The organism is Streptomyces sp. NPDC030862, from assembly GCF_055571835.1.
Map to the genome: position 1 here is coordinate 236,007 of NZ_JBVIEN010000002.1, position 55,887 is coordinate 291,893.

The 55,887-nt window shown below is 71.6% G+C and carries 54 protein-coding genes, 2 tRNA genes and 1 riboswitch (2 of these 57 running past the window's edge); of the genes, 31 read left to right on the top strand and 25 right to left on the bottom strand.

Annotated elements, in window-relative coordinates:
- Together ACZ42X_RS05330 and ACZ42X_RS05335 are read right to left on the bottom strand one after the other, a co-directional pair.
- Positions 1 to 1,018: the 5' portion of an ABC1 kinase family protein gene (locus ACZ42X_RS05330; RefSeq protein ID WP_468284525.1), read on the bottom strand. It extends 359 nt beyond the left edge of the window; the window shows 1,018 of its 1,377 coding nt (coding positions 1-1,018); it begins with the start codon at positions 1,016 to 1,018; its stop codon lies beyond the left edge, outside the window.
- 63 nt (positions 1,019 to 1,081) lie between these two features.
- Entirely contained in the window at positions 1,082 to 2,230 is a 1,149-nt protein-coding gene (locus tag ACZ42X_RS05335) for a TOMM precursor leader peptide-binding protein (protein WP_468284527.1), read from the bottom strand.
- Between the two features lie 202 nt (positions 2,231 to 2,432).
- Between ACZ42X_RS05335 and ACZ42X_RS05340 the strand changes: the two genes are divergently transcribed.
- The 4 genes from ACZ42X_RS05340 to ACZ42X_RS05355 all read left to right on the top strand — a co-directional run bounded on the left by ACZ42X_RS05340 (position 2,433) and on the right by ACZ42X_RS05355 (position 6,277).
- Positions 2,433 to 3,008 carry a M48 metallopeptidase family protein gene (locus tag ACZ42X_RS05340; RefSeq protein ID WP_468284529.1) on the top strand — a complete coding sequence of 192 codons (576 nt, stop codon included), beginning with the start codon at positions 2,433 to 2,435 and terminating at the stop codon, positions 3,006 to 3,008.
- 108 nt (positions 3,009 to 3,116) lie between these two features.
- Entirely contained in the window at positions 3,117 to 4,808 is a 1,692-nt protein-coding gene (locus tag ACZ42X_RS05345) for a TerD family protein (RefSeq protein WP_468284532.1), read from the top strand.
- Positions 4,809 to 4,821: 13 nt separating this feature from the next.
- The gene (locus tag ACZ42X_RS05350) at positions 4,822 to 5,502 is read left to right on the top strand and encodes an AIM24 family protein (protein ID WP_468284534.1); all 681 of its coding nucleotides are present in this window, start codon (positions 4,822 to 4,824) and stop codon (positions 5,500 to 5,502) included.
- A 19-nt stretch (positions 5,503 to 5,521) separates the two neighbouring features.
- Positions 5,522 to 6,277 carry an AIM24 family protein gene (locus ACZ42X_RS05355; protein WP_468284536.1) on the top strand — a complete coding sequence of 252 codons (756 nt, stop codon included), beginning with the start codon at positions 5,522 to 5,524 and terminating at the stop codon, positions 6,275 to 6,277.
- A gap of 50 nt (positions 6,278 to 6,327) precedes the next feature.
- Here the strand turns inward: ACZ42X_RS05355 and ACZ42X_RS05360 are convergent, their stop codons facing one another.
- Positions 6,328 to 6,849 (bottom strand): NUDIX hydrolase, encoded by a 522-nt coding sequence (locus tag ACZ42X_RS05360; RefSeq protein WP_361419477.1) that lies wholly within the window; start codon positions 6,847 to 6,849, stop codon positions 6,328 to 6,330.
- Positions 6,846 to 8,270, bottom strand: a complete 1,425-nt coding sequence (locus ACZ42X_RS05365; RefSeq protein ID WP_468284538.1) for a zinc-dependent metalloprotease — start codon at positions 8,268 to 8,270, stop codon at positions 6,846 to 6,848. The genes ACZ42X_RS05360 and ACZ42X_RS05365 overlap by 4 nt, the downstream gene beginning before the upstream one ends.
- Positions 8,271 to 8,459: 189 nt before the next feature.
- On the opposite strand from ACZ42X_RS05365, the gene ACZ42X_RS05370 reads away from it, so the two are divergent.
- The 4 genes from ACZ42X_RS05370 to ACZ42X_RS05385 all read left to right on the top strand — a co-directional run bounded on the left by ACZ42X_RS05370 (position 8,460) and on the right by ACZ42X_RS05385 (position 11,624).
- Entirely contained in the window at positions 8,460 to 9,572 is a 1,113-nt protein-coding gene (locus tag ACZ42X_RS05370; RefSeq protein WP_468284540.1) for an SDR family oxidoreductase, read from the top strand.
- 101 nt (positions 9,573 to 9,673) lie between these two features.
- Positions 9,674 to 10,135, top strand: a complete 462-nt coding sequence (locus ACZ42X_RS05375; RefSeq protein ID WP_361419468.1) for a molybdenum cofactor biosynthesis protein MoaE — start codon at positions 9,674 to 9,676, stop codon at positions 10,133 to 10,135.
- 158 nt (positions 10,136 to 10,293) lie between these two features.
- Positions 10,294 to 10,464 (top strand): hypothetical protein, encoded by a 171-nt coding sequence (locus ACZ42X_RS05380; protein WP_361419465.1) that lies wholly within the window; start codon positions 10,294 to 10,296, stop codon positions 10,462 to 10,464.
- A 71-nt stretch (positions 10,465 to 10,535) separates the two neighbouring features.
- Positions 10,536 to 11,624, top strand: a complete 1,089-nt coding sequence (locus ACZ42X_RS05385; RefSeq protein ID WP_468284543.1) for a YlbL family protein — start codon at positions 10,536 to 10,538, stop codon at positions 11,622 to 11,624.
- A 146-nt stretch (positions 11,625 to 11,770) separates the two neighbouring features.
- Here ACZ42X_RS05385 and ACZ42X_RS05390 read toward each other — a convergent pair whose 3' ends face one another.
- On the bottom strand, positions 11,771 to 12,328 hold the full coding sequence (locus ACZ42X_RS05390; protein WP_468284545.1) for a PPA1309 family protein: 558 nt from the start codon (positions 12,326 to 12,328) through the stop codon (positions 11,771 to 11,773).
- 137 nt (positions 12,329 to 12,465) lie between these two features.
- On the opposite strand from ACZ42X_RS05390, the gene ACZ42X_RS05395 reads away from it, so the two are divergent.
- The 4 genes from ACZ42X_RS05395 to ACZ42X_RS05410 all read left to right on the top strand — a co-directional run bounded on the left by ACZ42X_RS05395 (position 12,466) and on the right by ACZ42X_RS05410 (position 17,839).
- Positions 12,466 to 15,435, top strand: coding sequence for a UPF0182 family membrane protein (locus ACZ42X_RS05395; RefSeq protein WP_468285594.1), 2,970 nt, complete (start codon positions 12,466 to 12,468; stop codon positions 15,433 to 15,435).
- A gap of 37 nt (positions 15,436 to 15,472) precedes the next feature.
- A tRNA-Met gene (locus ACZ42X_RS05400) sits at positions 15,473 to 15,546 on the top strand.
- 212 nt (positions 15,547 to 15,758) lie between these two features.
- Positions 15,759 to 17,675, top strand: a complete 1,917-nt coding sequence (locus ACZ42X_RS05405; RefSeq protein WP_468284547.1) for a tetratricopeptide repeat protein — start codon at positions 15,759 to 15,761, stop codon at positions 17,673 to 17,675.
- Between the two features lie 90 nt (positions 17,676 to 17,765).
- Positions 17,766 to 17,839 (top strand) — tRNA-Met (locus tag ACZ42X_RS05410).
- A gap of 142 nt (positions 17,840 to 17,981) precedes the next feature.
- Here the strand turns inward: ACZ42X_RS05410 and ACZ42X_RS05415 are convergent.
- Complete coding sequence (locus ACZ42X_RS05415; RefSeq protein ID WP_468284549.1) at positions 17,982 to 18,398, bottom strand: Fur family transcriptional regulator; 417 nt, start codon at positions 18,396 to 18,398, stop codon at positions 17,982 to 17,984.
- Positions 18,399 to 18,541: 143 nt separating this feature from the next.
- Here ACZ42X_RS05415 and ACZ42X_RS05420 point away from each other — a divergent pair, with 143 nt between their 5' ends.
- Complete coding sequence (locus tag ACZ42X_RS05420) at positions 18,542 to 19,993, top strand: catalase (RefSeq protein ID WP_468284551.1); 1,452 nt, start codon at positions 18,542 to 18,544, stop codon at positions 19,991 to 19,993.
- Between the two features lie 117 nt (positions 19,994 to 20,110).
- On the opposite strand, the gene ACZ42X_RS05425 is transcribed toward ACZ42X_RS05420, so the two are convergent.
- On the bottom strand, positions 20,111 to 20,518 hold the full coding sequence (locus ACZ42X_RS05425) for a CBS domain-containing protein (RefSeq protein ID WP_361419451.1): 408 nt from the start codon (positions 20,516 to 20,518) through the stop codon (positions 20,111 to 20,113).
- A 160-nt stretch (positions 20,519 to 20,678) separates the two neighbouring features.
- A complete protein-coding gene (gene hisN, locus ACZ42X_RS05430) occupies positions 20,679 to 21,479 on the bottom strand; it encodes a histidinol-phosphatase (protein WP_468284553.1) in 801 nt (266 codons plus the stop codon).
- Positions 21,480 to 21,599: 120 nt separating this feature from the next.
- Here hisN and ACZ42X_RS05435 point away from each other — a divergent pair, with 120 nt between their 5' ends.
- On the top strand, positions 21,600 to 22,250 hold the full coding sequence (locus tag ACZ42X_RS05435) for a TetR/AcrR family transcriptional regulator (RefSeq protein WP_468284555.1): 651 nt from the start codon (positions 21,600 to 21,602) through the stop codon (positions 22,248 to 22,250).
- Here ACZ42X_RS05435 and ACZ42X_RS05440 read toward each other — a convergent pair.
- From ACZ42X_RS05440 to ACZ42X_RS05455, 4 genes are all read right to left on the bottom strand, one after another.
- On the bottom strand, positions 22,142 to 22,471 hold the full coding sequence (locus tag ACZ42X_RS05440) for a DMT family transporter (RefSeq protein ID WP_361419442.1): 330 nt from the start codon (positions 22,469 to 22,471) through the stop codon (positions 22,142 to 22,144). The genes ACZ42X_RS05435 and ACZ42X_RS05440 overlap by 109 nt on opposite strands.
- Before the next feature lie 105 nt (positions 22,472 to 22,576).
- The gene (rsgA, locus tag ACZ42X_RS05445; protein WP_468284557.1) at positions 22,577 to 23,590 is read right to left on the bottom strand and encodes a ribosome small subunit-dependent GTPase A; all 1,014 of its coding nucleotides are present in this window, start codon (positions 23,588 to 23,590) and stop codon (positions 22,577 to 22,579) included.
- A gap of 4 nt (positions 23,591 to 23,594) precedes the next feature.
- On the bottom strand, positions 23,595 to 24,914 hold the full coding sequence (aroA, locus tag ACZ42X_RS05450; RefSeq protein WP_468284559.1) for a 3-phosphoshikimate 1-carboxyvinyltransferase: 1,320 nt from the start codon (positions 24,912 to 24,914) through the stop codon (positions 23,595 to 23,597).
- A gap of 86 nt (positions 24,915 to 25,000) precedes the next feature.
- Entirely contained in the window at positions 25,001 to 25,714 is a 714-nt protein-coding gene (locus ACZ42X_RS05455; protein ID WP_468284562.1) for a M50 family metallopeptidase, read from the bottom strand.
- 130 nt (positions 25,715 to 25,844) lie between these two features.
- Between ACZ42X_RS05455 and ACZ42X_RS05460 the strand changes: the two genes are divergently transcribed.
- From ACZ42X_RS05460 to def, 8 genes are all read left to right on the top strand, one after another.
- Positions 25,845 to 26,660, top strand: coding sequence for an SOS response-associated peptidase (locus ACZ42X_RS05460; RefSeq protein ID WP_468284564.1), 816 nt, complete (start codon positions 25,845 to 25,847; stop codon positions 26,658 to 26,660).
- A 38-nt stretch (positions 26,661 to 26,698) separates the two neighbouring features.
- A complete protein-coding gene (locus ACZ42X_RS05465) occupies positions 26,699 to 27,349 on the top strand; it encodes an alpha/beta hydrolase family protein (RefSeq protein WP_468284566.1) in 651 nt (216 codons plus the stop codon).
- Positions 27,350 to 27,604: 255 nt separating this feature from the next.
- Entirely contained in the window at positions 27,605 to 28,261 is a 657-nt protein-coding gene (locus ACZ42X_RS05470) for a sigma-70 family RNA polymerase sigma factor (RefSeq protein ID WP_355362581.1), read from the top strand.
- Positions 28,258 to 28,569: a mycothiol system anti-sigma-R factor gene (gene rsrA, locus ACZ42X_RS05475; RefSeq protein ID WP_468284569.1), complete on the top strand. Its 312-nt coding sequence runs from the start codon at positions 28,258 to 28,260 to the stop codon at positions 28,567 to 28,569. The genes ACZ42X_RS05470 and rsrA overlap by 4 nt, the downstream gene beginning before the upstream one ends.
- Before the next feature lie 132 nt (positions 28,570 to 28,701).
- Positions 28,702 to 30,210, top strand: a complete 1,509-nt coding sequence (locus ACZ42X_RS05480) for an HD-GYP domain-containing protein (protein WP_468284571.1) — start codon at positions 28,702 to 28,704, stop codon at positions 30,208 to 30,210.
- Positions 30,207 to 31,475, top strand: a complete 1,269-nt coding sequence (locus ACZ42X_RS05485) for an HD-GYP domain-containing protein (protein ID WP_468284573.1) — start codon at positions 30,207 to 30,209, stop codon at positions 31,473 to 31,475. Before ACZ42X_RS05480 ends, ACZ42X_RS05485 begins: the two co-directional genes overlap by 4 nt.
- Before the next feature lie 111 nt (positions 31,476 to 31,586).
- Entirely contained in the window at positions 31,587 to 32,567 is a 981-nt protein-coding gene (locus ACZ42X_RS05490) for a tetratricopeptide repeat protein (protein WP_468284575.1), read from the top strand.
- A gap of 71 nt (positions 32,568 to 32,638) precedes the next feature.
- Complete coding sequence (gene def, locus ACZ42X_RS05495; RefSeq protein ID WP_468284577.1) at positions 32,639 to 33,271, top strand: peptide deformylase; 633 nt, start codon at positions 32,639 to 32,641, stop codon at positions 33,269 to 33,271.
- A 56-nt stretch (positions 33,272 to 33,327) separates the two neighbouring features.
- Here the strand turns inward: def and ACZ42X_RS05500 are convergent, their stop codons facing one another.
- The 6 genes from ACZ42X_RS05500 to ACZ42X_RS05525 form a co-directional block, all read right to left on the bottom strand.
- Positions 33,328 to 34,398: a ribonucleotide-diphosphate reductase subunit beta gene (locus ACZ42X_RS05500; RefSeq protein ID WP_468284579.1), complete on the bottom strand. Its 1,071-nt coding sequence runs from the start codon at positions 34,396 to 34,398 to the stop codon at positions 33,328 to 33,330.
- Positions 34,398 to 36,761, bottom strand: coding sequence for a ribonucleoside-diphosphate reductase subunit alpha (locus ACZ42X_RS05505; RefSeq protein WP_468284581.1), 2,364 nt, complete (start codon positions 36,759 to 36,761; stop codon positions 34,398 to 34,400). Before ACZ42X_RS05505 ends, ACZ42X_RS05500 begins: the two co-directional genes overlap by 1 nt.
- Positions 36,762 to 36,900: 139 nt before the next feature.
- A riboswitch (cobalamin riboswitch) is annotated at positions 36,901 to 37,023 on the bottom strand.
- 64 nt (positions 37,024 to 37,087) lie between these two features.
- On the bottom strand, positions 37,088 to 37,618 hold the full coding sequence (locus ACZ42X_RS05510; protein ID WP_468284583.1) for a GNAT family N-acetyltransferase: 531 nt from the start codon (positions 37,616 to 37,618) through the stop codon (positions 37,088 to 37,090).
- Between the two features lie 90 nt (positions 37,619 to 37,708).
- Positions 37,709 to 39,337, bottom strand: a complete 1,629-nt coding sequence (gene mctP / locus ACZ42X_RS05515; RefSeq protein ID WP_468284585.1) for a monocarboxylate uptake permease MctP — start codon at positions 39,335 to 39,337, stop codon at positions 37,709 to 37,711.
- Complete coding sequence (locus ACZ42X_RS05520) at positions 39,334 to 39,579, bottom strand: DUF3311 domain-containing protein (protein ID WP_361419403.1); 246 nt, start codon at positions 39,577 to 39,579, stop codon at positions 39,334 to 39,336. Before ACZ42X_RS05520 ends, mctP begins: the two co-directional genes overlap by 4 nt.
- Before the next feature lie 268 nt (positions 39,580 to 39,847).
- The gene (locus ACZ42X_RS05525) at positions 39,848 to 40,615 is read right to left on the bottom strand and encodes a GntR family transcriptional regulator (protein ID WP_468285597.1); all 768 of its coding nucleotides are present in this window, start codon (positions 40,613 to 40,615) and stop codon (positions 39,848 to 39,850) included.
- Between the two features lie 322 nt (positions 40,616 to 40,937).
- On the opposite strand from ACZ42X_RS05525, the gene ACZ42X_RS05530 reads away from it, so the two are divergent.
- The 4 genes from ACZ42X_RS05530 (at position 40,938) to ACZ42X_RS05545 (ending at position 45,737) form a co-directional block, all read left to right on the top strand.
- The gene (locus ACZ42X_RS05530; protein WP_468284587.1) at positions 40,938 to 42,215 is read left to right on the top strand and encodes an extracellular solute-binding protein; all 1,278 of its coding nucleotides are present in this window, start codon (positions 40,938 to 40,940) and stop codon (positions 42,213 to 42,215) included.
- 71 nt (positions 42,216 to 42,286) lie between these two features.
- Positions 42,287 to 43,294: a carbohydrate ABC transporter permease gene (locus ACZ42X_RS05535; protein WP_361419397.1), complete on the top strand. Its 1,008-nt coding sequence runs from the start codon at positions 42,287 to 42,289 to the stop codon at positions 43,292 to 43,294.
- A gap of 125 nt (positions 43,295 to 43,419) precedes the next feature.
- Positions 43,420 to 44,211 carry a carbohydrate ABC transporter permease gene (locus ACZ42X_RS05540; RefSeq protein ID WP_468285600.1) on the top strand — a complete coding sequence of 264 codons (792 nt, stop codon included), beginning with the start codon at positions 43,420 to 43,422 and terminating at the stop codon, positions 44,209 to 44,211.
- A gap of 8 nt (positions 44,212 to 44,219) precedes the next feature.
- On the top strand, positions 44,220 to 45,737 hold the full coding sequence (locus tag ACZ42X_RS05545) for a glycoside hydrolase family 3 protein (RefSeq protein ID WP_468284590.1): 1,518 nt from the start codon (positions 44,220 to 44,222) through the stop codon (positions 45,735 to 45,737).
- A 72-nt stretch (positions 45,738 to 45,809) separates the two neighbouring features.
- Here ACZ42X_RS05545 and nagB read toward each other — a convergent pair whose 3' ends face one another.
- Positions 45,810 to 46,595 (bottom strand): glucosamine-6-phosphate deaminase, encoded by a 786-nt coding sequence (gene nagB, locus ACZ42X_RS05550; protein ID WP_361419391.1) that lies wholly within the window; start codon positions 46,593 to 46,595, stop codon positions 45,810 to 45,812.
- 111 nt (positions 46,596 to 46,706) lie between these two features.
- Between nagB and ACZ42X_RS05555 the strand changes: the two genes are divergently transcribed.
- Entirely contained in the window at positions 46,707 to 47,756 is a 1,050-nt protein-coding gene (locus tag ACZ42X_RS05555; RefSeq protein WP_468284592.1) for an SIS domain-containing protein, read from the top strand.
- Between the two features lie 18 nt (positions 47,757 to 47,774).
- Here ACZ42X_RS05555 and ACZ42X_RS05560 read toward each other — a convergent pair whose 3' ends face one another.
- On the bottom strand, positions 47,775 to 48,527 hold the full coding sequence (locus tag ACZ42X_RS05560) for an SDR family oxidoreductase (protein WP_468284594.1): 753 nt from the start codon (positions 48,525 to 48,527) through the stop codon (positions 47,775 to 47,777).
- A gap of 82 nt (positions 48,528 to 48,609) precedes the next feature.
- Here ACZ42X_RS05560 and ACZ42X_RS05565 point away from each other — a divergent pair, with 82 nt between their 5' ends.
- Together ACZ42X_RS05565 and ACZ42X_RS05570 are read left to right on the top strand one after the other, a co-directional pair.
- Positions 48,610 to 49,203: a TetR/AcrR family transcriptional regulator gene (locus tag ACZ42X_RS05565; RefSeq protein WP_468284596.1), complete on the top strand. Its 594-nt coding sequence runs from the start codon at positions 48,610 to 48,612 to the stop codon at positions 49,201 to 49,203.
- 441 nt (positions 49,204 to 49,644) lie between these two features.
- Positions 49,645 to 51,114: a sensor histidine kinase gene (locus ACZ42X_RS05570; RefSeq protein ID WP_468285603.1), complete on the top strand. Its 1,470-nt coding sequence runs from the start codon at positions 49,645 to 49,647 to the stop codon at positions 51,112 to 51,114.
- A gap of 197 nt (positions 51,115 to 51,311) precedes the next feature.
- Here ACZ42X_RS05570 and ACZ42X_RS05575 read toward each other — a convergent pair whose 3' ends face one another.
- Together ACZ42X_RS05575 and ACZ42X_RS05580 are read right to left on the bottom strand one after the other, a co-directional pair.
- A complete protein-coding gene (locus ACZ42X_RS05575; protein ID WP_003953983.1) occupies positions 51,312 to 51,569 on the bottom strand; it encodes a WhiB family transcriptional regulator in 258 nt (85 codons plus the stop codon).
- Positions 51,570 to 51,886: 317 nt separating this feature from the next.
- Entirely contained in the window at positions 51,887 to 52,855 is a 969-nt protein-coding gene (locus tag ACZ42X_RS05580; protein WP_468284598.1) for a diacylglycerol/lipid kinase family protein, read from the bottom strand.
- Between the two features lie 91 nt (positions 52,856 to 52,946).
- Between ACZ42X_RS05580 and ACZ42X_RS05585 the strand changes: the two genes are divergently transcribed.
- Positions 52,947 to 53,378, top strand: coding sequence for a hypothetical protein (locus tag ACZ42X_RS05585; RefSeq protein WP_468284600.1), 432 nt, complete (start codon positions 52,947 to 52,949; stop codon positions 53,376 to 53,378).
- Between the two features lie 17 nt (positions 53,379 to 53,395).
- Here ACZ42X_RS05585 and ACZ42X_RS05590 read toward each other — a convergent pair whose 3' ends face one another.
- The 3 genes from ACZ42X_RS05590 to ACZ42X_RS05600 all read right to left on the bottom strand — a co-directional run bounded on the left by ACZ42X_RS05590 (position 53,396) and on the right by ACZ42X_RS05600 (position 55,357).
- Entirely contained in the window at positions 53,396 to 54,433 is a 1,038-nt protein-coding gene (locus ACZ42X_RS05590) for an RNA polymerase sigma factor SigF (RefSeq protein WP_468284602.1), read from the bottom strand.
- On the bottom strand, positions 54,430 to 54,843 hold the full coding sequence (locus tag ACZ42X_RS05595) for an ATP-binding protein (protein WP_031076871.1): 414 nt from the start codon (positions 54,841 to 54,843) through the stop codon (positions 54,430 to 54,432). Before ACZ42X_RS05595 ends, ACZ42X_RS05590 begins: the two co-directional genes overlap by 4 nt.
- A 253-nt stretch (positions 54,844 to 55,096) precedes the next feature.
- On the bottom strand, positions 55,097 to 55,357 hold the full coding sequence (locus ACZ42X_RS05600) for a UBP-type zinc finger domain-containing protein (RefSeq protein WP_468284605.1): 261 nt from the start codon (positions 55,355 to 55,357) through the stop codon (positions 55,097 to 55,099).
- A 108-nt stretch (positions 55,358 to 55,465) separates the two neighbouring features.
- Here ACZ42X_RS05600 and ACZ42X_RS05605 point away from each other — a divergent pair, with 108 nt between their 5' ends.
- Positions 55,466 to 55,887: the start of a Na+/H+ antiporter gene (locus ACZ42X_RS05605; protein WP_468285605.1), read on the top strand. Its footprint extends 1,171 nt past the window's final position; only the first 422 of its 1,593 coding nucleotides appear in the window; it begins with the start codon at positions 55,466 to 55,468; the stop codon falls past the right edge of the window.

Genomic DNA, 55,887 nt, shown 5'->3' on the forward strand with positions numbered 1-55,887 from the left:
GGAGTTCGTAGACCGTCTCCGCCTCTCCCTCCAGGGTCATCCGCAGGCAGGTTCCGATGGTGTCCGGCAGACCGCCCGGCAGCCGGTCCACCGTTCCGAAGTCCAGTACCCCCAGCCGCCACTCGCCCTCGCCACCGTCCGCCGCGGGCAGCAGCCGGAAGTTTCCCGGGTGCGGATCGGCGTGCAGCAGACCCGTGCGGGCGGGCCCCGAGAACAGGAACCGCGCCAGCAACTGCCCTGCCCGGTCCCGCTGCTCCGGCGTACCGTCCGCGATGATCTCCGCCAGCGGTATGCCCTCGATCCACTCGGTCACCAGCACCTGCTCGCACTGGTGCACCACATCCGGCACCACCACATCGGGATCGTCGGCGAACTCCGCCGCGTGTTGCCGCTGTGCCTCCGCCTCCAGGCGGTAGTCCAGCTCCTCCGCGACCCGGTCGCGCAACTCGGTGATCAGCGGCTTGATGTCCATGCCCGGAACCAGCGGCCCCAGCAGCCGGGCGAAGCGGCTCAGCTGCGCCAGGTCGGACAGCAGAGCGTCGCCCGCCCCCGGGTACTGCACCTTCACCGCCACCTGACGGCCGTCGTGCCACACGGCCCGGTGCACCTGGCCGATCGACGCGGCCGCCGACGGCTTGTCCTCGAACTCCAGGAACAGCTCGCGCCATTCCGCGCCCAGCCGCTCCTCCAGCACCGAGTGGACCGTACGGCTCGGCATCGGCGGAGCCGCCTCCTGGAGCTTGGTGAGCGCCGCACGGTAGGGCCCGGCGACCTCCTCGGGAAGCGCGGACTCGAAGACGGACAGCGCCTGCCCGAGCTTCATCGCGCCGCCCTTCAGCTCGCCCAGCACGCGGAACAGCTGGTCCGCCGTCCGCTGCTGCAGCTCCCGGGTCACTATCTCCGCCGACTTGCCGCCGATCCGCTTGCCCAGCCCCCATGTGGCCCGACCGGCGAAGCTCAGCGGCAACGCGGCCAACTTGGCGGTACGGGTGACCGCCTTCCGGGGAAGATCAGACATATTGCCCCTCCAAATCCCAGACTGCCGTGCCGCGTTGCCTCCGGCATGACTGCGTTGACGCCGTTACCCCGCCATTGTGTCCTGCTCGGCCCCGGCCTCCGAGGTGCGCTCCCCCTCGCCGCGGCCCGCCGCACCACAGGCGCAGTCGGGGTGCGGGGCGATCCGCTGCGCCCGCCAGTCCAGCAGCGGCAGCGACGTCTCCCAGCGGGTCCCCGTGCTCGCCGGCAACTCCCCGTCCAGGAACGCCAGCGCGTGCGCCGCCGCCAGCCCCGCGGCCGCCGTCGCCAGGCCCAGGTCGCAGGCCGGCACCCGGCTCCGCCGGCCCGATCGCCACTGCGCCAGCATCCGCGGCCACGCCGGGTCGCGGTCCACCCGCCCCAGATCCAGGCACCGTACGCATGCCGTGCCACCGGGGAGCACCAGCGGCCCCACCACACCCGTGGCCTCGATGACCCCCGCGTACAGATGGGGCGTGCCCGTGGCCACCCAGTCGTCCGCCGTCAGCGGGTCCGGGGCGTACGCCGACAGCCCGTCCCGCGGAGCCACCACGACCAGCGACAGACCCGGCTCCGAGCCCGCCGGCCGCCCCGCCCGCGGTACGGTCCGCGGCGCGCGGCCGGCCGGTGCCACCCGGCTCACCAGCCGCCGGGCCGCCGCGTCCCGCCGCTCGCCCACCGCCTGGGCCGGTAGCCCGCCGGGTGCGACGTCCCACGGCTCCACGCGATCGCCGTCCAGCACCTCCACCCGGCCGACCCCGGACGCCGACAGCAGCGCCGCGATGCTCGCCCCCACCCGCCCCGCGCCCCGCACCTGCACCCGCATCGAGCGCCGGGCCGCCAACCGCCGTATCGCGCCGCCCGGCTCGCGGTGGACGACGGAGAGCGACGCGAGATCGGCGCGCAGCCGGTCGAGCGCTCCGTCCTCCTTGCGCAGCGCGTCCGCCGCCGGATCGCCCGCCGCCGCGTCGTCCAGCAGCCCCGCCTCCGCCAGCCGGGCCACCAGCGCCTCCATCCGGCCCTCCGGCAGCCCCAGCGCCCGGGCCTCCTCACGCAGGAGCCCCAGCCCCCGCGTCCCGTCGAACAGGCCGAGCAGACTGCCCGTCGTCGTATCCACCGGACCCAGCACCACCGCGTGTGCCGGTGTCGTCCCGAACTGCACGTACTGCAGATTCCGCCATGCCCGCCGCAGTGCGGGCTTCACCATCGGATGCATATCCGCCCCCGTGATCCCTGCCCGAATCCCCGTTGATCCGTTGCGGCCAGAATGCCCGTCGCGGCCGATACCGGTGGAAAGTTGTCCACAGGGCCGAGGTATTAGTCGTTTAGTCGTTCAAATGGTGCGGGCTATGGATGGATCATGCGGGAACCCGGCCGGAGGGAGGACTTCCCCCGTTGACAGCGGGTAACGTCGGGGCGTGCCCGCCGACCCGCAGCCCAGCCTGACCAGCGACCCGTCACGCCCCCCGGGGGCCGGCACGGTCGAGGTCCGAAGGAGCTCCCGGCGCCGCCGGACGGTATCCGCCTACCGCGAGGGCGACCGGACGATCGTGCTCATCCCCGCCCGCATGTCGGAGGCGGAGGAGCGCCGCTGGGTGACCGTGATGCTCGACAAACTCGCGGCCCAGGAGAGCAAGCGCACCCCGGGCGACGGCGAACTGGCCGAGCGCGCCGCGCGCTTGTCCGACCAGTACTTCGAGGGCCGGGCCAGGCCGACGTCCGTGCGATGGGTCACCAATCAGAACACCCGCTGGGGCTCCTGCACGCCGGGGGAGGGCAGCATCCGCCTCTCGCACCGGTTGCAGGGCATGCCGGAGTACGTCATCGACTACGTACTCGTCCACGAACTGGCCCACCTGCTGGTGCCGGGCCACGGGCCGCGGTTCTGGCGGCTGCTGGAGGCGTACCCTCGCACCGAGCGGGCCCGCGGCTACCTCGAAGGCGTCGTCGCGGCGGCCCGCCTGCCGCATCCACCGCCCGGTCGCGGAGAGTGATATTCACCGATCCTGTACCGAACGTGTACCGGCTTGGCTCGATGTCGTAGGGAGCCGTTAGCCTGGCGCGACGGATTCACGTTTCGGGATGGGGGACGGTCGTTACGCATGGCCAGGGAATTCCAACGCGGCCACAAGGCCAAGATCAGTGATCTGACGCCCGGGACCGATCTGTACGTGGGTGTGCAGATCGCGGCGCCCGGTCTGACCTTCGACATCAGCTGTTTCGGCCTCGACGCCGACGAACGGCTGTCTGACGACCGGTATTTCATCTTCTTCAACCAACCGAAGTCGCCCGAGGAGTCCATCCAGCTGCTGGGCCCGCAGGCCGGTGACACCGAGTCCTTCCGTGTCACGCTCGACCGCGTCCCGGCGCACATCCACAAGCTGTCCTTCACCGCGACGATCGACGGCGCCGGACAGATGTCGCAGGTCGGGCCCGGATACATCCGCATCGTCGCGGGCGGCGAGGAAGTGGCCCGGTACGCCTTCACGGGCGCCGAGTTCAGCACCGAGCGCGCGGTCATGCTGGGCGACTTCTACCTCAAGGACGTCTGGCGGTTCGCCGCCGTCGGCCAGGGGTTCGACGGTGGCCTGGAGGCGCTGCTCAAGAACTTCGGCGGCGAGGTCGCCGAGGAGGAGCCCGCCGCCCCGCAGGCCGCGCAGACCGCGGCGCCGGGCTTCGCCCCGCCCGCGTTCGCCCCACCTGCCGCTCCCGCACCCTCCGCACCACCTGCCCATCCGCAGGCTCAGCCGCCGCAGCCGGCACCGTCGTTCGGAGCCCCGGTGCCCGCGCCCGCCCCGGCCCCGGTGCCCGCGCCCGCCCCGGAGCCCCCGGCGCCCGCGCCGCAGCCCATGCACGCCGCCCCGACCATGGCCGCACCGATGGCCCCGTCGGCCACGCCGACGCCGCCGCCCGGCCAGTCCCCGTACGGACAGCCGCCGCAACAGGCGCACTTCGGCCCGGGCCAGGGCCAGGTCCCCGGCCAGACCCCGCCGTACGGCCAGCCGGCCCCGTCCCCCGCCCCGTACGGTCAGCCGGCCCCGGCCCCGTACGGCCAGCAGCAGTACGGACAGCCCGCCTACGGTCAGCCGCAGTACGGCCACCAGCCGCCCGCCGGCATGGCGCCGAGCGGCGGCGCCGGGCTGGAGGCGGCGCTCCAGAAGTACCGCGAAACCGCCACCGGCCAGCGGTGGACCCCGCAGAACCAGCAGCTCATGCGGGTCGACCTCGCCATGGGCGGCACGCCCGTCCTCGCCCGCCAGGGCAGCATGGTCATGTACCAGGGCAAGGTCGAATTCGGCTACAAGGGCGCCGGCTTCTCCGGCCGCATCGTCGGCAACGCCACCGGCCAGGAGATGCAGCTGATGCGCTGCACCGGCCGCGGCCAGGTCTTCCTCGCCGAGAACGGCGCCCACCTGCACCCCATCGAGCTCCAGGGCGACGGCATCTGCGTCTCCGCCGAGAACGTCCTCGCGTTCGACGAGTCGCTGCAGTACGAGGTGCGCCGCATCGAGGGCCACGGCATTCCGGGCGGCGCGCTGTTCACCATGCAGTTCACCGGCACGGGCACGGTCGTCGTCAAGACGCACGGCGTCCCCGTCGTCCTCCCCGTCACACCGACCACCTTCGCCGACTGCAACGCCGTCGTCGCCTGGTCGTCCGCGTCCCAGGTGATCCTCTCCAGCCAGGTCCGGCTGCGCCGCAACGCCTACCCCGGCCACAGCGGGGAGACCGTCAACCTGCAGTTCCGGGGCGCCCCCGGAAACTTCATCATCGTCCAGCCGTACGAGGTCTGAGGGAGCCCGAAGAATGAACCAGCAACTCGCGGGCTACGCCCCCACCCCCGTCGCGGCCCGGATGGAGAACCACGGCCGCCACATGCTCAAGGTCGCCATGGCCTCCGGCCAGGACCTGTACGCGCGCACCGGCTCGATGGTGTCCTACGAGGGCTTCGTCCAGTACGAGCCGAACCCGCCCGCCGTCCGCCAGATCGCCTCCCAGTGGATCACCGGCGAAGGCGCACCGATCATGAAGTGCTCCGGCGACGGCCTGCTGTACCTCGCCGACTACGGCGCCGACGTCGTCGTCATCAACCTCGACAACGACGCGATCTCCGTCAACGGCACCAACGTGCTGGCCTTCGACGCGCACCTCCAGTGGGGCGCCGAGAGGGTCAAGGGCCTGGCCAAGTTCGCCGGACAGGGCCTGTGGAACGTACAGATCGCCGGTACGGGCTGGGTCGCCCTCACCTCGCGCGGCACCCCGATCGTGGTCGACTGCGGCCGGGGCGAGGACGAGACGTACGTCGACCCCGACGCGCTCGTCGCCTGGTCGCCGACGCTCAAGGTGAAGGGCAAGCGCAGCTTCAAGGCCTCCTCCCTGATCGGGCGGGGCAGCGGGGAGGCGTACCAGATGGCCTTCTCCGGCCAGGGCATCGTCGTCGTACAGCCGAGCGAGGACAGCACCGACCGCCTGCGGATCCGGGGCTGAGGGGGAGCGAGAACACACCATGCAGAGCCCGCTTTTCAGCTACACGGAACAGCAGACCCAGGACCGGTACGCCGTCCAGAACCCGCAGCTCCTGCGGGTGGCGCTCACCGGCCACGACGACGTCCTCGCCCGCAAGGGGGCCATGGTCGCCTACCAGGGGCTGATCGACTTCGACGGCGAGTACCAGAACCAGACGCAGCGCCGCGCCCGCGCCAACACCGGTGAGGGCCTGGACCTGATGCGCTGCTCCGGCCAGGGCACCGTCTACTTCGCCAACCTCGCGCAGTACATCCACGTCGTGGAGGTCGACCAGGAGGGCATGACCGTGGACAGCGCCTATGTGCTGGCGCTCGACTCCACCCTGCACACCGAGGTCATCGCCGTGGACAGCCAGTACGGCATCTCCGGCTCCGGCAAGTACCAGCTGAACATCTCCGGCCGCGGCCAGGTCGCCCTGATGACCTCCGGACAGCCGCTGATGATGCACGTGACGCCGGAGAAGTACGTCAGCGTCGACTCCGACGCGATCGTCGCCTGGTCGTCGTCGCTGCGCGTCCAGATGCAGGCCCAGACCCACTCCTCCAGCGTGCGCCGCCGCCGCGGCTCCACGGGGGAGGGCTGGGAGCTGAGCTTCCTGGGGCAGGGTTTCGTGCTCGTCCAGCCCAGCGAGGTCATGCCGCCGCAGGCGGCCCAGATCGGGCAGGGCGTCGGCGCGCAGTTCGGCGTGGGCCAGCACGGCGCGCACGCCCAGAACCAGAACAACGCCTGGAACTGAGCGCCGCGGGCGGGTGAGGGGCGGCCGCCGGTGCCGGCCGCCCCTCACCGCTACGGAACCGCCCGGGCCGCCTCCACCAGCCGTACGACCGAGTCGTCGGCCACCGCCGCCACCTCGTCGTACGCGAACCAGCGCAGGTCCAGCGACTCCTCGCTGATCGCCTCCACCGCGTCCGGCGGCGCGACCGCCACGTACTGCAGGTCCAGGTGCCAGTGGCAGGGCGCCGGGATCGGGTGCCGGTCCAGCCGCACCGGCCCGCCCGGACGCAGAGCGAGCCCCGGGATCCCCGACTCCTCCGTCGCCTCCCGGAGCGCCGCCGCGGCCACGGTCTCGTCGCCGGGCTCGCAGTGCCCGCCCATCTGCAGCCACATGCCGAGCTTCTTGTGCAGGGTCAGCAGCACCCGGCCGCGCGCCGGATCGACCACCAGCGCGCTCGCCGTCAGGTGCCCGGCCTCGCACGCCTTCCACATGCCGTCCGGGTGCGCCGCCAGGTGATCGAGATAGAGCTGCCGCAGCTCGGGCTGGTCCTCGTACGCCTTCAGTACGAGGACGGCGTCGTCGTGCAGGCTCACTTGTCGGTGTCGTCCTCGTCGTCGCCCTGGGGCCCCTTGGGCCGGTCCTGGTTGCCCGCGGCCTCGCCGAGCATCTTGTCGAGCTCCGAGAAGTCCAGGTGCTCGCGGTGGACGAAGCCGTCCGGGTCGTCCAGGTCGGACGCCGTCGGCAGCATGTCCGGGTGCTGCCACAGGTCGTCGCGGCCGTCCACACCGCGCGCGTCCGTCAGCGACGCCCACAGCCGGGAGGCGTCCCGCAGGCGGCGCGGACGCAGCTCCAGGCCGATCAGGGTGGCGAAGGTCTGCTCGGCCGGGCCGCCCGAGGCCCGGCGCCGGCGCAGTGTCTCGCGCAGCGCGGCCGCCGACGTCAGCCGGGACTTCGCGGCCTCGTGCACCACGGCGTCCACCCAGCCCTCGACGAGCGCCAGCGCCGTCTCCAGGCGGGCCAGGGCGGCCTTCTGCTCGGCCGTGTCCTCCGGCTGGAACATGCCCTGCTGGAGCGCCTCCTGGAGCTGCTCCGGGTTGGACGGGTCCAGACCGCTGACCGCGTCCTCCAGCTTGGTCGTGTCGACCTTGATCCCGCGTGCGTACCCCTCGACCGCGCCGAACAGGTGCGAGCGCAGCCACGGCACGTGGGCGAAGAGCCGCTGGTGGGCGGCCTCCCGCAGCGCCAGGTAGAGCCGCACCTCGTCCTTCGGGACGCCGAGGTCCTTGCCGAAGGCCTCCATGTTCAGCGGGAGCAGCGCGGCCTTGCCGGCCGGGCCCAGGGGGAGGCCGATGTCCGTCGAGCCGACCACCTCGCCCGCCAGCACGCCCACGGCCTGACCGATCTGCTGACCGAACATGGCGCCGCCCATGGAGCGCATCATGCCGAGCAGCGGCCCGGCCATGGCCTGCATCTCCTCGGGGAGGACGTCGCCCATGGCGGCACCCACGCGCTCGGCGACCGGGTCCACCAGCTGCTGCCAGGCGGGGAGCGTCGCCTCGACCCACTCCGCGCGGCTCCACGCCACGGCCGAGTGGGCACCGGACGGCAGGGACGTCACACCGTCCAGCCAGAGGTCCGCCAGACGCACGGCCTCCTCGACCGCGGAGCGCTCGGCCGGACCCACGCTGGAGTCCTTGGTGCCGTCCGAGGTGCCCTGGGCGACCGTCTGGCGCGCGATCTGCTTGGCCATGTCCCAGTTGACGGGACCGCCCTCGTAGCTCAGCATCTGGCCGAGCTGCTGGAAGGCCGCCCCCAGATCGTTGGGGTTCAGCGAGCCGAACATCGCGGCGAACGGGTTGTCCGCGCCGCCCATGCCACCTGGCAGACCGCCGAACCCGAAGGGGTTGCCGGGGGCACCGGCACCCTTGTCACCTTCGGAGGGCTTCTTCTTGCCCTCGTCGCCGTCCTCCGGCTCCTCCGGCGGAAGGCCGAATCCGAATGGGGTGTCACTCACGGGTTTCCTCGGCTCGTAGGGCCGCCGGCTCCTGCCGGCGGCGGCTGCCCGACAACACCACCAGCGTAGACATCCGAGCCGGACATGGGCTCGGTGCTTCACTGAGTCCTGGCCTGCGGCAGGATGGACGCCACCTGGTACGTACGCGTCATTCACGTACGTACTGAAGACAACCGCTGGAGACGCCCGGTGAGTTCCCCAGATCCGCAGGTTCGCGCAGCGCGAAACCTCTCAACCCAGTCCGCCGCCCGCCGGCCCGTCGTCGCGGTCACCGGTGCCGCCTCCGGCGTCGGTGACCTGCTGACCCGGCGCCTGGCCGAGTCCGAGCAGATCAAGCAGGTCATCGCCATCGACGAGCGCAGAGGCGAGGTCTCCGAAGCGCACTGGCACATCCTGGACGTCCGGGACCCGGCCATCGCCGAGAAGCTGCGCGGCGCGGACGTGGTGGTGCACCTCGCCCTCGACCTCGACCTGGAGACCGACGCGGCCGCCCGCACGGCGTACAACGTCCGCGGCACCCAGACCGTGCTGACCGCCGCCGCGGCGGCGGGCGTCCACCGGGTGGTGCTGTGCACGTCGGCCATGGTCTACGGGGCCCTGCCCGACAACGACGTCCCGCTCTCCGAGGACGCCGAGCTGCGGGCCACCGCCGAGGCCACCGGGGTGGGAGACCTCCTGGAGATCGAGCGCCTCGCACGCCGGGCGCCCCGCGCGCACCCCGGCCTGAACGTCACGGTCGTGCGCCCCACGGTCCTGGTCGGCGGCGGTACGGACACGGCGCTGACCCGCTACTTCGAGTCGCCGCGCCTGCTCGTGGTGGCCGGATCCCATCCGACCTGGCAGTTCTGCCACGTGGAGGACCTGGTCAGCGCGCTGGAGTACGCGGCGCTGGAGAAGGTCGAGGGGGAGTTCGCCGTCGGCTGCGACGGCTGGCTGGAGCAGGAGGAGGTCGAGGAGCTCAGCGGCATCCGCCGCATGGAGCTGCCGTCCGCGGTGGCCCTGGGCGCGGCGGCCCGCCTGCACCGGATCGGCCTCACGCCGTCGCCCGCCGGTGACCTGGCGTACACGATGCACCCCTGGGTGGTGAGCGTCGGACGGCTGCACGACGCCGGCTGGCGGCCGCGGTGGACCAACGAGGAGGTCCTCGCCGCGCTCCTGGAGGAGGTCCAGGGCCGCCACACGGTCGCCGGCCGCCGCCTCGGCCGCAAGGACGCGACCGCGGCGGGCGCGGCGGGCGCGACGGTGGCCCTGCTCGGCACGGCGGCACTGGTACGGCGGGCCCGCAGGCGCCGCGGCCTGTAGCGCCGACCGGCCGGAGCTGTAGAAGGCTCCAACGCGCGCGTGGACGGGCCGGGCGAAAACGCTATTCCGCGATGTCAGTGCCGTGCGGCACGATGGGCGGTATGGCACCCACGTACGACCACCCCGGCGAGCACGCGGCGGCGGACCCGATCCGGCTGCTGGAGATCCGCGACACCCCGCTGTCCCTGGACGAGGTCTTCCAGGCCGTCGGCGACGACGCGGCCGGCGGCACCGCGCTCTTCGTGGGCACCGTGCGCAACCACGACGGCGGCGCCGACGTCGACGCCCTCGGGTACTCCAGCCACCCGAGCGCCGAGGCCGAGCTGCGCCGGGTCGCCGAGAAGGTCGTCGCGGAGTTCCCGGTCCGTGCTCTGGCCGCCGTGCACCGGGTGGGCGATCTGGCCGTCGGGGATCTGGCGGTGGTGGTGGGCGTGTCGTGCCCGCACCGCGCGGAGGCCTTCGCGGCCTGCCGCAAGCTGATCGACGACCTCAAGCACGAGGTGCCGATCTGGAAGCACCAGCGCTTCTCGGACGGCACCGAGGAGTGGGTGGGGGCCTGCTGAGCCTCGTAGGCCGACCGGAGCTCCGGTCGGCTGGGACGATCGTCCGATTTGCGTAACCGCACCCCGGGCACGAGCGTTGAAACGGCGGATGGTTAATCTGCTGATCAGCCAGTGGCGAGTGAGCCGGTGGCGTTCGCTCATGGGGACGGGAGGTCGCGATGGCGGTTCTGGCGTGGTTGCTGATTCCGCTGTTCGCCGCCATCGGTGCCGCGATATGGGGGAGCTGGGCCTCGCGCACCCGTACCACGGAGGACGTGGCCGAGCTCGCGGGGTACGCCCGCTTCCGTGACGCGATGGAGAAGTCCCACTCCCGCGGCGGCCCCGTCTGAGGGCCCGGGAGTCACCCCGTACGGACCGGCCCCAGGGGTGCACTGACAGACGCGTCCCGTACTGTCGTTCCATGCCACGCCGCACTGCGACGATGCTCGCTTCAACCCTCATCCTCATCGCGCTGCTCTGCGCGGGCGTGTTCATCAAGGTGCCGTACTCCGAGATGAGCCCGGGACCGACGGTCAACACGCTCGGTGAGTCCGGCGGCGAGCCGGTGCTGCAGATCTCCGGCCACAAGACGTACCCGGCGTCCGGGCACCTCAATATGACGACGGTCAGGGTCACCGGTGCGGACTACAGGATGAACCTGGTCGAGGCCGTGTACGGATGGCTCGCCCACGACAGTGTCGTGGTGCCGCACGAGACCCTCTACCCGAACGGCAAGACCGAGGAGCAGTCCTCCCAGGAGAACGCCGAGGAGTTCAGCCAGTCCCAGGAGAGCGCCAAGGTGGCCGCGCTCGGGCAGCTGGGCATCCCGGTGGCGTCGCGGGTCGTGGTCTCCTCCGTCCAGAAGGACAGCCCCGCCGAGAGCACGCTCCACGCCGGCGACGTGATCAAGGCGGTGGACGGCACGGCCGTCAAGCAGCCGCAGGACGTCGCGAAGCTGGTCACCAAGCACCAGCCCGGCGAGAAGGTCGTCTTCACCATCGTCCCGGCGAAGGCGGCGGCCGCGGCGGAGAAGGCGGGCCAGGAGCCCACCACCACCGAGCAGCTCACGATCACCACGAAGAAGTCACCCGAGGGCGACCGGGCAATCGTCGGCATCCAGGCCGGTGTCGATCACGCGTTCCCGTTCCCCATCGACATCTCGCTCGCCGACGTGGGCGGCCCCAGCGCGGGCCTGATGTTCTCGCTGGGCATCTACGACAAGCTGACGCCCGGCGACCTGACGGGCGGCAGGTTCGTCGCCGGTACGGGCACCATCGACGAGAAGGGCAAGGTCGGCCCGATCGGCGGCATCGACATGAAGCTGGTCGGCGCGCGGAACGCGGGCGCCCGCTACTTCCTGACGCCCGCCGACAACTGCGCCGCGGCGGCCTCGGACACGCCCGACGGCCTCACCCTGATCAAGGTGGAGACGATCGACGGCGCGGTGAAGGCCCTGGAAAAGGTCCGCAAGGGCGACACCGCGGGCCTCCCGAGCTGCTCGGCGTCGTAAGCGCCGTACGCGTCATAAGCGCCGTAAGGAACGCCGTAACGCCGTAAGGCCTTAGAGAGGTCGCTTGCGCCGTGAACGGCGCACAAAGGAGAGGGCGCGGCATCCGCCGCGCCCCTCCGTACCCGCGCCGCCACAGCGCAGCCGCCTCAGCCCTCGAACGTCGCCGCCAGGGCCTCCGCCAAGCCGGGGACCAGGTCGGCGCCCGTGAGGACCTCCGTCGGGGAGTCCTTCTCGCGCAGCCGCAGCGCCGACTCCCGGGCCCCGTTGCGCAGCACCGCCACGGTCATCCGGACCTCCTGGCGGTCCGGGTGGCCGGCGACCCACTTCGCCAGCGCCGCCTCGTCGAGCCCCTCCGGCACGGACGCCTCGGCGGACGGCGGCAGCATCAGCCGCTCCACCGTCATCGCGCACCCGGCGACCGCATCCGGCCACGCGATCGTGGCGAGGAACTCGTCGAGGGGCCGGTCGGCGGGGATCTCGTCCTGCTCGATCGGGGTGAGCGGCGCGGCGGCCTCGCCCGCGTCGAGACCGAGCTGGGACGCGAGCCCCGGCTCCTGGGAGCGCAACCGCGCGGTGTCGACGAGGGCGAAGAGCCGGGCCGGCTGGTCCCAGCCGAGGCCGGACGCGTACTCGTCGATTTCGAGCACCGCGCGGGTGAGCGGACTGGCGGCCATCGGGGGGCCGGAGGGAGAAACGTTGGACATGGGCAATATCCTGCCTCCTTTCCACCCGGATACGGGAACTAGGTAAAGCCTGAGTAAGTTGCATCAGTGGGCCCTACGCTCGCTGGGCCCGCTCAGACACGACCGCGAACTTCGAGGGGCGCACGTTGGCTTTCCAGATGCCGGACCGCGGCGGAGGCCCGACCGGGCCACGGATCAGAGTCGGCCGGCCGTCCCGGCGGGCCCGCACCCTGCTCATGACGCTGGGGGTGCTGGCCGTGCTGGCCATGCTCTTCGTCATGTTCGCCGGGTTCTGGACGGACTGGCTCTGGTACCGGTCGGTCCACTATTCCTCCGTCTTCACCACCACCCTGTGGACCAAGATCGGCCTGTTCGCCGTCTTCGGCCTGCTCATGGCGACCGCCGTCGGGCTGAACATCTGGCTCGCCCACCGGCTGCGCCCGCCGCTCAGCGCCATGTCGCTGGAGCAGCAGAGCCTGGACCGCTACCGGATGGGCGTGGCGCCCTACAAGAAGTGGGTGTTCCTGGCGATCACCGCTCTGGTCGGGCTGATCGCCGGCGCCTCCGCCTCCGGCCAGTGGCGCACCTGGCTGATGTGGGTGAACGGCGTGTCGTTCGGCCAGAAGGACCCGCAGTTCGGGCTGGACGTCTCCTTCTTCACCTTCGACCTGCCCTGGTACCGGTTCCTGCTCGGCTTCGGCTTCGCCGCGACCGTGCTGTCGCTGATCGCCGCCGCCCTGACGCACTACCTGTACGGCGGGCTGCGCATCACCAGCCCCGGCGCGCGTGCCACCGCAGCCGCCACCGGACACCTCTCCGTCCTCCTCGGCGTCTTCGTCTCGCTCAAGGCCGTGGCGTACTGGCTCGACCGGTACGGCCTCGCCGTGAAGTCCAGTGACTTCAAGGCGACCGGCAACTGGACGGGTCTGCGGTACGTGGACGCCAACGCCTACCTGCCGGCCAAGACGATCCTCTTCTGCATCGCCGCCATCTGCGCCGTGCTGTTCTTCGCGACGCTCTGGCGCCGCACCTGGCAGCTGCCGGTCATCGGCTTCGGCCTGATGGTGCTGTCGGCGATCCTCATCGGCGGGCTGTACCCGGCGATCGTGCAGAAGTTCCAGGTCCAGCCGAACGAGCAGGCCAAGGAAGCCCCGTACATCGCCAAGAACATCGAGGCGACGCGCAAGGCGTACGACATCGACGAGGCGGAGCCGGAGAACTACTCCGGCAAGTCGACCGTCAAGGCCAAGGACAAGCTGCGCAGCGACGCCGACTCGGCCGCCAGCTACCGCGTGGTGGACCCGAACATCGTCTCGCCCACCTTCCAGCAGCTCGAACAGCGCCGGAAGTACTACCAGTTCCCGACCACCCTGGACGTCGACCGGTACCAGGGCAAGGACACGGTCGTCGGTCTGCGCGAGCTCAACATCCGCGGCATCCCGAAGCGGAACTGGATCAACGACCACTTCACCTACACCCACGGCTATGGCGCGATCATGGCCACGGGCACGGGGACGGACGCCAACGGCTCGCCCATCTTCACCGAGTCCGGTCTGCCCACCTCCGGCCAGCTCAAGACGTACGAGCAGCGGATCTACTACGGCGAGAAGACCGAGCAGTACTCGATCGTCGGCGGCCCGCAGAAGGAGCTCGACTACGAGCAGAACGGCGAGAAGACCACCAGCTACAAGGGCAAGAGCGGGGTCAGCCTCGAGAACACCTTCAACCGCGCGGCGTACGCGGTGGCCTTCAGCGAGCCGCAGATCCTCTACTCCGGAGCCATCGGCGACGGTTCGCGGATCCTGTACAACCGCACGCCCAAGCAGCGCGTCGAGGCGGTCGCCCCGTGGCTGACCATCGACGGCGACGCCTACCCGGCGGTCGTCGGCGGCCGTATCCAGTGGATCGTCGACGCCTACACGACGACGAACGGCTACCCGTACGCGTCCCGTACGACGCTGGGCACGACGACCACGGACTCGCTGACCGCCGGCAACGAGACCCGCGCGGTGGTCGCCCAGCAGAACCAGGTCAACTACATCCGCAACTCGGTGAAGGCCACCGTCGACGCCTACGACGGCACGGTGAAGCTGTACCAGTGGGACACCGAGGACCCGGTCCTGAAGACCTGGATGAAGGCGTTCCCCGGGACCGTCCAGCCGAAGGACGCCATCAAGGCGGACCTCAAGGAGCACCTGCGCTACCCGCAGGACATGTTCAAGGTGCAGCGCGAGCTGCTCACCCGCTACCACGTCAAGGACGCGGCGCAGTTCTACAGCGGCAGTGACGCCTGGCAGGTGCCGGACGACCCGACCAACAAGAACGGCCAAGCCGTTCCGCCGTACTACCTGAGCATGAAGATGCCGGGTGACACGGCGCAGCGCTTCTCGCTGACGACGACGTTCACTCCCAACGGGCGGCCCAACCTGGGCGGCTTCATGGCGGTCGACGCCGACGCCAACAGCAAGGAGTACGGCCGGATAAGGCTGCTGCGGGTGACGCAGGACGTGCCCGGCCCGGCGCAGGTCCAGAGCAAGCTCAACGGTCTGCCGTCCGTCGCCCAGTTCGTCCGCGACATGAAGGGCGCCGACTCCGACATCCAGTACGGCAACCTGCTGACGGTGCCGCTCGACGGCGGGTTCCTGTACGTCGAGCCGGTGTACGCGCAGGGCCGCAACGCCCTCTATCCGCTGCTGAAGAAGGTGGCCGTGTCGTACGTCGACGCGGACCAGCCGGAAGGCGACACCACCAAGGACACCACGGTGTTCGAGGACAACCTCGCCAAGGCGCTGAACGCGGTCTTCGGCGTGGAGGGCAGCACGCCCACCACGCCGCCCCCGCCGGGTGACACCACCAAGCCGCCGGCCACCGGCGACGCGGCGCTGAAGCAGGCCATCGCGGACGCGCAGAAGGCGTTCACTGACGGTGAGGCGGCGCTGAAGAAGGGCGACTGGGCGGCGTACGGCAAGGCCCAGGAGGCACTCGCGGACGCCCTGCGGCGCGCCGCGGCGGCGGACGCGGCGGCCAAGGCCGACCAGAAGCCGGCGGACGGAAAGCCCGCCGACCCGAAGCCGGCCGACGGCAAGCCGGCGGACCAGAAGCCCGCCGACCAGAAACCCGCAGGTTAAAGGCCCACCCCGCGTCGTGATACTGTGGTTTCACCGACGCGGGGTGGAGCAGCTCGGTAGCTCGCTGGGCTCATAACCCAGAGGTCGCAGGTTCAAATCCTGTCCCCGCTACTGAAGTCAAGGGCCCGGATCTTTCGAGATCCGGGCCCTTGGTGTGTGCCGGGGGAATACGCGACGGTACGACGCGCCAAGCGGCGGCCAGGTGGGGGCAGTTGGAGTGACTCGTGTTTGACTTGTCTCCCTGTGGGCATGTCGACAAAACGCTGAAGTGACCTCACTGGCTGCGGTATACCAGGTGTACGCGGTTTGCGGGTGGTGCGACGATGGAATTCATGGGGGACAGGGCAACGCTTTTGGAAACAGGGCGGTTTGTGGACGGTGCGGAGACCGGCGACGCCGTCGAGACCGAGGCACGGCACCGCCGCGCCGCCGACGACGGCGACACCGCGTCGATGAGCATCCTCGGAGCCATGCTGCTGCGCCGCGGCGACCTCGACGGCGCCGAGCCGTACCTGCGCGCGGCCACCGCCGACGGCGACCGTGCCGCCGCCAACAACCTGGGTGTCCTGCTGCACCAGCGCGGATACGCGGAGGAGGCCGCCGGCTGGTGGCGCATCGCCGCCGTGGCCGGCTCCGCCGCCGCCGCACACGCGCTGGGCCGTTACCACCGCGAGCGCGGCGACGAACCCGCCGCCGAGTACTGGCTGCGCCAGTCCGCCGAGCAGGGCCACGCCCTCGGCGCGTACGCCCTCGCCGACCTGCTGGAGCACCGCAGCGACGTCGGCGCCGAGCGCTGGCTGCGTGCCGCCGCCGAACAGGGCCACCGCGAGGCCGCCTACCGCCTCGCCCGCGCCCTGGAGCGCAAGGCGGAGGAGCAGGGCGACGGCGCCACCGCGACCGGCACGGGCCCCAGCACCGGCACCCGCCTCGGTACCGGCACGGGCACGGGCACCGGCACCGGCACCCGCCTCAATGCCGGCACCGGCACCCGTTTCAGTGCCGGAACCGGCACCCGCTTCAGCGCCGGAGCCGCGACCGAGACCGCCGAGCAGTGGTACCGGCAGGCCGCCGCACGCGGGCACCGCCGTGCCGCGCTCCACCTCGGCGCCATCCTCGAAAAGCGCGGCGAGCTCAAGGAGGCCGGCCGCTGGTACCTCACCTCCGCCAAGGACGGTGAGCCCCGCGCCGCCTGCGCGCTGGGCTTCCTGCTGCGCGATGCCGGCGACGAGGACAGCGCCGCCGTGTGGTGGCTGCGCGCCGCCCAGGACGGCGACGGTAACGCCGCCAACGCGCTGGGCGCCCTGCACGCCGCCCGCGGCGAGCACCAGACCGCTGAGCGCTGGTACCGCGCGGCCACCGACGCGGGCGACGTCAACGGCGCGTACAACCTCGGGCTGCTGTACGCCGCGCAGAACCGCGTCGCCCAAGCCGAGCAGTGGTACCGCCGCGCCGCCTACGCCGGCCACCGCGAGGCCGCCAACGCCCTCGCCATCCTGCTCCTCCAGAGCGGCGACCCGAACGGCGCCGAGCCCTGGTTCTCCAAGGCGGCGGAGGCGGGCAGCGTCGACGCCGCCTTCAACCTCGGCATCCTCTACGCGGGCCGCGACGACGACCGTACGGCGCTGACCTGGTACGAGCGCGCCGCCGCGGCCGGCCACACCGAGGCCGCGCTCCAGGTCGGCATCGCCAAGCTCCGGGACGGCGACGAGCAGGAGGCCGAGCGCCACCTGCGGATCGCCGCGGGCGGCGGCAGCGCCGAGGCGGCGTTCCGCCTGGCCAGCGTCCTCGACGCGCGCCAGCCGCCGCCGGGCGCGCCCGCGCTGGGCGAGCCGCAGGCGGCCAAGAGCGAGTGCGAGGAATGGTACGAGCGGGCGGCCGAGCAGGGCCATCGCCGCGCCCAGGTGCGGATCGGCATGCTCGCCGCCGCGCGCGGCGACACCACCGAGGCGGCCCGGTGGTACCGGGTGGCCGCCGAGGCGGGCAGCCGGAACGGTGCCTTCAACCTCGGCCTGCTCCTCGCCCGCGACGGGAACGAGCGCGAGGCGGCCCTGTGGTGGACCCGCGCCGCCCGCGCCGGGCACGGCCGGGCGGCCCTGCGCCTGGCGCTGCTCGCCGCCCGCCGGGGCGAGCTGGCCGAGGGGCGCCGCTGGTGCACGCGCGCGGTGGAGCTGGGCCCGGCGGAGGTGGCCGAGCGGGCGGCGCGGCTCAGCGAGGCGCTGCACCAGGAGCTCACGGCGTAGCGCGACCGGTCGCGTAACGCGGGTCACTCCCCAAGGCCCGCTTATGGATTTGCACTGGTCCACGCCGTCCCGTAAGGTTGAGTTCAACGACGCGGGGTGGAGCAGCTCGGTAGCTCGCTGGGCTCATAACCCAGAGGTCGCAGGTTCAAATCCTGTCCCCGCTACTGAAACCGAAGGCCCGGATCCTGATGGATCCGGGCCTTCGGCATGTGCGCGCGTCACGCCCGTCGCCCGCCATGCGAAAAGGCCCCCCGGTTCTCCGGGGGGCCTTTTCAGCAAGACGAGTCAAAGACCAGTCAGGACGGGTCAGGCGGTCGCGCAGCTGGGGCACACGCCGCGGTACGTGACCTCCACGTCCGAGATCGTGAAGCCGAAGCGCTCCGTGTCCGGCAGGTCGGACAGCGGGTCACCGGACGGGTGCACGTCGCGGATCGCGCCACACTGCGCGCAGACCAGGTGGTGGTGCGGGCGGTGGGCGTTCGGGTCGTACCGCTTGGCGCGGCGGTCCGTGGAGACCTCCAGGACCTCACCCAGTGACACCAGCTCACCCAGCGTGTTGTACACGGTCGCTCGGGAGATCTCCGGGAGTCGCTCCACCGCGCGCGCGTGGACCTCGTCAGCCGTCAGATGGACGTGTTCGCCATCGAGGACCTCGGCCACGACACGGCGCTGCGCGGTCATACGCCAGCCGCGTCCGCGCAGTCGTTCCAACAGGTCGCTCATGCAGACCAGCCTAACAGGGAGGGGACTCAGTCCCGAACGGGTGTGGCTTTGGATAGACACTTGACTTAGACAATGTCCATTGTAGGATCGGGAACGGCATTAGCCAAGGGACAGGACTTGCAGGAATGACGCAGGAGGCGCACGTGACGCAGGGACCGCTTACCACGGAGGCCGGCGCGCCGGTCGCCGACAACCAGAACAGCGAGACCGCGGGCGTCGGTGGTCCGGTTCTGGTCCAGGACCAGCTGCTGCTGGAGAAGCTCGCGCACTTCAACCGCGAGCGCATCCCGGAGCGCGTGGTCCACGCGCGCGGCGCCGGTGCGTACGGCACCTTCAAGGTGACGGCGGACGTCACCCCGTACACCCGCGCGAAGTTCCTCTCGGAGATCGGCAAGGAGACCGAGGTCTTCCTCCGCTTCTCCACCGTCGCGGGCAACCTCGGCGCGGCCGACGCCGTGCGCGACCCGCGCGGCTTCGCGCTGAAGTTCTACACCGAAGAGGGCAACTACGACCTCGTCGGCAACAACACCCCGGTGTTCTTCATCAAGGACGCCATCAAGTTCCCCGACTTCATCCACACCCAGAAGCGCGACCCGTACACCGGCTCGCAGGAGGCGGACAACGTCTGGGACTTCTGGAGCCTGTCGCCCGAGTCGACGCACCAGGTGACCTGGCTCTTCGGTGACCGCGGCATCCCCGCCTCGTACCGCCACATGGACGGCTTCGGCTCGCACACCTTCCAGTGGAACAACGAGGCCGGCGAGGCCTTCTGGGTCAAGTACCACTTCAAGACCGACCAGGGGATCAAGTGCCTCACCCAGGCCGAGGCCAACAAGCTCGCCGGTGAGGACCCGGACTCGCACCAGCGTGACCTGCGCGAGGCGATCGAGCGCGGCGAGTACCCGTCCTGGACCGTCGGCGTACAGATCATGCCCGCCGCCGACGCCGCGACGTACCGCTTCAACCCGTTCGACCTGACCAAGGTGTGGCCGCACGGGGACTACCCGGTCATCGAGATCGGCAAGCTGGAGCTCAACCGCAACCCGGAGAACATCTTCGCCGAGGTCGAGCAGTCGATCTTCAGCCCCGCCCACTTCGTGCCGGGCATCGGCCCGTCGCCGGACAAGATGCTCCAGGGCCGCCTCTTCGCGTACGGCGACGCCCACCGCTACCGCGTCGGCATCAACGCCGACCACCTGCCGGTGAACCGCCCGCACGCCACCGAGGCGCGGACGAACAGCCGTGACGGCTTCCTGTACGACGGCCGCCACAAGGGCGCGAAGAACTACGAGCCGAACAGCTTCGGCGGCCCGCACCAGATCGACCGCCCGCTGTGGGCGCCGATCCAGGTGACCGGCGCGACCGGCGAGCAGCCGGCGCCCGTCCACGCCGAGGACAACGACTTCGTCCAGGCGGGCAACCTCTACCGGCTGATGTCGGAGGACGAGAAGAACCGCCTGATCGAGAACCTCTCCGGCTTCATCGCCAAGGTCTCGCGCGACGACATCGTCGAGCGCGCGATCAACAACTTCCGTCAGGCCGACGGAGACTTCGGCAAGCGGCTGGAGGCCGCGGTCCAGGCCCTGCGCGGCTGAACAGCACTGGATCGCTTGTCGTAGGAAGAGGGCCGGCTCCCGCAGGGGGCCGGCCCTCCGGCCTGTCGGTGCCTTCGGCCGCCTGTCAGTGCCCGTCGGCCGCCTGCCGGCAGGGGCCTACGCCAGGACGGCCGCCGCCTCGCGCCGCCGTACGGGCGACGCCCAGCAGCGGATGATGTCGCGTACGGAGACGATGCCGACCGGGCCGGTGCCGTCCAGCACGATCAGATGCCGGAAACCGCCGTGCGCCATGGCGGTGGCGGCCTCGTCCAGGGTCCACTCCGGTGCGGCGAAGACCACGTCGGTCGTCGTGTGGGCGCCGGCGGTCTCCAGGTCCGGGTTCTGGCCGGCGCCGACGGATACGAGGATGTCGCGTTCGGTGAGGATGCCGAGGCCGCTGGTGTCGTGGTCCAGGACGACGGCCGCGCCGACGCGGCGCGCCGCCATCAGGGCGGCCGCCTGGCGGAGTGTGTGCGCGGGTCCGATGGTGAGGACCACCGTGCTCATGGCGTCACGGACGAGCATGGATGGAGCCACCTCCTTGGGGTGAACCGTCTCTTCGAGAACGGATTCACAAGTTCACAAGTGGGGGGACTCTCAGAGTGGCAGCCGAACAGTGCCGCAACAAGGGGTCTGCATCACCTGGCGCACATACGCCACGACGCTCCGTGCGCGTCGGCGGTCGTCAGGAACGCTGGTTCAGGTACCCCAGCAGCTCTTCGTGCAGCAGGCCGTTCGACGCCGCCGCGTTCCCGCTGTGCGGGCCGTGCTTCCCGTCCAGGCCGGTGAAGACACCGCCGGCCTCCTGCACCACGATGGCGGTCGCCGCCATGTCCCACAGCGACAGCTCCGGCTCCGCGCACATGTCCACCGAACCCTCGGCGACCATCATGTACGGCCAGAAGTCGCCGTAGCCGCGCGTACGCCAGCACGCACGCGTGAGGTCCAGGAAGCCGTCGAGACGGCCCTGCTCCTCCCAGCCGCTGAGCGAGGAGTACGCGAACGACGCGTCGGACACGTCCGCCACCTTCGACACGTGGAGGCGCGTGGCCGACGACAGGCTCCGCCCGGTGTACGCGCCCAGCCCCTTCGCCGCCCACCAGCGGCGCCCGAGCGCGGGGGCCGACACCACGCCCACCACCGGCTGGAAGCCGCCCTCGCCCGCCTCCATGAGGGAGATCAGCGTCGCCCACACGGGTACGCCGCGGACGTAGTTCTTGGTGCCGTCGATCGGGTCGATCACCCAGCGGCGCGGGCCCGTGCCCTCGACGCCGTACTCCTCGCCGAGGATCGCGTCGCGCGGCCTCGCCCGCTGCAGCTGGCCCCGGATCAGCTCCTCGGCGGCCCGGTCGGCCTCGCTCACCGGCGTCATGTCCGGTTTGGTCTCGACCTTGAGGTCGAGCGCCTTGAACCGGTCCATGGTGGCGGCGTCGGCGGCATCCGCGAGGGCGTGGGCAAGACGCAGATCATCGTGGTAATCGGCCATGGCCCGCACTCTATCCCGGCGGACCGGCGCCTTCCGCAGGGAGTCTTGACAGTGCGTGGCCACCCGTCAACTCTGAGCGCAGAGCCGCCTGGTGCTGAGCCGCTGGTCTGGGAGGCGACGATGCCCACTGCCCGAGACGCCCTGCTCGACGCCGCCCTTGCGGCGCTCGCCGACCTGCCCTGGCCGGCGGTCCGGATGGTCGAGGTCGCGGCGGCCGCCGGGGTGTCCAGGCAGACCCTCTACAACGAGTTCGGCAGCAAGGAGGGATTGGCCCGTGCCCTGGTGCGGCACGAGGCCGACGCGTATCTGTGCGGCATCGAACGGATCCTCGCCGAACGGACCGACCCCACAGAACGGACCGACCCCGTCGACCGGTTCCTCTCGCTCACCGAATGGACCGTCCGCGAGGCCCGGGCGAGACCCCTCCTGCGCGCCCTGCTCACCGGCTGCTGGAGCGAACGGCTTCCCGTGCCGGGCTCCGCTCGCCGCCGTACGCGCGTACCGGGTCCCCCGGCGCAGCGCCGCGCCGACGCGGGGGCCCCGGCGCCCGGACAGCTGGTGGCGGCGGTGCGGGACCGGTTGGGCGAGGCGGCGGGCCCGGGCGTGGACCGGGACGCCTGCGAGCTGCTCGTACGCCTCGCGCTGTCGTACGTCGTCGCACCTCAGTGGGAGGAGCCGGACAGCTGGAGGCCGATGACCCCGACGATCACCAGCGTGATCGAGATGATCTTCAGCACCGATACCAGGTCACCGAGGAAGATCATGCCGTAGATGGCGGTCCCCGCCGCTCCGATGCCGGTCCACACGGCGTAGGCCGGGCCGACGTCCAGCTTCCGCAGCGAGAGGGTCAGCAGGCCGAAGCTGCCGAGCGCGAAACAGGCGAAGGCGACCGTCGGCCACAGCCGGGTGAACCCGTGCGAGAGCTTGAGGCAGACCGCGAAACCCGTCTCGAGTAAACCGGCGACGATCACCAGCAGCCACGCCGTCCTCACAGTGCCTCCCGCGTCCGTGGTGATCCGTGACTGCTTCGTCGGACTTGGTCCGACTTGGTGCGATTATGCACTCGCCGGGCGGCGGGAAACGCAAACGTGCGCGACTCAGTCGCCTTCGCGTCGCTCACGCGTGGCGAGAAGTCGCCGCAGCGAGTACAGCCGCGCCGGATCCGCGTGGCCCTCGGCCACCCACTCGTCCAGTGCGCAGTCCGGCTCGTCGTGGCTGCACGCGCGCGGGCAGCCCTCGGTGCCCGGCACCAGCTCGGGGAAGGCGTTGATCACCCGGGACGGATCGACGTGGTTCAGCCCGAAGGACCGCACGCCCGGGGTGTCGATCACCCATCCGTCCGCGCGGTCGAGGGGCAGGGCCAGCGCCGAGGTGGTGGTGTGCCGGCCCCGTCCCGTCACGGCGTTGACGTCACCGGTGAGCCTGCGCCGCTCCTCCGGCACCAGCGCGTTGACGAGGGTCGTCTTGCCGACGCCCGAGTGGCCGACGAACGCGGTGGTGCGGCCGGCGAGGTACTCGCGCACCCGGTCGGCGGCGGTGTGCCCGTCGTACAGCTCCTCGCGGCTGGTGACGACGTACGGGATGTCGAGCGCGCCGTACAGCTCCAGCAGCTTCTCGGGCGGGGCGAGGTCCGACTTGGTCAGCACCAGCAGCGGCTCCAGGCCGCCGTCGAACGCCGCGACCAGGCAGCGGTCCACCAGCCGGGGCCGCGGCTCGGGGTCGGCGAGGGCGGTGACGATGGCCAGCTGGTCGGCGTTGGCGACCACGACCCGCTCGAACGGATCGTCGTCGTCGGCCGTACGGCGCAGGACGGACGAGCGCGGTTCGATCCGTACGATCCGGGCCAGCGTGTCCTTCGTGCCGGACAGGTCACCGACGAGCGACACCCGGTCGCCCACCACGGCGGCCTTGCGGCCCAGCTCCCGGGCCTTCATCGCCATGACCGTACGGCCGTCGACCAGGCACGTCAGCCGGCCCCGGTCCACGGTCAGGACCATCCCCTCCGCCGCGTCCTCGTGCTTGGGGCGGATGGTGGTGCGGGGACGGTTGCCCTTGCGGTTGGGCCGCGAACGGATGTCGTCCTCGTCCGTGTGCTTGCCGTAGCGGCGCATGTCGTCAGGCCTCGAGCATTCCGGTCCACATCTGCGGGAAGTCCGGCAGGGTCTTGGCGGTCGTCGCCACGTTCTCGATCAGTACGCCGTCGACGGCGAGGCCGATGATCGAACCGGCCGTCGCCATGCGGTGGTCGTCGTACGTGTGGAAGACGCCGCCGTGCAGCGGGCGGGGACGGATGTGCAGGCCGTCCGCCGTCTCGGTGACATCGCCGCCCAGCTCGTTGATCTCCTTGGTGAGCGCGGCCAGGCGGTCCGTCTCGTGCAGGCGCAGATGGGCCACGCCGCGCAGGGTCGACGGCGAGTCGGCGAGCGCGGCGACCGCGGCGATGCCGGGCGTGAGCTCGCCGACCTCGCTCAGGTCCACGTCGATGCCGTGGATCGCGCCCGTACCGGTGAAGGTCAGGCCCTGCTCGGTGAGCTCGCAGGAACCGCCCATCTCGGTGAAGATCCGGCGCAGCGCGTCACCGGGCTGGGTGGTGCTGGACGGCCAGTCGGGGATGGTGACCCGCCCGCCGGTGACCAGGGCGGCGGCCAGGAACGGCTGCGCGTTGGACAGGTCCGGCTCGACGGTCAGGTCGCGGCCGAGCAGCGCGGAGGGGGAGACCCGCCACACGTTCGGCTCGCCGCCCGTCTCCGGCTCGTCGACCTGGGCGCCGACCGCGCGCAGCATGTCGACGGTCATCCGGATGTGCGGCATGGACGGCAGCTTGGCGCCGGTGTGCCGGACCTCGACGCCCTGGTTGAAGCGCGGCGCGGACAGCAGCAGGGCGCTGACGAACTGCGAGGACGAGGAGGCGTCGATCTCCACCGGGCCGCCGTCCAGGGCCCCGCTGCCGTGCACGGTCAGCGGCAGGCAGCCGCGCCCGTCGTCGTCGATGCGGGCGCCCAGGGCGCGCAGGGCGTCGATCACGCCGTGCAGCGGCCGCTCGTGGGAGCGCGGGTCGCCGTCGAAGTGGACCGGGCCGTCCACGAGCGCGGCGACGGGAGGCAGGAAGCGCATCACCGTGCCGGCGTTGCCGACGTCGACGGTGGCCGGGCCGTGCAGGCCCGCCGGGATGATCCGCCACCGCTCGCCGGTGCCGTCGGGGCCCACGCCCTCCTCGATGCCGACGCCCAGGGTGCGCAGGGCCTCGGCCATCAGCAGGGTGTCGCGCGAGCGCAGCGGGCGGCGCAGCCAGCCGGGCTCGGAGGCGAGGGCGGCGAGGACCAGGCCGCGGTTGGTGACCGACTTGGACCCGGGCACGGTGACGGTCGCGTCGACGGCTCCGCGCGCGTGGGGAGCGGGCCAGAGATCGGAGGGCACGGGGCTGCTATCGGTCATGCCCTTCACTTTAGACGGGCCCTATGGCCAGAGGTCACCTGCGCCGGATTCTCATGATCAGCTGACCGGCGGGCCGAACGCGGTGCTCACAGCCCCAGCATCCAGCGCCCCCCGCCGATCAGCGAGCACACCGACACCGTGTGGAAGAAGAACAGCCACAGAGCGGGCGGTACGTGGGTGAGCCGCGAGAGCTGGTCGGCGTCCGAGTCCGGCGCCCCGCCGTGCCGCCGCTTCGCCTGGAGCTCGAAGGCGGGGCGTACACCGCCCATAAGGAGGAACCACACCGCGCCGTACGCGAACGCCGCCTGGACGTCCGGTCCCGTCAGCCACGACACCAGCAGGAAGGCCGCGCCGGTGACGATCACGGTGAGCGCCCCGTACGCGTTGCGGATCATCACGAGCATCGCCGCGAGGAGCGCCGTCGCCACCCACAGCAGCAGCGTGACGCGGTGCGCCGCCAGCAGCCAGGCGCCGCCGAGGCCGAGGAGGGGCGGCGCGGTGTAGCCGGCGGCCGCCGTGAGGATCATGCCCAGCCCGGTCGGCCTGCCGCGGCTGACGGTCAGGCCGCTGGTGTCCGAGTGCAGCCGGATGCCCTGCAGGCGGCGGCCGCTGACCAGGGCGACCAGGCCGTGGCCGCCCTCGTGGGCGATGGTGATGGCGTTGCGGGCGAAGCGCCATATCCCGGGCGGCGCGGTGACGGCGAGGGCGGCGACGGCCGTGGCGATCACGAGCCACCTGTCGGGGGCCGGCTGGGTACCGATCAGGCGGTCCCAGAGGGCGGCGAGGCTCGTGCTGTCCATGGTGGGGCGGCTCCCTGGAGTCGTGGGCGTACGGAGCATCCTCCGCGTCCGGCGGGCGCGGACTCAAGCCCCGCCCGTAACGCACGCCCCCTAGGCTCGTATCCGCACACACAGGAGGGGTGGTCACACGATGTGCGGACGGTACGCGGCGAGCCGGAGGCCCGAGGACCTGACGGGTCTCTTCGGCGTCGAGAAGTGGGATCCCAAGGAGACCCTGGACGCCGACTGGAACGTGGCTCCCACCAAGGACGTCTATGCGGTCCTCGAACGCCCCCTCAAGGGGGCGGACTCCCGGCGCCCGGTCCGGCAGCTGAGGGCCCTGAAGTGGGGGCTCGTCCCGTCCTGGGCGAAGAACCCGGAGGGTGCCGCCCGGATGATCAACGCGCGGGCGGAGACCGTCCATGAGAAGCCCTCCTTCCGGCAGGCCTTCACCACGCGCCGGTGCATCCTGCCCGCCGACGGTTATTACGAGTGGGTGACCGGCGCCGACGAGCGGCAGCTGGAGGAGCAGGGCAAGCGCAAGCGCACGCGCAAGCAGCCGTACTTCGTCACGCCCGCCGACGGCTCGGTCTTCGCGATGGCGGGACTGTACGAGTTCTGGCGCGACCCCACCCTTCCGCCCGACCACCCGCAGGCGTGGTGGGCCACCTGCTCGGTGATCACCACGGAGGCGGACACCGACCCCTTGGGCGTGGCCCCCGCAGAGGGCCCGCGCTCGCTGGCGGACATCCACCCGCGCATGCCCCTGATGCTGACGCCCGACCGCTGGGACGCCTGGCTGGACCCGGCCCGCACGGAGGCGGAGGACCTGCGCTCGCTGCTCACGCCGCCGCCCGCCGGCCTGATGCGGGCCTATCCGGTGACGCCCGCCGTCAGCAACGTCCGCAACAACGGCCCCGAGCTGATCGAGGAGCTGCCCGGCCCGGTGGAGGAAACCCTCTTCTGAGGACCGGGTTGCAGACCCCGGCTTGGCACCATGGCACCGTGACCAACAGTGAGATCGTGCCGACCGGCGTCGGCGACGCCCGTATCACCTGGTACGCCGCCGAGGGCGACGCCCGCCTCGTCGTGGCCCTCGGCCACGGCGCAGGGGGCGGTGTCGAGGCGCGGGACCTGCGGGCGCTCGCCGCGAGCCTGCCGGCCGCCGGGGCGACCGTCGCCCTCGTCGAACAGCCGTGGCGCGTCGCCGGGAAGAAGCTCGCCCCCGCGCCCAAGACCCTGGACGCCGCCTGGCGGGACCTCTGGCCCGCCCTGCGCGTGCCCGGCCTGCCGATCGTGGCCGGCGGGCGCAGCGCCGGGGCCCGCGTCGCCTGCCGCACCGCCGGTGAGCTGGGCGCCCGCGCCGTCCTCGCGCTGAGCTTCCCGCTCCACCCGCCGGGCAGGCCGGAGAGCTCCCGCGCACAGGAGCTCCTCGGCGCGGGCGTGCCGACCCTCGTCGTCCAAGGCGGCAACGACCCCTTCGGCAGGCCGGCGGAGTTCCCGGAGGCAGGGCCCGAAGAGCGGTACGAGCTCGTGGAGGTCCCCTACGGGGACCACGGGTTCGCCGTGCCGAAGCGGGCGGCGGTGACCCAGGAGGAGGCGCTCGCGGTCATCACCGGGGCGGTCGGGACGTGGGTGAGTGGCCTGCGGGAATGAGAAGCGGCCGGGGCGTTGTTGTGACGGGCGTCGGTGTAGAGAGCAGAGCCAGGAGAGGGAGTCCGTCGCATGGGTTCGATCAGCTGCCCGAGCCGCTCCGAGGCCACTGAGCTGGACTGGACCGTGCTTCCCGCGGCCAGGACCGTCCCTGTCCGGGCATCGGGCGGACCGAATCTGAAGGGACTGGCGCCGGAAGGTCGACTATTCTCCGATTCGAGCGGGTCCGCACTCGGTCTCGCCACAGCGCTGGAGGAGGTGGGTCCGGTCACTGGGACCGACACAGGGACCAACGAAGGCCCCGAGGAGACGGAGTCCGAGCGCAACGCGCGCTTCGAGCGGGACGCCCTCGGCTACCTCGACCAGATGTACTCGGCGGCCCTGCGCATGACGCGCAACCCGGCCGACGCCGAGGACCTGGTCCAGGAGACGTATGCCAAGGCGTACGGGTCCTTCCACCAGTTCCGGGAGGGGACGAACCTCAAGGCCTGGCTGTACCGGATCCTCACCAACACCTTCATCAACTCGTACCGCAAGAAGCAGCGCGAGCCCCAGCGCAGTGCCGCGGAGGAGATCGAGGACTGGCAGCTCGCCCGCGCCGAGTCGCACATGTCCACCGGTCTGCGGTCCGCCGAGTCGCAGGCGCTGGACCACCTGCCCGACTCCGATGTGAAGGAAGCCCTCCAGGCCATCCCGGAGGAGTTCCGCATCGCCGTGTATCTGGCCGACGTAGAGGGCTTTGCGTACAAGGAGATCGCGGACATCATGGGGACACCCATCGGTACGGTGATGTCCCGACTGCACCGTGGCCGCCGCCAGCTGCGCGGCATGCTCGAGGACTACGCCCGCGAACGCGGCCTGGTCCCCGCGGGCGCCGGAGAGTCGTCGAACAACGGGAAAGGCTCGGGCTCATGAGCTGCGGAGAGCCGCACGAGACGGAATGCGCAGAGGTCCTGGACCATCTCTACGAGTTCCTCGACCGTGAGATGCCCGACAGCGACTGCACCAAGTTCGAGGTGCACTTCGAGGAGTGCTCCCCGTGCCTCGAGAAGTACGGGCTCGAACAGGCCGTGAAGAAGCTGGTCAAGCGGTGCTGCGGGCATGACGACGTACCGAGCGACCTGCGGGCCAAGGTCATGGGGCGCATCGAACTGATCCGCGCGGGCGAGGCCGTGCCCGACCACGACGTGTCCGCCGGGCCCGCCCCCGCCACCCAGGAGTAGGCCCGGGTCGACCGCGCGCGACCGCGCGGCTTGGTCACCCGAAGGGGCTAATCGATTCCGTCCGCCGCCACCGGGAGGGCACCGGCTCGTAGCCTGGCGCTCGATTCGGAGGGCCGGCGGGAGGCGGAAACGGTGGCGGGCATTCCGGTGGGGGCGTGGGCATACATCGCGGGTGCCGTGCTGTGCGCCTCCGCGTGCGTGCTGCCCGCGCTCGACCCGGCCGCCGACACCCCCTGGGGCGCGGTCGTGCTCCTCGCCGCGCTCTACGCCTTCTGCGAGTGGCCCGCCCGGTGGTCGGTCACCGGGCGCGCGACCGGGCACGTCCCGGGAGGCTCCGCCGTACCGGTGAGCGCCGGGTCGTTCTTCCCCGTCCTGCTCGCCGCCGCGCTGCTGCTGCCACCCGCCGCGGCCGCCCTCGTGGCCGTGCCCGGGGCGCTGGCCGCCCCCGTCGAGCACCGGCCCGCCACCCCTCGCCGGATCTGGCGCGCCGCACGGCTGGCCATCGCCGCCTGGGCGGCCGCGTGGGCCGCCGCGCAGACGGCGGTCGCCGTCGGCGGCGGCCCCGACGCCCTGTCGGCCGCGCCCGGCTTCCCGTGCGTCCTGCTTCCCGCCGGCCTCTCGGCGCTCGCCTTCTGCCTCGTCCTCACCGCCCTCGACGGCGGCATCCTCGCCACCGCCGAACGCCTGCCGGTGCGCAGCGCCTGGCGCGGGCTGCTGCCGCGTTCGCTGGCGCCGCACGCCGTGCACGGGCTGGCCGGGCTGATGATGGCCGTGCTGTGGCGCAGCCCGTACGGCTGGCCCGCCGCGCTCTTCGTGCTGCTGCCGATGTACGTCTCCTGCTGGATGTTCGCGCAAGTCCACCGCGAGCGCGCCGCCCACCAGGCGACGATCCGGGCGCTGGTCCAGGCCGTCGACATCAAGGACACCTACACCCGCGGCCACAGCGAGCGCGTCGGTCACGCGTCGGTGCTGATCGCCCGCGAACTGGGCATGGACGAGGCGCGCCTGGAGGTGATCCGCTTCGCCGGGATCCTGCACGACGTCGGAAAGCTCGGCGTGCCGACCCGGGTGCTGCGCAAGGACGGACCGCTGACCCCGGAGGAGCGGCGGGTGATCGAGCTGCACCCGGAGTACGGGCACGAGATGGTGCGCGGCATCGGGTTCCTGGGCGAGGCGCGGGCGGCGATCCTCCACCACCACGAACGGATGGACGGCAGCGGCTACCCGTACGGGCTGCGCGGCCGCCAGATCCCCGAGTTCGCGCGCGTGGTGGCCGTCGCGGACGCCTTCGACGCGATGACGTCGACCCGCTCCTACCGGTGCGCGCGGCCGGTCGCCACGGCGCTGGCGGAGCTGGAGCGCTGCGCGGGCACGCAGTTCGACCCCCGGATGGTACGGGCCCTGGTGCGGGCGCTGGAGCGGCACGGCTGGGAGCCGGCGGTCACCGCCGACGACTCCCGCGACCCGGCGCGCCGAAACGTCCCTCCACCACGCGACCGGCCGCGCCCCCCGGAACCGGCGCCCGAGGACGTGCCCGACGCCGCTGCACGGGACGGCGACGCACGGGACGGCGACGCACGGGACGGCGACGCGCGGGACGGCGACGCGCGGGGCCGCGACGCGCGGGGCCGGGCCCGGTGAGGGCGCTCGGGGCCGCCCACGCGGCCGCCGCCGCGCTCACCGCCGCCGGACTCGCCTGGACGCTGTGGCACGGCGTCGCCGAGCCCGGCACCGCACTCGCCTTCGGCCTGCTCATCGCCGTCGGGGAGCTCGCCCGCTGGACCGCCCGGCCCGGCGTGGCGGCCGGGCCCGTGCTCGCGGAGCCCTGGGGCCGGGAAGCCGCGCCCCTCGGCGCCGCCGGAGCCCTCGCGTACGCCCTGCTCGGCGAGTCCGCCGGGCGGCCCTCCACCCACGGGGTCCTCCAGACGATCGCCGTCGTCTTCGCCGGGGCGCTCGTCGGAGCCGTACCGCACGTGGCCCGGGGCTGCGGGCCGGCGCTGGACCACCTGGCCCGGCGGGTGCTGACCACGGCGTTCGCCGCCGTCTGCTTCCAGCCCCTCTACAACTCCGGACGACTGGACGAGACCGTCGGACAGGGCCCCTTCTACGCCCTGTTCCTGGTGCTCCTGCTGGTCCTGACCGCCCTGTGCGACGCCGTCCTCGCCGCCCTCATGCTGCGCGCCCGCACGGGCTACCGGTACGGGCCCCTCCTCCGCGACGAACTGCGCGCCCTGCTCGGCGTCGGCTCCGCGGTGTGCGCCACCGGCGCCGTCATCGCCCTCGCCGTCGCGGCCGCCGGACTGTGGGCGCTTCCCCTCTTCTGCGTACCCCTGCTCCTCACCCAGCTGTCCTTCCGCCGGTACGCCGCCGTCCGCGCGACGTACCGCCAGACCATCGCCTCCCTCGCGCGTGCCACCGAGATCGCCGGGTACACGACCCCGGGACATGCCCACCGGGTGGCGGCGCTCAGCCTCGCCGTAGGGCGGGAGCTGGGCCTGTCTGAGCCCGACCTGACCGTGCTGGAGTACGCCGCGCTGATGCACGACATCGGACAGCTGTCCCTCGTAGACCCCGTACCGGAGGGGGCCACCGCCCTCCTCCCGGCCGCCGAGCAGCGGCGCATCGCCCTCCTCGGCGGGGCCGTGGTGCGCCAGACCGGCGTCCCGGCGGCCGTCGCGGTCGTCGTGGAGCGGCAGGCCGACCCCTACCGGGAGCAGCCGCCGCCCGCGCGGATCGTCCGCGCCGTCAACGCGTACGACGATCTGGCCGGGGAAACCGCCCAGGGATCCCTCACCGCCCTGGAACAGCTCCGGCTGGGCACCGCGCGCGACTACCACCCCGCGGTGGTGGAAGCCCTGGCCAGAGTGGTGGCCCGGGGCTGCGTCACCGGTCGCGCAGCTGGGTAACCCATGGGTAATGAGCGGGCGCCCGACCGGGCATGGTTGGATGCGAACAAGAGGGTGTCCGGGGGCAGAGACCTTCAGCGAAAGCGACCGGCAGACCGGCAGGCGGGAATCGTGAGGATCTTCGGGAAGGTACGGCATCGGCCCTCCGCCTCGTGGCGGCAGGCCACCGACCGCGCGTTCACGCTGATCGGGGACGGGCGGTACGAGGACGCGGGCGCGCTGCTGACGCGGGCGGCGGACCTGGAGCCCTGGCTCTCGGAGTCCTGGTTCAACCTGGCGCTGCTGCACAAGTTCCGGCACGACTGGGAGCAGGCGCGCACGGCGGGCCTGCGCGCGGTCGCGCTCCTCGACAAGGACGCCGGCGCCCCGGACTGGTGGAACGTCGGCATCGCCGCCACCGCGCTCCAGGACTGGCCGCTGGCGCGCCGCGCCTGGCAGGCGTACGGCCTGAAGGTGCCGGGGGCCGCCGCGGCGAGCGGTGAGCCGACCGGGATGGAGCTGGGCAGCGCCGCCGTACGGCTGTCGCCGGAGGGCGAGGCCGAGGTGGTGTGGGGCCGTCGGCTCGACCCGGCCCGGATAGAGGTGCTCTCCATTCCGCTGCCGTCCTCCGGCCGGCGCTGGGGCGAGGTCGTGCTGCACGACGGGGTCCCCCATGGAGAGCGCACCACGTCCGCCGGGCACAGCTTCCCGGTGTTCGACGAGATCGAGCTGTGGGCACCGTCCCCCGTACCGACCTGGGTGGTGCTCCTGGAGGCGGCGACCGAGGCCGACCGGGACGCCCTGGAGCGGCTCGCGGCCGACGCCGGGTTCGCCGCCGAGGACTGGTCCTCGTCCGTACGGCTGCTGTGCCGGCCCTGCTCGGAGTCGCGGATGCCGAGCGCCGAGGGCGAGGGCGAGCACCTGGACCCGCACGACCACAGCGAGCCCGGGCACCCGGGCCCGCTCGGGCACCGCTCGCCGGGCGAGCTGTGGGTGCCGGAGCGCGAGTGCGGCATCGCGGCGCCCGCCGGACTGGTCCGCGGGCTGCTGGACGGCTGGGTGGCGGACAGCCCGGACAGCCGCGAGTGGCGGGATCTCGAAGAAGTCTGCTGAGCCGGGTCGTAGGCTGTACCAGCACATCAGGCATGCATGCATCGGGTACTGAGAAAGGCGCAGAGGCGGACATGGCGCAGCAGGAGACGGATCCGTACGTCGACGACGAGGGTTTCATCATCGACACGGAGGACTGCGAGGAGCGCGAGCGCGCCCACCGGGAGCGCGGCACGTCCCGCCCGATCACCGTCGTTGGGAACCCGGTGCTCCACAAGGAGTGCAAGGACGTCACCGAGTTCGACGACTCGCTGGCCCGGCTGATCGACGACATGTTCGCCAGCCAGCGGACCGCCGAGGGCGTCGGTCTGGCGGCCAATCAGATCGGTGTGGACCTGAAGGTCTTCGTCTACGACTGCCCGGACGACGAGGGTGTCCGGCACGTGGGCGTCGTCTGCAACCCCGTTCTGGAGGAGCTGCCGCCGGAGCTGCGCGTCCTCGACGACTCCAACGAGGGCTGCCTGTCCATCCCGACGGCGTACGCCTCGCTGGCCCGGCCCGACTACGCCGTGGTGCGTGGCCAGGACGCCAAGGGCAACCCCATCAAGGTGCGCGGCACCGGGTACTTCGCCCGCTGCCTCCAGCACGAGACGGACCACCTGTACGGGTACCTGTACATCGACCGCCTGTCGAAGCGCGACCGCAAGGACGCGCTGAAGCAGATGGAGGCGGGTACGCCGCGCTACCCGGTCGTCGCCAACGACTGAGCCGTACGACGGCGGGGCCCCGTTCCGGTACGTCCGGACGGGGCCCCGCCGTCATCTCAGAAGTCCTCGTCGAGGTCGACCGAACCCTCCACCGCCACCTGGTAGGCGGAGGGGCGGCGCTCGAAGAAGTTCGTGAGCTCCTGGACGCCCTGCAGCTCCATGAACGAGAACGGGTTCTCCGAGCCGTACACCGGCGCGAAGCCGAGGCGCATCAGGCGCTGGTCGGCGACACACTCCAGGTACTGGCGCATCGACTCGGTGTTCATGCCGGGCAGGCCGTCGCCGCACAGGTCGCGACCGAACTGGAGCTCCGCCTCCACCGCTTCCCTCAGCATGTCGGTGACCTGCTGCTGGAGCTCGTCGTCGAAGAGGTCCGGCTCCTCCTTGCGGACGGTGTCGACGACCTCGAACGCGAAGTTCATGTGCATCGTCTCGTCGCGGAACACCCAGTTGGTGCCGGTCGCCAGGCCGTGCAGCAGGCCGCGCGACCGGAACCAGTACACGTAGGCGAAGGCCCCGTAGAAGAACAGGCCCTCGATGCACGCGGCGAAGCAGATGAGGTTCAGCAGGAAGCGGCGGCGGTCGGCCTTCGACTCCAGCCGCTCGATCTTCTCGACCGAGTCCATCCACCGGAAGCAGAACTGCGCCTTCTCGCGGATGGAGGGAATGTTCTCCACGGCGGCGAAGGCGGCCGTGCGGTCCTCCGGGTCGGGCAGGTAGGTGTCGAGCAGCGTCAGGTAGAACTGGACGTGCACGGCCTCCTCGAACAGCTGCCGCGACAGGTACAGTCGCGCCTCGGGCGAGTTGATGTGCTTGTAGAGCGTCAGCACCAGGTTGTTCGCGACGATCGAGTCACCGGTCGCGAAGAACGCGACCAGCCGGCCGATCAGGTGCTGCTCACCGGGCGTCAGCTTGGCGAGGTCGGCGACGTCGGAGTGGAGGTCGACCTCCTCCACGGTCCAGGTGTTCTTGATGGCGTCCCGGTAGCGCTCGTAGAAGTCCGGGTAGCGCATGGGGCGGAGAGTCAGCTCGAAGCCCGGGTCGAGCAGGTTCTTGAAAACAGGGGTGTCGGCACGCAGTGCCGTCGTTGAGGGGCGGTGGTCGGGCGACGGGTGGGCGGAGCTCATTACTGGCAGGCCTCGCAGGACTCGGGGTTCTCAAGGGAGCAGGCGACGGCCTCGGGGTCGGCGGCCTGCTGAACGGGAATGGACGCCTGGGCGGCGCGGGCGATCCGGGTCGCCGGGCGCGAGCGCAGGTAGTACGTCGTCTTCAGGCCCTGCTTCCAGGCGTACGCGTACATCGACGACAGCTTGCCGATGGTGGGCGTCTCCATGAACAGGTTCAGCGACTGCGACTGGTCCAGGAACGGCGTACGGGCCGCCGCCATGTCGATCAGGCCGCGCTGCGGGATCTCCCACGCCGTGCGGTACAGCGTGCGGATCTCCTCCGGCACCCACGAGAAGCCCTGCACCGAGCCGCTCGACTCGCGCAGCGCCTCACGGGTCTGCGCGTCCCAGACGCCCAGCCGCTTCAGGTCCTCCACCAGGTACGAGTTGACCTGGAGGAACTCGCCGGACAGCGTCTCGCGCTTGAAGAGGTTGGAGACCTGCGGCTCGATGCACTCGTACACACCGGCGATCGAGGCGATGGTCGCGGTCGGCGCGATGGCCAGCAGCAGCGAGTTGCGCATGCCGACGGCGGCGACGCGCTCGCGCAGGGCCGCCCACCGCTCCGGCCAGGTGAGCTCGGTGTCGTAGTGGTCGGGGTGCAGCACACCGCGCGCGGTGCGGGTCTGCTCCCAGGCGGGCAGCGGGCCGTTGCGCTCGGCCAGGTCGGCGGAGGCCTCGTACGCCGCCAGCATGATCCGCTCGGCGATACGCGTCGACAGGGCCCGCGCCTCGGGGGAGTCGAACGGCAGGCGCAGCTTGAAGAAGACGTCCTGGAGGCCCATCGCGCCCAGGCCGACCGGCCGCCACTTGGCGTTGGAGCGCCCGGCCTGCTCGGTCGGGTAGAAGTTGATGTCCACGACCCGGTCCAGGAAGGTCACGGCGGTGCGGACGGTCGGGTCGAGCCGCTCCCAGTCGATGTCCCCGCCGCTGACGAAGGCGCCCAGGTTGACCGAGCCGAGGTTGCAGACGGCCGTCTCGCCGTCGTTCGTCACCTCGATGATCTCGGTGCAGAGGTTCGAGGAGTGGACGACCGTGCCGGGCTCGGCGGTCTGGTTGGCCGTACGGTTCGAGGCGTCCTTGAACGTCATCCAGCCGTTGCCGGTCTGCGCGAGGGTCCGCATCATCCGCCCGTACAGGTCACGGGCCGGCATGGTCTTGCGGGCCAGCCCCTTGGCCTCGGCGGCGCGGTAGGCGGCGTCGAACTCCTCGCCCCACAGGTCGACCAGCTCGGGCACGTCCGCCGGCGAGAACAGCGACCATTCGGCGTCGGCGTTGACCCGGCGCATGAACTCGTCCGGGATCCAGTGCGCGAGGTTGAGGTTGTGGGTGCGCCGGGCGTCCTCGCCGGTGTTGTCGCGCAGCTCCAGGAACTCCTCGATGTCCGCGTGCCAGGTCTCCAGGTACACGGCGGCCGCGCCCTTGCGCCGCCCGCCCTGGTTCACGGCCGCGACCGAGGCGTCGAGGGTCTTCAGGAACGGCACGATGCCGTTGGAGTGCCCGTTCGTGCCCCGGATCAGCGAGCCGCGGGCGCGGATGCGCGAGTACGACAGGCCGATGCCGCCCGCGTGCTTCGAGAGCCGCGCCACCTGGTGGTAGCGGTCGTAGATGGAGTCCAGCTCGTCCAGCGGCGAGTCCAGCAGGTAGCACGACGACATCTGCGGGTGGCGCGTACCGGAGTTGAACAGCGTGGGGGAGGAGGGCAGGTAGTCGAGGCGGCTCATCAGGCCGTACAGCGCCGCGACCTCGTCCAGCGCGCGGACGCTGTCGTCCTCGGCCAGCCCGGCCGCCACCCGGAGCAGGAAGTGCTGCGGCGTCTCGATGACCTTGCGCGTGATCGGGTGGCGCAGCAGGTAGCGGGAGTAGAGCGTCCGCAGCCCGAAGTAGCCGAACCGGTCGTCGGCCGCCGGGTCGACCAGCCCGTCGAGCCGCTCGCGGTGGACGCGGACGAAGTCGGCGGTGCGGTCGGCGATCAGCCCCTCGCGGTGCCCCACGGCGACGGAGCCGGAGAACGACGTAACCCCCTGCGAGGCCGCCTCCGCCGCAATGCCGATGGTCAGCAACCGGGCCGCGAGCCGCGAGTACGCCGGGTCCTCGGCGATCAGCCCGGCGGCCGCCTCGGTGGCGAGCTCCCGCAGCTCCGCCTCGTCCGACCCGGCGTGCCGGCCGCGCAGCGCGGCGGCGGCGACCCGGCCGGGGTCGGTGTCGGGCAGGTCGGCGGTCAGGTCGGTCAGGGTGCGCAGCAGGACGGTCCCGGGACCGTCGCCGGCGTCGTTCCCGTCGCTCTGGCTCGCTGACACCGGATCGGCTGGCGCGATGGTCACGTGGGGCTCTCCCTCGCTCGGCTCGGGGCCACCGGCGGCGGGGCACGGCAGAGCGGGGCGCCTCCGGCACAGGGGCGCACGTATCCGCGTCCACCGGCCCATTCCGCGAGGCCCGGACGTCTGGGCACCCGGGCCGGACGGTCCGGGCGCGCTGCCGGCAGGTGCTCGGACTCGTGGGTGCCCAAAGGCACACCAACACACCGTTGCGGGACAGTTCCGGATTCGCACCGGATTCCCCTGCGACGACAGCGAGATGAGCATACATGTGGGGGGCGTCCGCTGAGCCACCCCCCACATCTTGTGTCGGCCACCACAAGACGCGCCGCTCAGAGGTCGAGCGCGTATGTACGCAGCGTCACCCCCGGGACCGGCGTCCAGTCGCGCTCCGGAGTGCGGACGAACCCCAGCCGCTCGTACACGCGGTGCGCGGTCCGCATCGCCTGCTGCGAGGAGAGCACCACCCGGCGGCAGCCGTCCGCCGCCCTCGCCCGCTCCACGCACGCCCGGACGAGCGCCTCCCCGGCGCCGCGCCGCCGGTCCTCGCGCGCGACGGCGAGCATCCGGATCTCGGCCTCGCCGTGCCCCGCCAGCTCGGCCAGGGGCCCGCCGCCCGGGGCGAACGTCACGCCGCCCAGCAGCCGCTCGCCCCGGCCGGGCGCGCCCGGCTCCCCGGCGCCCCGCTCCACGGCCACGAGGACCTCGGCGTCGGCGGCCCGCCCGGCCACGTCCCGCAGTTCGATCAGATACTCGTCGCTGTCGGCGAAGGCCAGCAGCCCGTCTGCGAGGTACGCCTGCGCCGTGAGCTCGCCCAGCGCCGCGTGCTCCTCCGGCCGTACCGCCCTGATGGTGATGTCCATGGGGCCAGAGTGCACAACGAAGCGGGCCGTCGCGCCTCCGTGAGGGAGGCGCGACGGCCCGTCGTACGCGGATGGGTCAGTGGTGCGGCCTCAGTGCCCCGAGCCCGCCGTGGCCTTGGGCAGCTCCACCTGGACGCCCGGGTCGCCCGCGTCCGCCGTGTAGTCCTCCGGCGAGGTCTCGTCGATGCCCTCGGGCGCCTTGACGGCCTTGAGGACGAAGGTGAGGACGACGACGACCAGGACGTTGAGGACGAAGGCCGTCAGGCCGATGTAGCCGATCTCGCCGATGCCGGGGATCTCGGCGGACGAGCCGCCGAAGTGCTTCTGCGTCGGGCTGGCGACGCCGTACGCCGCCGCCGTGCCGTAGACCATGCCGACCGCCCAGCCGGCGAGCAGCGCCCAGCGGTGGAACCAGCGGGTGAACAGGCCGCCCACCAGCGCCGGCAGGGTCTGGAGGATCCAGATGCCGCCCAGCAGCTGGAAGTTGATGGCGACGGTCTTGTCCATGGTGAGGACGAAGGCCAGCGCGCCCACCTTCACCAGCAGCGACACCAGCTTGGACACCTTGGTCTCCTGCTCCGGCGTGGCGTCCGGCTTCAGGAAGTCCTTGTAGATGTTGCGGGTGAAGAGGTTGGCGGCGGCGATGGACATGATGGCCGCCGGGACCAGCGCGCCGATGCCGATGGCCGCGAAGGCGACGCCCGCGAACCAGTCCGGGAACATGTTCTCGAACAGCTGCGGGATGGCCAGCTGGCCGTTCTGCACCTTCACGCCCGCCGCGATGGCCATGAAGCCGAGCAGCGCCAGCAGACCCAGCATCAGCGAGTACAGCGGCAGGATCGTGGTGTTGCGGCGGATCACGTCACGGCTGCGCGAGGAGAGCGTCGCCGTGATGGAGTGCGGGTACATGAAGAGCGCCAGCGCCGAGCCGAGCGCGAGGGTCGCGTAACCCCACTGGCCCATCTCGCCCGGTACCAGGGCGCCGCGCGGCTTGTCGGTCGCCGGGTTGATCTGCGCGTACGCCTCGCCGGCCTTGCTGAAGATCTCGTCGAAGCCGCCCAGCTTGATGGGGATGTAGATGATCGCCACCGCGATGACGATGTAGATCAGCGTGTCCTTGACGAAGGCGATCATCGCGGGCGCCCGCAGCCCGGAGGAGTACGTGTACGCCGCGAGGACGCCGAACGCGATCAGCAGCGGCAGGTCCTTGATGAACCAGTGCGTGGTCTCGCCGCCGCCCACACCCATCACGTCCAGCACCGCCTGGATGCCGACGAGCTGCAGCGCGATGTACGGCATCGTGGCGAGGATGCCGGTCAGGGCCACCGCCAGCGACAGGCTCTTCGAGCCGAACCGCCCGCGCACGAAGTCGGAGGTGGTGACGTAGCCGTGTTTGTGCGACACCGACCACAGGCGCGGCAGGAAGGTGAAGATCAGCGGGTAGACGAGGATCGTGTACGGGACGGCGAAGAAGCCCGCGGCGCCCGCCGCGTAGATCGCCGCCGGGACGGCGACGAAGGTGTACGCCGTGTAGAGGTCGCCGCCCAGCAGGAACCAGGTGATCCAGGTGCCGAACGACCGGCCGCCCAGGCCCCATTCGTCCAGGCTGTGCTCGTTCTCGGCCTTGCGCCAGCGGGAGGCCATGAAGCCCATCACCGTGACGGCCAGGAAGAAGAAGATGAAGACGGCGAGTGCGACGCCGTTCACGCCGTCCTTCACTGCGACGCACCCCCCTTGCGGGACCGCTGGTCACGGTGCCACAGCTTGTACGCCACCATCGTCAGCACGGTCGATATGACGACCCAGGCCATCTGGTACCAGTAGAAGAACGGGATCCCTGCGAGCTTCGGCTCGACCTTCGCGTACGAGCTGACCCAGAGCATCGCGACGAAGGGCGCGAACAGGCAGAGCGCCACCACCACCCGCACGGGGGTGACCACTGGTTGTTTCTCCTGTGTCATACGGCGTTCCGTCCCCTCACTGATCACCTGGCGTCATGCGCACGCAATCTAAGGGACCGTCCCGCTCCATGGAACCCCCGTCCGCATAACGGACGTGTCTCGGGCGGGCGTTGCGGGCGTTGCGGGCGTTGCGGGCGTTGCGGGCGCCGCGGGGTGTTGCAGGGCGTCGTGGAGCGGGCGGGAAGACGACGGGAGGGGCCGGCGCGCACGGCGCCGGCCCCTCCCTCGTACCTCGTCCACGTCTTCGCCGCGGCGGGCGTCCGCTTCGTCAGTCGTTCGGGCGCTTCAGCCGCGCCACGAACTTGTACCGGTCGCCCCGGTACACCGAGCGCACCCACTCCACCGGCTTGCCGTCCTCGTCCAGCGAGTGGCGCGACAGCATCAGCATCGGCAGGCCCACGTCCGTACCGAGCAGCCCCGCCTCGCGCGGCGTGGCCAGCGAGGTCTCGATGGTCTCCTCGGCCTCCGCGAGCCGGACGTTGTAGACCTCCGCCAGTGCCGTGTACAGCGAGGTGTACTTGACCAGCGACCGCCGCAGCGCGGGGAAGCGCTTCGCGCTCAGGTGCGTCGTCTCGATGGCCATCGGCTCGCCGCTCGCCAGCCGCAGCCGCTCGATGCGCAGCACGCGGCCGCCGGCCGAGATGTCGAGCAGCCCGGCGAGGGTGTCGTCGGCCGTGACGTACCCGATGTCCAGGAGCTGCGAGGTGGGTTCGAGGCCCTGGGCGCGCATGTCCTCGGTGTACGAGGTGAGCTGGAGCGCCTGCGAGACCTTCGGCTTCGCGACGAACGTGCCCTTGCCCTGGATGCGTTCCAGCCGGCCCTCGACGACCAGTTCCTGGAGCGCCTGGCGCACGGTGGTGCGAGAGGTGTCGAACTCGGCGGCGAGCGTGCGCTCCGGGGGCACCGGGGTGCCCGGGGGCATGGTCTGCGTCATGTCGAGCAGATGCCGCTTGAGCCGGTAGTACTTGGGCACGCGTGCGGTGCGAGTGGCCGTCCCGCTCTCGCTCTCGGTGCTGCCGCCCCCGTCCGTGGCCATGGCCGCCCGCCTTCCCGACTCCTGTGCTGCTGCCGTCACCGGCTCCTCCGTCCCTTGCGGCTCACATGGTGGCACGGACCGGTCACGGGTCGTCGCCCCTCCTCAGGTGTCGGTCTCGTAACGGAGCCGACTGCCCTTCTTATACACCCTTGACACCCCTAAAGGTCTAGGCCAAGCTCCCGGTTACTGGTCTAAACCATTAAAGGCCGGTCCCAGTCCCACGGGCAGCACAGGCAGGACACGTACACCAGTACACGTCGTATGGCCGTCGTATGGCTTCGCGGTGGGGGCAAGGGTTGCAGGCATCCCTGAGGAGGGTGGCGTGAAGCGCAAGCTCATCGCGGCGATCGGCGTCGCGGGCATGGTGGTCGGCGTGGCGGCGTGTGGTTCCGACAAGGGTGGGGACGCCGCGGGGGGCGGCGCCAAGGAGCTCACCGTCTGGCTGACGGTCGACGCCCAGAACAACTGGCCGGACCTCGTGAAGGCGGCCGACGACGCGATAGCGCAGAAGTACCCGGGCATCAAGATCAAGCACGAGTACTACGGCTGGCCGGACAAGAACGCCAAGCTCGACGCCGTACTCGCCACGGACAAGGCGCCGGACGTGGTCGAGATGGGCAACACCGAGATGCTCGGCTACATGGTCAAGGGCGCCTTCGCCGAGGTCGACCCGAAGAAGTTCGAGCAGTCGGACCAGTGGCTGGACGGACTCAAGGAGTCCGTCACCTACGAGGGCAAGACCTACGGCGTCCCCTACTACGCCGGCGGCCGCGTGGCCACCTGGCGCAAGGACCTGGCCGCCGAGATCGGTGTGAAGACCCCGCCGAAGACGTACGCCGAGCTCACCGCCGCCCTGGACAAGATCCAGGCGAAGAAGGGCGACAAGTTCAGCGGCTGGTACCAGCCTTCGCCGGACTGGTACGCCGCGATGTCCTTCGTGTACGACGCGGGCGGCTCCATCGCCAAGAAGGACGGCGACACCTGGAAGGCCAACCTGTCCTCGCCCGAGTCCCTCAAGGGACTCAACGAGTACAAGAAGGTCCTCGACACCTACATGAAGGCCGACAAGACCAAGGACGAGTCGGACCGTCCCATCGTCTTCGGCCAGGGCAACGCCGCCATGATCTTCGCGGCTGCCTGGGAGGGCGGCACCGCCGCCGACCCGAAGAACGACAAGACGGGCAAGCTCAAGGACAACCTCGAGAACTTCGTGATGCCCGGCCCGTCCGGCAAGAACATCCCCGTCTTCCTCGGCGGTTCCGACCTCGCCATCCCGGTCAAGTCCAAGGCGCAGGACGTCGCGGCCGAGTGGATCGACGCCTACACGGGCGCCAAGGGCCAGAAGGGCCTGCTCGCCAAGGGCAACCTGCCCAACAACAAGACGGACCTCGCGACCCTGAAGGCCGACCCGAAGACGATGGTCGCCGCCACCGCGGCCGAGTCCAACTGGTTCGTCCCCATGGCGCCCGGCTGGGGACAGGTCGAGAAGGCGCAGACCCTCAAGACCCTGCTCCAGGAGATCGGTACCGGCAAGAAGTCGGTCGAGGCCGCCGCGAAGGACGCGGACGCCGCGATCGACAAGGTCATCAACACCAAGTGACCTGACGCCGGGGCCCCGCCACCGCCGGGCGGGGCCCCGGCGCCCGTACGAGAAGAGGGACCGCTGTCGCGATGAGTGCCGCCGACACAACCACTGCCAAGGTGCCGCCCACGCGGCCATCGCGGGTACGGAAGTCCGCCCCGCCCGGTGGCCCCGCGAAGCGGGCCGCACAGCCCGGGAAGCCCGGGACCGGGGGAGCCGCGGTGCCGTGGGCGCTGCTCGCGCCCTGCCTGCTCGTCCTCCTGCTGGTCCTCGGCTATCCGCTGGTGCGGCTGGTCACCCTCGCCTTCCAGAAGTTCGAGCAGCCCCAGCTCTGGGGCTTCAAGGAGCCCGAGTCCGTCGGCTTCGGGAACTTCGCCAAGATCCTCGGGGACGGCGAGTTCTGGACCGTCGTGCTGCGGACCGTGCTCTTCGCCGCCGGCGCGGTGATCTTCACCATGGTCATCGGCATGCTGATCGCCCTGCTGCTGCAGCGCGTCTCCGGCTGGGTCAAGACCCTGATCAACATCGCGCTGGTCGCGAGCTGGGGCATGCCCATCATCGTCGCCACCGCCATCTTCAAGTGGCTCTTCGACGCCGACTACGGCGTGCTGAACTGGCTGCTCAGCCAGGTGCCGGGCGTCGACATGATCGGGCACAACTGGTTCGCCAGCGGCCCCCAGGGCCTCGCCGTGATCATGCTGCTGGTCGTCTGGGGCGCGGTGCCCTTCGTCGTCATCACGCTCAGCGCCGGCCTCACCCAGGTGCCCAAGGAGCTGGAGGAGGCCGCCCGCCTCGACGGCGCCGGCGCCTGGGGCGTCTTCCGGTACGTCACCCTGCCGATCCTCAAGCCGATCATCGTGATGCTCACGACGCTGTCGGTGATCTGGGACATGGGCGTCTTCCCGCAGGTCTTCGTGATGCGCAACGGCCACCCGGAGGCCGAGTTCCAGCTCCTGACGACGTACTCGTACGACAAGGCCTTCGTGGTCAACGACTACGGCGGCGGCTCGGCGATCGCGGTCGTCACCGTGGTCCTGCTGCTCGGTGTCGTCGCCGTGTACATGCGTCAGATGCTCAAGATCGGAGAAGTCGAGTGAGCGCCACGACCACCGCGCCGCGCGCCACGTCCGGGGCCACGTCCGGCGCCACGCCGGGGGCCGGCTCCGCGGGCAGGCCCGGGCGTACGCCGGAGGGCAGGCCCGGCCGCAAGCTCGGCTGGAACCTGATCGGCCTGCTCGTCTTCGTCTCCATCGGCTTCCCGGTCTACTGGATGCTGAACACGGCGTTCAAGCCGGCCAAGGACGCCATTGACCCCGATCCGCACTTCTTCCCCCGCACGTTCACCCTGGAGAACTTCGAGCGGGCCTTCCAGATCGCGGACTTCTGGGGCCCGGTCGGCCGCTCGCTGATCGTCTCGTTCGTCGTCGTCCTCATCGGCATCGTCGTCGGCATGCTGGCCGCGCTCGCCATCTCGCGCTTCGCCTTCCGCGGCCGCAAGATCGTCATCGTCGGCATCCTCGCGGTCCAGATGGTCCCGCTCGTCGCGATGATCATCCCGGTCTTCCTGCTGCTCAACGACCTGGGTCAGTACGACAAGCTCACCGGCCTGATCATCACGTACCTCACCTTCATCCTCCCCTTCACGGTGTGGACGCTGCGCGGCTTCATCGTCAACATCCCCAAGGAGCTGGAGGAGGCGGCGATGGTCGACGGCTGCACCCGCACCGGCGCCTTCGTCCGGGTGGTGTTCCCGCTGCTCGCCCCCGGCATGGTCGCGACCTCCGTGTACGGCTTCATCCAGGCCTGGAACGAGTACCTGTACGCCCTGATGCTGATGAGCCAGCAGAACCAGACGGCCACCGTCTGGCTGGGCAACTTCACCACCAAGAACGGGACCGAGTACGCCCCGATGATGGCCGGCGCCACGATGATGGCCGTCCCCGTCGTCATCCTCTTCCTCCTCGTCCAGCGCAAGATGGCCGCGGGTCTGACCGCCGGCGCAGTGAAGGGATAACGGCCCCCATGACGACTCTCGTACGCGGCGCCTCCCCGACCCTCGTCCGGGACGCGCTCGCCGTCCTGCAACCGGGCTTCACCGGCACCACGCCGCCCGACTGGCTGCTGCGCCGCATCGGCGAAGGGCTCTCCTCGGTCGGCCTGTTCGGGCGCAACGTCACCGGGCCCGAGCAGCTGGCCGCGCTGACCGCCCGGCTGCGGGCCGAGCGGGACGACCTGCTCGTCGCGATCGACGAGGAGAGCGGCGACGTCACGCGCCTGGAGGTGCGGACCGGCTCGTCCTTCCCCGGCAACTACGCGCTCGGCACGGTCGACGACACCGGCCTGACCCGGGCCGTGGCGGCGGAGCTCGGCCGCCGGCTCGCCGCCTGCGGCGTCGACTTCAACTGGGCGCCCTCCGCGGACGTCAACTCCGACCCGGACAACCCGGTCATCGGCGTCCGCTCCTTCGGCGCCGACCCGCGACTGGCCGCCCGCCACACCGTGGCCTACATCGAGGGCCTGCAGTCCGCCGGCGTCGTCGCGTGCACCAAGCACTTCCCCGGGCACGGCGACACCAATGTCGACTCGCACCACGCGATTCCCCGCATCGATGTGGACCTCGCCACACTGCACGCCCGTGAGCTGGTACCTTTCCGCGCCGCCATCGCGGCGGGTTCCAAATCGGTGATGAGCGCGCATATCCTGCTTCCCGCGCTCGACCCCGACCGCCCGGCCACCCTGAGCCCGCAGATCCTCACCGGTCTGCTGCGCCAGGAGCTGGGCTACGACGGCCTGATCGTCACCGACGGCATGGAGATGCAGGCCATCGCCGCGACGTACGGGATCGAGCGCGGCTCCGTCCTCGCGATCGCGGCGGGCGCCGACGCGATCTGCGTCGGCGGCGGCCTGGCGGACGAGGGGACCGTACTGCGGCTGCGCGACGCGCTGGTGGCGGCGGTACGGACCGGCGAACTGCCCGAGGAGCGCTTGGCCGACGCGGCCGCGCGGGTGCGCGCGCTGGCGTCGTGGACCCGGGCGCACCGGGCCAGGGGGGCTCAGACGGGGCCGGGCGCGGCTTCAGAGGAGGGGACCGCGCCCGGCGCCGACATCGGTCTCGTGGCGGCCCGGCGGGCGCTGACCGTCACGGGCACGCGGGAGCCGCTCACCGGCCCGGCGTACGTCGCCGCCTTCACCCCCGGCACCAACATCGCGGTCGGCGACGAGACCCCGTGGGGCGTCGGCCCGGAGCTGGCGCGGCTGCTGCCGTCCACGACGACCGGGACGTACGCCTCCGACGCGGCCGTGGACCGGGTGCTGCGGGACGCGGGGGAGCGGCCGATCGTCGCGGTGGTGCGGGACACCCACCGCCACCCGTGGATGGGGCGGACGCTGGACGCCCTGCTGGTGGCCCGGCCCGACACGATCGTCGTGGAGATGGGCCTGAACCAGGCGCCGGCGCGCGGGGCGCTGCACATCGCCACGTACGGCGCGGCGCGGGTCTGCGGCACCGCGGCGGCGGAGGTCATCGCGGGCGCCGCCTGAGCGTCGCGCGTACGTCGAGGGCCCGGTTCCGGGGGGAAACCGGGCCCTTCGTGCTGTGTGCGTGTGTGCCTGTCAGATGCCCTGCCACGCGGGCTTGTTGGCGTAGGTGTGCCGGAAGTAGTCGGCGAGCTTCAGCTTGGACGCGGCGGCCTCGTCGACGACGACCGTGGCGTGCGGGTGCAGCTGCAGCGCGGAGGCGGGTACGAGTGCGGCGACCGGCCCCTCGACGGTCTGCGCGACCGCCTCCGCCTTGCCCTCGCCGGTGGCGAGGAGCACCAGGTGGCGGGCCTCCAGGATGGTGCCGATGCCCTGCGTGATGACGTGGTGCGGCACCTGGTCGATGTCACCGTCGAAGAAGCGCGCGTTGTCCACGCGGGTCTGCTCGGTGAGCGTCTTGATCCGGGTGCGGGACGCGAGCGAGGAGCACGGCTCGTTGAAGCCGATGTGCCCGTCGGTGCCGATGCCGAGGATCTGCAGGTCCACGCCGCCCGCCTCGGCGAGCGCCCTGTCGTACGCCTCGCAGGCGGCCTGGACGTCCTCGGCGGAGCCGTCGGGGCCCATGAAGGCGTCGGGGCTCAGCCCGAGCGGCTCGACGACCTGGCGCAGCACGGTCGAGCGGTACGACTCGGGGTGGCCCGCGGGCAGCCCCACGTACTCGTCCAGCTGGGCTATGCGGGCGCGCGAGGCGTCCACGGCCCCGGAGCGGACCTTGGCGATCAGCGCGTCGTAGATGGGCAGCGGGGTCGAGCCGGTGGCCACGCCGAGCAGAGCGTCGGGCTTGCGGCGCAGGAGGGCGGCGATGCCCTCGGCGATCAGCTCGCCGCCTGCCTTGGCGTCCTGGACGATGACAACTTCCACGCTGGGCCTGCCGATCTGATGGGTGACGGATGACAAGGTGGTATAGACCAATCTAGCAGAATGGCCCTCTCCGCTGGCGGCTTCTCACGGGCCCGTGTTCGACTGGTGCGCATGAGCGAGCAGCCGGGCCGGATCATGGCGGGGGAGATGGCGGAGCAGCCCGCGGTGCTGCGACGGATCCTCGACCAGGGCGCGCCGCGGATCCGCGCCGTGGCCCAGGCGATCCGGGAGCGCCGTCCGCGCTTCGTCCTGCTGACGGCGCGCGGCACATCGGACAACGCGGCGCTGTACGCCAAGTACCTGCTGGAGATCCGGCTGGGCATGCCCTGCGGCCTGACGTCCATGTCCACGACCACGGCGTACGGCGCCAAGCCCGACTACACCGACGTCCTGGTCGTCACCGTCAGCCAGTCCGGCGGCTCCCCGGACCTCGTCGCCTCCACGCGCGCGGCCCGGGAGGCGGGTGCGATCACCCTGGCGGTCACCAACAACCCGGACTCGTCGCTCGCGGCGGTCTCCGAGCACCACATCGACATCCTGGCGGGTCCGGAGAAGGCGCTGCCCGCCACCAAGACCTACACCGCCTCGCTCCTCTCGCTCTACCTCCTGATCGAGGGCCTGGCCGGCGACGGCGGCCCCACCGCCGCCGCGCCCCTGCCGGACCGGGCGGCGTCCGTCCTGGACCGGCGCGACGAGGTCCGCGCCCTCGCGGCCCGCTACCGCTTCGCCGAGCGGATGGTCATCACCTCACGCGGCTACGGCTATCCCACCGCGAAGGAAGCGGCCCTGAAACTGATGGAGACCAGCTACATCCCGGCTCTCTCCTACTCCGGCGCCGATCTGCTGCACGGCCCGCTCGCCATGGTCGACAACATCTCGCCCGTCATCGCGGTCGTCCCGGACGGCAAGGGCGGCGAGGCCCTCCAGCCGGTCCTCGACCGCCTCCGCGGCCGCGGCGCGGACCTGGTGGTCGTCGGCCCCCGCCCCCAGGTCGCGGCGGCCTCCGCGGGCTTCGTCCTCCCGACGGAGGGCATCCCCGAGGAGCTCCAGCCGATCCTGGAGATCCTCCCGCTCCAGCTCCTCGCCTACGAGGTCACCATCGCCCGCGGCCAGGACCCGGACGCCCCCCGCGCGCTGGCGAAGGTCACCGAGACCCGCTGACCGGCCCGGCGAGCGGCCCTACGGCAGCGAGCCGTTCGTCGCGTCCAGCCAGTGCCCCGTTATCGCGCGGGCGCCGTCCGACGCCAGGAACGCCACCACGTCCGCGACGTCGGCGGGGACGCCGACGCGCCCCAGCGCCGAGAAGGCCTCCGCGCCCGCCCACGCCGCCTCGTCGGCGCGCAGCCACGCCGCGTTGACGTCCGTGTCGACGATGCCGGGCGCCACCGTGTTGACGGTGATACCCCGCGCGCCCACCACCTTCGCCAGGTACCGCGTGAAGGTGTCCAGCGCGCTCTTGCTCATCGCGTACGCCATCGCGTCCGGCATCATCGCCGCCCGCGCCAGACCCGTCGACACGTTGACGACCCGGCCACCGTCCCGCATCCGCTCCAGGCCCAGCCGCGTCACGAAGAACGGCGCCTTCGTGTTGACCGCGAACACCCGGTCGTACTCGGCCTCACCGATCGTGCCGAACGGCTCGGACGCGCCGATGCCCGCGTTGTTCACCAGGATGTCCAGGCCCTCGGCGTGCCGGTCGAACGCCGCCCACAGCGCCTCGGCGTCCCCCGGTGTGCCGAGCTCCTGACCGATCGCGAAGGCGGAGCCGCCGGCCGCCTCGATCGCGGCGACCGTCTCCTTCGCGGCCGTCTCGTTCGTGCCGTAGTGCACCGCGACCCGAGCCCCGTCGCGGCCGAGCCGCTCCGCGATGCCCCGCCCGATGCCCCGGCTCCCGCCCGTGACCAGCGCCGTCCTGCCCGTGAGTGCGCCCATGACGCCACCCCCCGATTTCTCTAACGATTGGTATAGAAAGACGGTAGCAGACTTTCTTTAGTGCGCGCTATAGAATGGAGCCATGGCGACAAAACAGCGCGGCAGGCCCCGCTCCTTCGACCGTGCCACCGCTCTGGAGAAGGCGGTGATGGCCTTCTGGGAGCACGGGTACGAGACGACGTCCGTGGCCGACCTCACCCACGCGATGGGCATCGGCGCTCCGAGCCTGTACGCCGCCTTCGGCGACAAGAAGACGCTGTTCGAGGAGGCCCTCGGCGTGTACGTGGAGAGGTACGGCTCCTTCGGGAGCCGCGCCCTGGACGCCGAGCCCACCGCCCGCGCCGGCATCGCGCGGATGCTGCGGGACGCGGCGAGCGAGTACACCGACCCGGCGCACCCGCGCGGCTGCCTGGTGATCTCGGCCGCGATCAACTGCTCGACGCCCGAGGTGGAGCAGGGCCTCCGTGAGCGCCGCAACGCCAACCTGGCCGGCCTGGAGTCCCGCATACGCGCCGACATTGCGGCGGGCCGCCTCCCGGCCGACACGGACGCCGCCGCGCTGGCCCGCCTCAGCGGAGCCGTACTGCAGGGCATGTCGCAGCAGGCGCGCGACGGCGCGACGAAGGAGGAGCTGGAGGCGGTGGCCGAAGCCGCGATGCGCGCCTGGCCGGCGTAGCCCCCGCGAACGCGGGCGTCGAACGCGGCCGCGACTCCCGAAAGCACCCGCGGGCCGCACGAGCGCCCGCGACCCTCGGAAGTGTCATGGGCCTCGGAAGTGTCACGGGTCCCGGAAGCGTCACGGGCCCCGAAAGCACCCGCGGGCCGCGGCGCCCGACGGGACCCTCAACCCGTCCGGCACCGCAGCCCGGAGTTGCCCGGCCGTCGGGTGTGCGGTCCCGCGGCCGTGTGGGAGGTCCCGGGCGCAGTCAGGGCAGAGAGCGCCGGGTCCTCGATCCACCCTCCTGTGCGGGGAGGGCGGAGGTCGTTGTCGCATTGTGGACTAGACCAATCGGGTCTGTCCATCGGTAAGCAGATGGTAATCCCGCGCCCATCCTCCCTCACCGGCCGACAGAACACCAGGCGCGGCCGCACGGGTACGCTCGCACACGTGCCCTCCATGAACGACCTCGTACGCCAGCACACCGCCCTGAGCGACTCCGACCTCGAGTGGCTCCATCTGCTGGTGTCGGAGTGGCAGCTGCTCTCCGACCTCTCCTTCGCCGACCTCGTCCTCTGGGTCCCCACCCTCGACGGCACCCGCTACGTCTCCGTCGCCCAGATGCGGCCCAACACCGGCCCCACCTCCTACCAGGACGACATGGTCGGCCACCTGGTCCCGCGCGGCCGCCGCCCCCTGCTCGACGCCGCCCTCGACGAGGGCCGCATCGTCCGCGAGGGCGACCCCGAATGGCGCGAGGAGGTCCCGGTCCGGGTCGAGTCCATCCCCGTACGCAGGGAGGGCCGCGTCCTCGGCGTCATCGCGCGCAACACCAACCTGCTCACCGTCCGCACGCCCAGCCGGCTGGAGCTCACCTACCTCCAGTCCGCGTCCGACCTCGCCCAGATGATCGCGAACGGCACCTTCCCCTTCCCGGGGCAGCAGGTCGACATGGACGCCTCGCCCCGCGCCGGCGACGGGCTGATCAGACTCGACGCGGACGGCGTCGTCCAGTACGCGTCACCCAACGCCCTCTCCGCGTACCACCGCCTCGGCCTCGCCGCCGACCTCGTCGGCCAGCACCTCGGCCAGATCACCGCCGAACTCGCCCCCTCCCGCGGCCCCGTCGACGAAGCGCTGGTCAAACTGGCCAGCGGCTACGCCCCGCGGGAGACGGAGGTCGAGGGCAGCGGCGGCGTCATCCAGTTGCGCGCCATCCCGCTCAAGCCCAAGGGAACCCGCATCGGTTCGCTCGTGCTGCTCCGGGACGTGACCGAACTGCGCCGCCGCGAGCGCGAGTTGATCACCAAGGACGCCACCATCCGGGAGATCCACCACCGGGTGAAGAACAACCTCCAGACGGTCGCCGCGCTCCTGCGCCTCCAGGCCCGCCGCATGGACTCCGACCGGGGCCGCGAGGCGCTCAACGAGGCGGTGCGGCGCGTCGGTTCGATCGCGATCGTGCACGAGACGCTCTCGCAGAACCTCGACGAGCGCGTCGAGTTCGACGACATCGCCGACCGGGTCATCTCGATGGTCGCGGAGATCTCACCCGGCAAGGTGACCTGCCGCCGCAACGGCCGCTTCGGCATCCTCGACGCCGAGGTCGCGACCCCGCTGTCGATGGTCCTCACCGAGGTCCTCCAGAACGCCCTCGAACACGCCTTCGCCCCCGGCGAGCTCGGCACCGTCGAAGTCTCCGCCGTACGCGGCGACTCGCGCGCCGCCGACGCCCGCCTGCTGATCACCGTCCAGGACGACGGGCGCGGCCTGCCCGAGGACTTCGATCCGCAGCGCGCCGGCAACCTCGGTCTGCAGATCGTACGGACGCTGGTGGAGGGGGAGTTGGGCGGCACGTTCGACATGCAGCCCGCCCCCGGTCGCGGCACGCGCGTGGTGCTCGACGTCCCGGTGCGGGCCCAGAAGTAGCGAGGCCCCGGGCCCCGACGTAGCGGGGCGCCGGACGCAGCAGCGAGCCCCGGGCGCAGCAGCGAGCCCCGGACCGTGGGAACGGTCCGGGGCTCGAACGCTTTGGGGTTACTGCTGCGCGCTGCGGCTCGGGAGGCGGGTGGGTGCGTACTCGCTGTACGCGCCGCCGGGCCTCAGGCTCGTCGCGGTGGCGTCGCTCAGGCGCTGGCGTTGCGCGCCCGGTTGCGGGCGGCGCGGCGCTTCATCGCGCGGCGCTCGTCCTCGCTGAGGCCACCCCAGACGCCGGAGTCCTGGCCGGACTCGAGCGCCCACTGCAGGCACTGCTCCATGACGGGGCAGCGACGGCAGACAGCCTTGGCTTCCTCGATCTGCAGCAGCGCAGGACCGGTGTTGCCGATGGGGAAGAACAGCTCGGGGTCTTCCTCACGACAAACGGCGTTGTGACGCCAGTCCATGGCTGCTACCTCTCCTTGGTGTTGCATTCAGGTTGCTTGTGAATGTGAACGCTTTCACGAATCCCTCAACAAGTGAAGGGCCTACCGCCGGGTGGGCGTGTGGTCCTGTGATTTGAGGAGGGGTTCTGGCTTTCCCTGGAGGCCGGTTCTGCGGGCCGTCCCGATCGCCATGTAGAGATTCGCAAACCTCGGCTGCGGATACAACCCCTTCCGGGAAGTTTTTTTTGATTCCTCGGTGTCGGCTAGGTCACAGCCGTACTTCTATGGGGTGGATCCTGGCCCATACGTTCGAGATAAAGGGTCCGAGCCTCTTCTACTCACACAATCACACGCAGTGCACGGCGAACGCCTGTGAACGTCACGCTCGTCCGTAGCCCCAGGTGGTCTCCGTCCATCTGGAACGGCAGCGGGACCTTCGAATGCAAGGTGAAGTCGGTCAGGTCGTGCAGGGAGAGGGCGTGCTTGCCGCGCGGTCCGCGCTCCGGGGTCGAGGTGAGCAGCTGCGTCGCGTACCGCGCCACCGCGGCCGTCGACAGTCTGCTCAGACCGAGCACGTCGAGCCCCGTGTCGAAGGACGCCTCGGGCGCCGCGTACACCGGGCGATTGCCCAGGTAGGTCCAGGGGGCGGTGTTGCAGACTATCGACAGCGCCAGGTCGTGGACCGGGTCCGCGCCGGGGCGCTCCAGCGTGATCACGCCCTGCCGGCGGTGCGGCTCGTCCAGGAACTGGCGCATCGCCTGCCGGATGTACAGCGCGTGCGTCGACCTCCGGCCGCGCTCCCGCTGCTGCTCGACGCGGCCGATCACGCCCGCGTCGAAGCCGAAACCGGCACAGAACGTGAACCAGCGGGCCGGCACCGCCTCGTCCTCGGAGCCCGGGGTACCGGAGGCCAGCCCGAGTCCCACGGTCCGCTCGCGCCGCTCACCCAGCGCGTCCAGGATCGCGCCGGTCGCCTCCACGGCGTCGTTCGGCAGCCCCAGCGCGCGGGCGAAGACATTGGTGGAGCCTCCGGGCACCACCGCGAGGAGGGGCAGCCGGTCCGGATCCGGGCCGTGGTGCAGCAGCCCGTTGACCACCTCGTTGACCGTGCCGTCGCCGCCGAGCGCGACGACCAGATCGATGTCGGAGGCCTCGGCCGCCCGCCGCCCCACGTCGCGGGCGTGGCCCCGGTACTCGGTCGTCACCGCCTCCAGCTTCATCTCGCTGGCCAGCGCGTGGATCAGTACGTCACGGGTGCGGGCACTGGTGGTGGTGGCTGCCGGGTTGACCACGAGAAGTGCGCGCATGCCCGCCAGGTTACCTACCGCGCGGTACCGGGCACAGGCGCTCCCGACCCCTGTCCAGTACGTGGACGGGCCCGGCCGCTACCCTGCTGGGGTGAGCAGTACGGAGCCGAACCCCGCCCAGACCGCCGCCGGCGCCCAGCGCCCCGCCCGGGTCACGGCCGCAGCGGCCGTCGCCGGGTTGGAGGCGCTCGCCCTGTTCGCGGGCGGCGCCTACCTGCTCGTGACGAGCCTCACGGGCACGCCCGACGGCCTCACCCAGGCCCTGACCGGTGGTGTGACGCTCATCGCACTCGGCCTCATCCCGTTCTTCGCCGCCCGGGGCCTGCTGCGCTGCCGCAGCTGGAGCCGCGGCCCGGCGATCATCACGCAGCTGATGGCCCTGCCCGTCGCCTGGACCCTGCTCCAGGCGGACAGCGCCGCCATCCCGGGCGGCATCGCCCTGGCCGCCGCCGCGGTCACCGGCCTGGTGCTGCTGCTCCACCCGGAGACCCCGAGGGCCCTCGGCATCCGCGGCCGGGCCTGACCCCCGCCGGGCCCGTCCTACTCCTCGACCAGGAGCTTCTCCCGCAGCTGCGCCAGCGTGCGGGCCAGCAGCCGGGAGACGTGCATCTGCGAGATGCCGACCTCCTGCGCGATCTGCGACTGGGTCATGTTCCCGAAGAACCGCAGCAGCAGGATCCGCTTCTCGCGCGGAGGCAGGTCCTCCAGCAGCGGCTTGAGCGACTCGCGGTACTCGACGCCCTCCAGCGCCTCGTCCTCCGCGCCCAGGGTGTCCGCCACCGCCGGGGACTCGTCGTCCGTGTCCGGGACGTCCAGCGAGAGCGTCGAGTACGCGTTGGCGGACTCCAGGCCCTCCAGGACCTCCTCCTCCGAGATGCCGAGCCGCTCGGCCAGCTCGTGCACGGTCGGCGAGCGGCCGTGCAGCTGGGACAGCTCCGCCGTCGCGGTGGTCAGCGACAGCCGCAGCTCCTGGAGCCGGCGCGGCACCCGCACCGCCCACCCCTTGTCCCGGAAGTGGCGCTTGATCTCGCCGACCACCGTGGGGGTCGCGTACGTCGAGAACTCGACGCCGCGCTCCGGGTCGAACCGGTCCACCGACTTGATCAGGCCGATGGTGGCGACCTGCGTCAGGTCGTCCAGCGGTTCGCCGCGGTTGCGGAACCGGCGCGCCAGGTGCTCCACGAGCGGCAGGTGCATCCGGACGAGCTGGTTGCGCAGCTCGGCCCGCTCGGGGGAGCCGTCCGGCAGCTCACGCAGCCGGATGAACATCGCCCGTGCGCCGCTGCGGTCCTGCGGGTCGTGCTGCGCCGCCTGCCGGGGCCGCTCGGGCCGCTCGTGCTGCTCCTGCGACTCCTGGGGCTCCTGTGGCTCGTGCTGCTCGCTCATCCGGTCCGCCTGATCTGCCCGCGCCGTCGAGGCCCGGGCCGTCGTGGCCCGCGCCGTGGCGGCCCCCTCCGACGTCTCCACGAGACCGTCCACCGGGTGGGGTCGCGCCTGCTGTTCCGGGATGCCCTCCGGCGAGCTCAGCGGCCGGGGCCCGCGCTCCTCGTTTCGCACCGGACCGTCCCCGTTCCTCACGCCGGCCCGGGTCCCGCGCCGCGCTGTTTGTACAGGTTGATGGAGACCGTCCGGTCGTCGGCGACGGACGAGTCGACCTTGCCGGCCAGTGCCGAGAGCACCGTCCAGGCGAACGTGTCCCGCTCCGGGGCCCGGCCGTCGGTCGTGGGCGCCGAGACGGTCACGTCCAGGGAGTCGTCGACGAGGCGGAACACACAGCTCAGGACCGAGCCGGGCACGGCTTGCTGGAGCAGGATCGCGCAGGCCTCGTCGACCGCGATGCGCAAGTCCTCGATCTCGTCGAGGGTGAAGTCCAAGCGCGCCGCGAGGCCGGCCGTGGCCGTACGCAGCACGGACAGGTAGGCACCCGCAGCGGGCAGCCGGACTTCCACGAAGTCCTGGGTCCCGGGCTCGCCTGCGATCTGGGACACCCTCACCTCCAAGGTGGCACAAGCTCATTCGGGGCTCGGCTCGCGGAAGGAAGCTCCCCCCGGGGCCGGGCCGTGCGGTATACGCGGGTGTGCGTAGTCCGCCGTGACGCTATCGCGATTCCATCGTGCCGTGTCGCCGGGGCCTCCTGCTCCGACGCCTGTCACTCATGGTAAGCACATGAGTACGGACAGTGGCTAGGGGTTTGCGGCACCCAATCGCGAGAAACCGGCGGAGGGTTGACGTACCCAGGCCTCAGACGATCGAACCGTCGACAAAGCACCAACGCCATCTCTCGCCGGGTTCGAGGGTCCGCATCACCGGGTGTCCGGTGTCCTTGAAGTGCCGTGTGGCGTGCCGCCCCGCCGAGGAGTCGCAGCAGCCGACGTACCCGCACACCAGGCACAGCCGCAGCTGGACGGGGTGCGTACCGTCGGCCCGGCACTCCGGGCAGGTCTCGCTCAACGGCACCGGCTGGGGGCGCGGCAGTTCGGCAACGTGGGGGCACTGGCTCACGATGGCCAGGTTACGACGGGGGCGCGCGTTCCGGCCGCGCACGGACGAGCCCCGGGTGACGGACGAGTCGGCACGAGGGAGAGCGGGGAGACGATGAGCGGTGGGGCGATGGACGTGCTGCCCCTGGTGGGGCTGGTCGCGGCGAGCGCCGCGATCGCCGGGGCGGCGCGCAGGACACCGGTCCCGGCGCCGCTGCTGCTGGTGGCGGCCGGGCTGGCCGCCGCGTACCTACCGGGGGTGCCGGACTACACACTGGACCCGCACATCGTGCTGCCGCTGGTGCTGCCGCCCCTGCTGCACACGGCGGCGCTCGACTCCTCGTACCTCGACCTGCGGGCCAACGTCCGGCCCGTCGCGCTGCTGTCGGTCGGCTACGTGCTCTTCGCGACGCTGGCCGTGGGCTACCTCGCGCATCTGATGGTGCCGGACCTGCCGCTGACCGCCGCGCTCGTGCTCGGGGCGGTGATCGCGCCGCCGGACGCGGTGGCCGCCACCGCCGTCGCCCGGCGCCTCGGGCTGCCGGGCCGGAT

Excerpts from the sequence above, each read along its gene's own strand:
- ACZ42X_RS05425 (WP_361419451.1), bottom strand. The coding sequence starts at position 20,518 with ATGCTCGTCCGTGACGCCATGAGCACGGTGGTCCTCACCATCGGACCC.
- ACZ42X_RS05460 (WP_468284564.1), top strand. The coding sequence starts at position 25,845 with ATGTGCGGACGGTACGCGGCGAGCCGGAGGCCCGAGGACCTGACGGGT.
- ACZ42X_RS05555 (WP_468284592.1), top strand. The coding sequence starts at position 46,707 with ATGAGCGAGCAGCCGGGCCGGATCATGGCGGGGGAGATGGCGGAGCAG.
- ACZ42X_RS05510 (WP_468284583.1), bottom strand. The coding sequence starts at position 37,618 with ATGGACATCACCATCAGGGCGGTACGGCCGGAGGAGCACGCGGCGCTG.
- ACZ42X_RS05380 (WP_361419465.1), top strand. The coding sequence starts at position 10,294 with ATGGCGGTTCTGGCGTGGTTGCTGATTCCGCTGTTCGCCGCCATCGGT.
- ACZ42X_RS05525 (WP_468285597.1), bottom strand. The coding sequence starts at position 40,615 with ATGGCCACGGACGGGGGCGGCAGCACCGAGAGCGAGAGCGGGACGGCC.
- ACZ42X_RS05395 (WP_468285594.1), top strand. The coding sequence starts at position 12,466 with ATGCCGGACCGCGGCGGAGGCCCGACCGGGCCACGGATCAGAGTCGGC.
- ACZ42X_RS05565 (WP_468284596.1), top strand. The coding sequence starts at position 48,610 with ATGGCGACAAAACAGCGCGGCAGGCCCCGCTCCTTCGACCGTGCCACC.
- ACZ42X_RS05385 (WP_468284543.1), top strand. The coding sequence starts at position 10,536 with ATGCCACGCCGCACTGCGACGATGCTCGCTTCAACCCTCATCCTCATC.
- ACZ42X_RS05545 (WP_468284590.1), top strand. The coding sequence starts at position 44,220 with ATGACGACTCTCGTACGCGGCGCCTCCCCGACCCTCGTCCGGGACGCG.
- ACZ42X_RS05580 (WP_468284598.1), bottom strand. The coding sequence starts at position 52,855 with ATGCGCGCACTTCTCGTGGTCAACCCGGCAGCCACCACCACCAGTGCC.
- ACZ42X_RS05435 (WP_468284555.1), top strand. The coding sequence starts at position 21,600 with ATGCCCACTGCCCGAGACGCCCTGCTCGACGCCGCCCTTGCGGCGCTC.
- ACZ42X_RS05375 (WP_361419468.1), top strand. The coding sequence starts at position 9,674 with ATGGCACCCACGTACGACCACCCCGGCGAGCACGCGGCGGCGGACCCG.
- ACZ42X_RS05415 (WP_468284549.1), bottom strand. The coding sequence starts at position 18,398 with ATGAGCGACCTGTTGGAACGACTGCGCGGACGCGGCTGGCGTATGACC.
- ACZ42X_RS05520 (WP_361419403.1), bottom strand. The coding sequence starts at position 39,579 with ATGACACAGGAGAAACAACCAGTGGTCACCCCCGTGCGGGTGGTGGTG.
- ACZ42X_RS05355 (WP_468284536.1), top strand. The coding sequence starts at position 5,522 with ATGCAGAGCCCGCTTTTCAGCTACACGGAACAGCAGACCCAGGACCGG.
- def (WP_468284577.1), top strand. The coding sequence starts at position 32,639 with ATGGCGCAGCAGGAGACGGATCCGTACGTCGACGACGAGGGTTTCATC.
- ACZ42X_RS05560 (WP_468284594.1), bottom strand. The coding sequence starts at position 48,527 with ATGGGCGCACTCACGGGCAGGACGGCGCTGGTCACGGGCGGGAGCCGG.
- ACZ42X_RS05575 (WP_003953983.1), bottom strand. The coding sequence starts at position 51,569 with ATGGACTGGCGTCACAACGCCGTTTGTCGTGAGGAAGACCCCGAGCTG.
- ACZ42X_RS05405 (WP_468284547.1), top strand. The coding sequence starts at position 15,759 with ATGGAATTCATGGGGGACAGGGCAACGCTTTTGGAAACAGGGCGGTTT.
- rsgA (WP_468284557.1), bottom strand. The coding sequence starts at position 23,590 with ATGCGCCGCTACGGCAAGCACACGGACGAGGACGACATCCGTTCGCGG.
- ACZ42X_RS05455 (WP_468284562.1), bottom strand. The coding sequence starts at position 25,714 with ATGGACAGCACGAGCCTCGCCGCCCTCTGGGACCGCCTGATCGGTACC.
- ACZ42X_RS05570 (WP_468285603.1), top strand. The coding sequence starts at position 49,645 with ATGAACGACCTCGTACGCCAGCACACCGCCCTGAGCGACTCCGACCTC.
- ACZ42X_RS05390 (WP_468284545.1), bottom strand. The coding sequence starts at position 12,328 with ATGTCCAACGTTTCTCCCTCCGGCCCCCCGATGGCCGCCAGTCCGCTC.
- ACZ42X_RS05500 (WP_468284579.1), bottom strand. The coding sequence starts at position 34,398 with ATGAGCTCCGCCCACCCGTCGCCCGACCACCGCCCCTCAACGACGGCA.
- aroA (WP_468284559.1), bottom strand. The coding sequence starts at position 24,914 with ATGACCGATAGCAGCCCCGTGCCCTCCGATCTCTGGCCCGCTCCCCAC.
- ACZ42X_RS05345 (WP_468284532.1), top strand. The coding sequence starts at position 3,117 with ATGGCCAGGGAATTCCAACGCGGCCACAAGGCCAAGATCAGTGATCTG.
- ACZ42X_RS05335 (WP_468284527.1), bottom strand. The coding sequence starts at position 2,230 with ATGCATCCGATGGTGAAGCCCGCACTGCGGCGGGCATGGCGGAATCTG.
- ACZ42X_RS05535 (WP_361419397.1), top strand. The coding sequence starts at position 42,287 with ATGAGTGCCGCCGACACAACCACTGCCAAGGTGCCGCCCACGCGGCCA.
- rsrA (WP_468284569.1), top strand. The coding sequence starts at position 28,258 with ATGAGCTGCGGAGAGCCGCACGAGACGGAATGCGCAGAGGTCCTGGAC.
- ACZ42X_RS05350 (WP_468284534.1), top strand. The coding sequence starts at position 4,822 with ATGAACCAGCAACTCGCGGGCTACGCCCCCACCCCCGTCGCGGCCCGG.
- hisN (WP_468284553.1), bottom strand. The coding sequence starts at position 21,479 with ATGGCCGATTACCACGATGATCTGCGTCTTGCCCACGCCCTCGCGGAT.